Raw genomic sequence first — 57472 nt, 5'->3', positions numbered from 1 at the left:
GTCCGCCGGGTGGTCGTTGGACGGGAAGACCCGGTGGGCGGCGTCGGCCTGGTTGGCCATGGCGAGGCCGTCGCCGGTGCGGACCCAGCCGCCGGTGTCGGCGGGGCCGGTGGGGTCGCTGGTGTGGGTGACGGTGATCCGGAGCGGCTCGTCCGCGTCGACGGGCTCGGCGGGGGTGACGACCAGGTCCTCGCCGCGGCTGGTGTACGCGGCGGGCCGGCCGTCGACGGTGACGGCGGAGACCCGGCCGTGGGTGAAGTCGAGGTTGATCCGCTCCAGGTCGTCGGTGGCGAGCGCGTCGATCCGGGTCACGGCGGAGAGCGGCTTCGTGTTCACGCCGGGGTAGGCGATGTCGAGGGTGTACGCGAGGACGTCGTAGCCCGGGTTGCCGAGGTGCGGGAAGAGCGGGTCGCCGATGCCGAGCGGCGTCGGGGCGGGCAGGGAGGCGGCGACGAGCCCGGCCGAGGAGGCGACCAGGGCGGCGGAGCGGAGCCACCGGGCGCGGGGCAGGGGGGCGCGGTCGAACGGCACGGGGGATCGGGCGAACGGCATGGGCCAGGGCCTTTCCGGGGGTGAAACCCTACGGCTACCAGGGCTTTCGCCGCACGCCGGGACGGCTCGCCCGCCCGACACCCGAAGGGGTTCACCCCCGGGGGTCACCTGCCCGCCCCCGTGGAGGGTCCGCCCGTCCCGCGCGTGCACGGCCGTGTTCCCTCATGTCCGGCGCGGGCGGGGTCGGGGTGACGCGCGGTGGCGGGCGCGGCTCACGTCGTACACCCCGGGCACGTCCCGCATGGCCCGCATGAGGGCGGGGAGCTCCGCCGCGTCGGGGAGGTGGAGGGTGTACGTGTGGCGGACCCGCTGCTCACTGGGCGGCTCGACGGTCGCGGAGACGACCGCGGCCCCGGCGGTGGCGATGGCCTCGGTGAGGTCGGCGAGGAGTCCGGGCCTGCCGAAGGACTCGGCGACGAGGGTGACCCTGCCCTGGGCGGTGTCGCCCCAGCGGACGACGACGGGGGGGCGGCCGATCCGGCGCATGGCGTCGGCGGAGGCGCAGCCGGAACGGTGGACGGTGACCGACCCGCCGCTCACCCGGAAACCGGTGATCTCGTCGGGGGGTACGGGGGTGCAGCATCCGGCCGGGCGGACGGCGGCGGGCCGCTCGCCGTCCACGTCGGCGTGGAGCTCGGCGCCGGAGCGGCGGTCGTCGGCCGGACGGGGGTCGGGCCGTGTCCCGGGCCGGTCGTCGGGCCGGGGCCGGTGCCGGGGGTCGGCGGGGGCGGCGCTCTCGGGGTGGTCCCGCAGCCAGCCGGTGATGGCGATCCGGGCGGCGGGGGTGCGGGCGTGGTCCAGCCACTCCGGGGACGGGCCGGACACGGGGTCCTGGGCGAGCAGCAGCTGGACGGTGTCGCCGTCGCCCAGGACGGTGCTCAGCGGGGCGAGGCGCCCGTTGACGCGGGCGCCGAGACAGGCGTGGGCGGCCTCGCCGTGCTGGGCGTAGGCGGCGTCGACGCAGCTGGCGCCGGCGGGCAGGCTGATCGTGCCGGGGGCGTCCCCGTCGGCGCGGAAGACGGTGATCTCGTCGTCCTCGGCGAGGTCGGCGCGCAGCGAGGTCCAGAAGGTGTCGGGGTCGGGGGCGGACTGCTGCCAGTCGAGGAGGCGGGAGAGCCAGCCGGGGCGGGTGGGGTCGACGCGCTCGCCGTCCTCGGGCGCCGGGGACGCGGGGGCATCCTGCGGCCCGGCCGGGGGTGCCGTGTCCTCCGGCTGCTCGGCCGGTTCCGGTCCCCCGTGCGGGTTGCCGAGGGCGACGACCCCGGCCTCCGCGACCCTGTGCATCCGGTGGGTCCGGATGAGGACCTCGGCCACGGCCCCGTCGGGGGCGGCGACGGCGGTGTGCAGGGACTGGTAGAGGTTGAACTTGGGCGCCGCGATGAAGTCCTTGAACTCGGAGATCACCGGGGTGAAGCAGGTGTGCAGCTCGCCGAGGACCGCGTAGCAGTCGGCGTCCTCGGCGACGAGCACGAGGAGCCGGCCGAAGTCGCAGCCGCGCAGGTCGCCGCGCTTGAGGCGGACGCGGTGGACGGAGACGAAGTGCCGGGGCCTGACGTGGACTTCGGCGCCGATGCCCGCCTCGCGCAGGACGGCGTCGACCTGTTCCGCGACGGCGCCGAGCGCGTCGGGGGCGTGCGGGGCGCCGGCGACGAGGGCGCGCGTGGTCTCGTACTCCTCGGGGTGGAGGATGGCGAAGACGAGGTCCTCCAGCTCGGTCTTGAGGGCCTGGACGCCGAGCCGTTCCGCGAGCGGGATGAGGACGTCCCGGGTGACCCTGGCGATCCGGGCCTGTTTCTCGGGGCGCATCACGCCGAGGGTGCGCATGTTGTGGAGGCGGTCGGCGAGTTTGATCGACATGACCCGGACGTCGTTGCCGGTGGCGACGAGCATCTTGCGGAAGGTCTCGGGTTCGGCGGCGGCGCCGTAGTCGATCTTCTCGACCTTGGTGACGCCGTCGACGAGGTAGGCGACCTCGTCGCCGAACTCCCGGCGCACCTGATCGAGCGTCACCTCGGTGTCCTCGACGGTGTCGTGGAGGAGGGAGGCGGTGAGGGTGGTGGTCTCGGCGCCGAGTTCGGCCAGGATGAGGGTGACCGCGAGCGGGTGGGTGATGTACGGCTCGCCGCTCTTGCGGAACTGGCCGCGGTGCGAGGACTCGGCGAGTACGTACGCCCGGCGCAGCACCGTCAGGTCGGCCTCGGGGTGGTGGGCGCGGTGCGCCTCGGCGACGTGGCCGATGGCGTCGGGGAGCCGGTCGCGGGGGGCCGGTCCCGCGGTGGCGCCGAGCAGGGCGGCGCGGCCGAGCCGGCGCAGGTCGATGCGGGCGCGTCCACGCTTGCGGACGGTCACGTCGGTGGCGGCGTCATCCGCCGTGCTCAAGGGGTTGGCGGCCTCTGCGCTCATGGGGCACCTCCGGCGACAGACCGGCGGTGGGCGGGCCAGACGTGCCCGGGGGCCGGTGCTTGATGCTACCGACCCCACCACGCGGCGCAGTCACGCTCTCGCTCAGCGTGAATCGGATCACCCATTCGAGCGATAATTCAGTCACTGGCCGTTTCGATTCCGGTGCCCGCGGCGTTCTCGGGACCCTCGGCGAGCCAGGCGGGGTCGAGGGTGCCCTCGGCGACGATGACGGCCGGGCCGGTCATGTCGATCCGCCCGTCGGGGTGCTCGGTGATGACCAGGGTGCCGCCGAGGACGTCGACGGTGTACGTGACGGGGGTGCCGGTCCCGGCGGGGTCGGTGCCGTCCCGGCGGGCGGTGGCGACGGCGACGGCGCACGCGCCCGTGCCGCAGGAGCGGGTCTCGGCGGCGCCGCGCTCGTGGACCCGCATGGCGACGTGGCGGGGGCCCCGGTCGACGACGAACTCGATGTTGACCCCGTCCGGGTAGACCGAGGCGGGCGCGTAGGCGGGCTCGGTGAACAGGGTCCCGGCGTGGTCGAGGTCCTCGACGAAGGCGACCGCGTGCGGGTTGCCCATGTTCACGTTGCGGGCGGGCCAGCTGCGGCCGTCGACGGTGATCGTGGCGCCGGCCTCGGGGAGGACCGCGCGGCCCATGGCCACGGTGACGGAGCCGTCCTTGTCGAGGTGGACGTGCTTGATCCCGCCACGGGTGGCGACGGCCACCTCGCCGGCGGTGACGTGTCCGGCGTGCTCCAGGTAGCGGGCGAAGACCCGGACCCCGTTCCCGCACATCTCGGCGACCGAGCCGTCGGCGTTGCGGTAGTCCATGAACCACTCGGCCTCGTCGGCCAGGTGCCGGGCCTCGGGGTGGGCGGCGCTGCGCACGACGTGCAGCAGCCCGTCGCCTCCGATGCCGGCCCGCCGGTCGCAGAGCCGGGCGACGGTGGCGGGGGGCAGGTCGAGGGCGTTCTCCGCGTCGGGGACGATCACGAAGTCGTTCTCGGTGCCGTGGCCCTTGAGGAAACGGAGCGGGGAGGTCTGCGTGCTGGTCACGAGATCAACTGTACGGGGCGGGGGCGGGGGCGACGATGTGCGGGGCCGTCGGGGCGGGTCCGAGGGCCCGGGTCCTGCGGGGCGGGGCCTTCGGCCCGGGTCCGGCGGGGGCGGGCCGCGCGCCGGATCGCGCGGGGCGGTGGAGGCGGGCCACCCGTCCGGACCGCGGAGGTCAGCGGAGGCGGGCCACGCGCCAGACCGCGAGGGCGACCAGGGCGCCGATGGTCGCCACGTACAGGGCGAGGACGCGCCAGTCCGGACGCTCGCCGGAGCCGCGCGCCGGGAGGCCGGGCCAGGTGTGGCCGACCTTGCGGGCGGCCATCACGCCCCAGCCCGCCGCGCAGGAGCTGATGAGCAGGCCGAGCATGGCGACGACCGCGCCGCCGTCCCCGGAGCCGAAGGCGAGCGGGAAGGCGAACATCAGCGAGCCGACGGCGGCGAGGCCCACGATCGGGGCGAGCTGCCAGATCCGCAGCCGCCGCTGGGGGCGCAGCTCGACCTCGACCTCGTCGGCGTCCACCTCGACGGCGGTGCCGACCGCGTCGTCGGGGCCGTCCGGGGTCAGTCCCGGGGGCCCGGCCGGAGCGTCGTCCACCGGGTGTCCGAGGCGTCCCGGGGTCTCACCCGACGGGCCCGCCGCCGGGTCGCCCAGGACCGCTTCGTGCTGTTCTCTGTCGCGAGGGCCGGCCTCCATCGCCACGCGCCCTCCCCACTCGGACTCCACTTGGTCGATCGATGCTCGATGATGGCACGCTCACGGCCGCCGGAATGACGGGCAGGGCGTCCCGATGCCATCACGTGATCAGGCTGTAACCGCTCGTTCGACCAACGACAGCGCCTCTCGCGGGAGTTCCCCGCGGTGGTCGGCGGCCCCGCTGAGCCAGTGCACGCGCGGGTCGCGGCGGAACCACGAGTCCTGGCGGCGGGCGAACCTCTTGGTGGCCCGGACGGTCTCGGCGCGCGCCTCGTCCTCGGTGCACTCCCCCGCGAGCGCCGCGAGGACCTGCTGATAGCCGAGGGCGCGGGCGGCGGTGCGGCCCTCGCGCAGTCCCCGGGCCTCCAGGGCGCGCACCTCGTCGACCAGGCCGGCCTCCCACATGCGGTCCACGCGCGTGGTGATCCGTTCGTCCAGCTCGGGGCGGGCCACGTCGACGCCGATCTGGACGGTGTCGTAGACGGAGTCGGGGCCGGGGAGGTTGGCGGTGAAGGGCTTGCCGGTGATCTCGATCACTTCGAGGGCCCGGACGATGCGGCGCCCGTTGCCGGGCAGGATCGCGCGGGCGGCCTCGGGGTCGGCCCCGGCGAGCCGGGCGTGCAGGACGCCGGGGCCGCGCTCGTCGAGCTCGGCCTCCAGACGGGCCCGGACGGCGGGGTCGGTGCCGGGGAACTCCAGGGCGTCGACGGCCCCCCGTACGTAGAGGCCGGAGCCGCCGACGAGGACCGGGGTGCGGCCGGCGGCGAGCAGCCGGTCGATCTCGGCGCGGGCGAGGCGCTGGTACTCGGCGACGCTGGCGGCCTCGGTGACGTCCCAGATGTCGAGGAGGTGGTGCGGGACGCCGCCGCGCTCCTCGGGCGTCAGTTTGGCGGTCCCGATGTCCATCCCCCGGTACAGCTGCATCGAGTCGGCGTTGACGACCTCGCCGCCGAGCTGCTGGGCCAGGAACACGCCCAGATCGGACTTTCCGGCCGCCGTGGGGCCGACGACGGTGATGACCCGCGGGGCGGGAGCTGCGCTTCTCACCGCCCCAGTCTCGCAAACCTCCGGGCCCGTCCCCGAACGAGTCGCGTGACGGGTCCCGGCCGGACTCGTTGCCCCGTACGCGGCACCCGCCCGCCGGTCGTCGCGGAGATCCCTCCTCCCGAGTAGGCTGTGGAGGGATATGGGCGTTTTGTCAAGGTTTTGCCGTAGGTTTTCGCCCTGAGCGGTACACCCGGACGGACGCGGTCGCGAGTTCTTCGGAGAAGAGCGGGAACGCGGACCGTACGGAGGACGCCGAGGCGGCCGAAGGCGCGTAGGCAGGCCCCCGGGCTCTGGGGGCAGGACACGAGGACGGGCCCGCACGGGCTCGTGGAGGGAAGGTGCCCCATGGGTCTCCTGGATTCGCTGAAGGCCAAGCTCGCCCCGGCCAAGGACAAGGTCGCCGATCTGGCGCAGCAGCACGGTGGCAAGATCGACCAGGGTCTGGACAAGGCCGCGAGGGTGGTCGACGAGAGGACCAAGGGCAAGTACAGCGACAAGATCCATTCCGGTACGGGCAAGGCCAAGGAGGCCATCGACCGGATGGGCCACAAGGAGGGCGGTGCTCCCGGGACCGGCGGCACGCCCGGCGCGCCCGGGACGCCGGGCAGTGGCGGGGTGCCGGGAGCCGGCGGTGCTCCCGGGACCGGTGGCACTTCTGGTGGCGGTGGTGTGACGCCGCCGCCGGCCGCCTGACGGGTTCCCGGGAAGTCCCCGGAGGGTGACGGCGGGTGGCCCCGGAGCGAATGTGCTCCGGGGCCACCCGCCGCCGTGTCCGGGGTGCTTCGGGGGTTCTCAGGACCAGGCGGCGACGATGTACTCGACCCCGTAGGGGTCGTCCTCGTGGAGCAGTCGGCCGTCGAGTCCGGCGCCCTCGGCGGCGCCCGCGAGGACCTGCCAGGAAGCGCGGCCGGACGCCTTCAGCTCGTGCGCGAGCCGTGCGTCGAGGGCGAGCAGCGCGGGCGCGTCGGCCGCGCCCAGCGCGCGGACGGCCTCCGTGTCGAAGCCGGCGGCCCGCTCGTCGAGGTAGCCGGGGGCCTTCACGGTCCGGCAGGCGCTGCCGTCGCCCATCACGAGGAGGGCGACGCGGTCGGCGGAGGCGGCGAGCCCGCGGCCGGTCTCGGCGCAGGTCTCGGCCGGGGTGTCCTCCCCCACTCCCAGACCCTCGACGGGCGCGCCGGCCCAGCGGGCCCGGTCGAGGAGCCAGGCCCCGACGGCGAGGGGGACGGGGAGGGGACGGTCGCCGGCCGGACCGTCGCCGAGGCGTACGGAGAGGTCGACGCCGAATCCGGCGAAGGAGCCGGTGGAACCGGCCGGGAAGACGCCTGCCGCGCCCCCGGCCGCGGGCCCCACGACGTACAGCCGGTCCGGGCGGGCGGCGGCGAGCAGCCCGACGGCGTCCGCGCAGGCGGCCCGCAGGGCGTCCAGCTCGGGGGCGGCGCCGGTCGCGACCTCGGGCACGAGGAGCGGCGGACAGGGGCAGACGGCTGCGGCGACAAGCATGATCCGCACCTTACTGCGCCTCTGACCGGTGCCGTCCGGGGAGCGCGCTCCCCGGAGGAACGGTTCCCGGGGCGACCGGGGCGGGTCACGGAAGACTGCGGGCGTCCACCCGTCACCCGTCCCGTACGCCCGGGCGGCAGCCCCTGCGTACGTCGACCCTGCGCGCAGGGTCGGGTCAGTGGGTTCCGCAGGCCGGGACTTCGGCCGCCGGGAGGGGGGCCGGGACACCGATCTTGGGGAGGCCGAGGAGGACGCCCTTCGGCTTCTCGGCGGTGCGCTTCTCCCAGGCGTCGCCCGCGCGGGTGCGGCGCACCGACGCGACCGGGCCCTCGGCCAGGAGGTGGTGCGGGGCGGCGTAGGTGATCTCGACGGTCACGACGTCGCCGGGGCGCACGTCCCCGTCCGGCTTGGTGAAGTGGACGAGCCGGTTGTCGGGGGCGCGGCCCGAGAGGCGGTCCGTGGCGCCGTCCTTGCGGCCCTCGCCCTCGGCGACCATGACCTCCAGGGTGCGGCCGACCTGCTTCTTGTTCTCCTCCCAGGAGATCTCCTCCTGGAGCGCGACGAGCCGCATGTAGCGGTCCTGCACGACCTCCTTGGGGATCTGCCCCTCCATCTCGGCCGCCGGCGTCCCGGGGCGCTTGGAGTACTGGAAGGTGAAGGCGTTCGCGAAGCGGGCCTCGCGGACGGTGTGCATCGTCTGCTGGAAGTCCTCCTCGGTCTCGCCGGGGAAGCCCACGATGATGTCGGTGGAGATGGCCGCGTGCGGGATGGCCGCGCGGACCTTCTCGATGATGCCGAGGAAGCGCTCCTGCCGGTACGAGCGGCGCATCGCCCGGAGGACCGTGTCCGAGCCGGACTGGAGCGGCATGTGCAGCTGCGGCATGACGTTCGGGGTCTCGGCCATCGCCGCGATCACGTCGTCGGTGAAGTCGCGGGGGTGCGGGGAGGTGAAGCGGACCCGCTCCAGGCCCTCGATCTGCCCGCAGGCGCGCAGCAGCTTGGAGAACGCCTCGCGGTCGCCGAGGTCGGAGCCGTACGCGTTGACGTTCTGGCCGAGCAGGGTGATCTCGGAGACGCCCTCGGCGACCAGCGCCTCGATCTCGGCGAGGATGTCGCCGGGCCTGCGGTCCTCCTCCTTGCCGCGCAGGGCGGGGACGATGCAGAAGGTGCAGGTGTTGTTGCAGCCGACGGAGATCGAGACCCAGGCGGCGTAGGCGGACTCGCGCCGGGTCGGCAGCGTGGAGGGGAAGGCCTCCAGGGACTCGGCGATCTCGATCTGCGCCTCCTCCTGGACGCGGGCGCGCTCCAGGAGGACCGGCAGCTTGCCGATGTTGTGCGTGCCGAAGACCACGTCGACCCACGGGGCCTTCTTGACGATGGTGTCGCGGTCCTTCTGGGCGAGGCAGCCGCCGACGGCGATCTGCATGCCCGGACGGACGGTCTTCATCGGGGCGAGCCGGCCGAGGTTGCCGTACAGCTTGTTGTCGGCGTTCTCGCGGACCGCGCACGTGTTGAAGACGACGACGTCGGCGTCGCCGTCGGCGCCCTTGGGGGCCCGTACGTAACCCGCCTCCTCCAGCAGACCGGAGAGCCGCTCGGAGTCGTGGACGTTCATCTGACACCCGTAGGTGCGGATCTCGTAGGTCTTGGTGCCGTCAACGCTCACTGCGGGGCTCCGGTCGCTGCTGCTCGTCATGCGTCAAGGGTAGGCGGTCCGGGGCGGCCGCCGTCCCGCCTTGTCGGGCCCCGGCACTCCCCCCGCACCCCGCGGTTTTCCGCGGGGTGGTCGGGCGGGAAGCCCCGTACCGGCGCGAAGGCCGGATTCCTGGCGTGGAGGGGTGCCGGGGAGAGGGTCCCCGGGATCCCGACCGCCTCCTGGGAGTCCTGCCGTGCCGATCGCCTTCCCCGTCCACTCCACGCCCCTCCCCCTCCCCCTCGCCCTCGCCCTCGACGGGGAGCCCGCGGGTGGTTTCGCCGACTGGGCAGCCGGGCTCGTCGACACGATGGGCGGTCCGGGAGCCGGGCTCGTCATCGCCCTGGAGAACCTCTTCCCGCCGCTGCCCAGCGAGGTCGTCCTGCCCCTGACCGGCTTCGCCGCCGGCCGGGGAGTGCTGAGCCTGGCGTCGGCGCTGTTCTGGACGACGCTCGGGCCGGTGGCCGGAGCGGTGGCGCTCCACTGGATCGGGGCGCTCTTCGGCCAGGAGCGCACGCACGCGATCTGGGCGAGGCTGCCCCTGGTGAAGGCCTCGGACCTGGTCCGCACCGAGGAGTGGTTCGCCCGGCACGGCACCAAGGCCGTCCTGCTCGGCCGGATGGTGCCGATCTTCCGCAGTCTGGTCTCGGTGCCCGCGGGCGTCGAACGGATGCCGGTGCCCCGCTCCGTCGCGCTCACCACGCTCGGCAGCCTCGTCCGGAACAGCGTCCTCGTGACGGCCGGTTACTGGCTGGGTGACCGGTGGGACCTCGTGGAGGGGTACGTCGGCGTCCTGTCGAAGGCCGTCCTGGTCGTCGTCCTGCTCGCCTTCGCGGCCTACGTGGCGGTCCGGCTGCGCGGGCGCGGGGCCCGGCACCGGCGCGCCTCGTGACCCCGGCCCTCCGCCCCGGCGGTACGGCCCGTTCCTGCTCAGGCCGCGCACCCGGCCCCGCGCCCTGAGGGCCCTGACCGCCGGCGTCCGACGGCTGGCCGTCCTCGAACGGGCCCGCCGCTCCGTCTTCTTCGGCGACCGCTTCCCCGAGCGGTACGAGGCATCCGACCGGAAGGTCCTGCGGTATCTGGCGATCCGCGTCGGCGCGGGGCTGCTCTGCGCGGTGGTCGCCGGCCTGCTCGGCTTCGGCGCGTTCCTGGCCTGGCTGCCGGCCGCCGGGGTGGTCCGGGGCACCCTGTGCGCGGAGGCTACGCCGTGGACACGGACCGGCCCTGCCGCGGAGACTCCGCCGTGGACACGGACCGGTCGACGGCGAAGGCCAGTTGGGCGCGCCGGCGGATGCCGAGCTTGCGGTAGAGACGGGTGATGTGCAGCTCCACGGCCCTGGTCGACACCGTGAGGGCCTCGGCGATCTGCCTGTTGGTCAGGCCGTCGAGCATCATCGCGGCGATGCGCCGTTCGTGGGCGGTCAGCTCCGTAAGGGCGGGCGGGGGCGCGGACGCCGAGGTGTCTTCGCGGGTGCCGGGACCGCCGGTGGAACGCGCCGGCCCGGCGAGGACCGCGCGGCCCGTCACCACGTCCCATTCCCGGATCCTCGGCTCCCCGACGACCCGCGCCCGCGCGTACGGGTCGGCGCGGAGCACCCGGAGGAGCGTGCGGCGGTCGCGGACCGCGCAGATCAGGAGCTCCCCGGTGCCGTCCCGCCAGGGGCCGCCGCCGAGCAGGACGCCGCACGCGGCCATCCTTCCCCAGTAGACCCGGTGGGCTCCTTCGAGATCCCGCCGGTCCGCCTCGGCGCCGCGGAAGGCGATGTCGACCACGAAGGCCACGCGCGTCCTCCTGGTTCCGGAGTCGGGGATCAATCCGTGGGTCCGGCGGATCCGGCGGTCTGCGCGCGGGCCTCCGGGGCCGGCCGTGCGGCCGGCTCGGGTGCCTTCCCCTCCGTCGCCGGACGCGGCTCGCGCCGGAGCAGGACGGTGGCCGCGAGGACCGCCGCCGCGCCCAGCCACACGGTCGGGCCGAGCGGTTCGCGCAGCACCACTGCGCCGAGTACCACGGCCACGGCGGTCATCAGGTAGGTGACGGTGGAGGCGACCGTGGCGCCGTCCTTGACGATCAGCTCGAAGTTGAGCAGCGCGGCGAAGCCGGTGCAGACCACGCCGAGGACGAGGACCGAGACCACCGAGTCGGTGCGCCAGGTGACGTCCTGGAGGCCCAGGAACGGGAAGGCGGCCAGGAGCAGCACGGTGGCCGCGCCGAGCTGGCCGCCCGCGAGCGTCAGGGGCGGGATGCCCCGCCCCACCAGGAACCTGCCCGTGTACGCGAAGCCGGCGCCGAAGCTGATCGAGCCGAGGACGAAGCAGAGGACGCTCCAGCCGCTGCCGGCCGGGGCGGAGTTCCACGGGGAGGCGATGAGCGCGGTGCCGCCGAGGCCGAGCAGGACGCCGCCCGCCTCGGAGCCGGAGACCCGCTTCTCCCGGCCGAGCAGCAGCGCGGTGGCCAGGGTCCAGATCGGGGCGCTGCCGTTGACGACGGCGGCGACGCTGCTGGAGCCCTCGGCCTCTCCCTCGGCGTACAGGGTCCAGGGGACCGCGTTGCCGAGGAGCGCGGCCACGGTCAGATGGCCCCAGACAACCTTCTCCTTCGGCAGTCGGAGGCCCCTCGCGTATCCGATGGCGAGGAGGACCGTGGCGCCGAGCGCGAGCCGGGCCAGAACCATCTGCACGGGCGAGAAGCCGTACCCGGCGATCTTGATCCACAGGAAGACGGAGCCCCAGACGAGGCTCAGCGCGGCCAGTCGCGCGCAGGTGGCTCGGGACATGGGTGTTCCCACTCTCCGGAAGGGCTCGGCAGGGGACAGAAGGGGGAAGAGAAAGAAGGGGGCGCCGCGCGGAACGGTCCGCGGTACGGCGACGAGCCTCGCACCGGCGTCCGGGCGGGATCCAGCAACGTCTGCTGGACGGTACCTTCCACGAGCCGTGGAGGATCACGTACCGACGGGCCGGAGGCCGGTCAGGACGCCACGGCCGCCCCGGCGACGGCGCGCAGCGCGTCCAGGACCGCGGCGATCTCCGGGGAGGTCTGGCTGCCCTCGCGCACGGCCGCGAAGACCGTGCGGGAGGGGGCCCGCTCGCTGAACGCGCGGATCGTCACCTCGGGCCGCGGGGCCGGTCTGGCCGTCCGCGGGACGAGCGCGACCCCGAGGCCGAGCCGTACCGCCGCGAGGGTGGCGTCCCAGTCGCCGATGGCGTGGGAGGCCTGCGGGGTGAACCCGGCGGCCGTGCACGCGGCCACGCCGATGTCGTGGCACATGCCGGTGGTGGCGAAGATCCAGGTCTCCTCGGCGAGGTCGGCGAGGAGCAGCCGGGGGCTCCCGAGGAGCCGGTGGCCCTCGGGGAGCGCGATGTCGAAGGGGTCCTCGCAGAGCGGGATCCGGTGGAACCTTCCGTCGGAGCGGCCGTCGTCGCCCGCCGGGCCCGGGGTCCGGGCGGTGTCGGCGGAGATGACGACGTCGGTCTCGCCCCGGTGCAGCATGGAGAAGCTCTCCGGCGGGTCGACCTCGGCCAGCGAGGTGCGCAGCAGCGGCCGGGCCTCCCGCAGCCGGGCCACGGCGGGCAGGATGAACGCCGAGAGGGTGGTGGAGAAACCGGCCACGGCCACCTCGCCGTGCTCGCCGCTCCGGTGCGCGGCGAGTTCCGCGCGCATCTGCTCGATCTGGGTGAAGACGGCGTCGGCGTGCCGGAGCACGATCCGCGCCGCCCCCGTGAGCCGCAGCCGACGCCCGGACGGTTCGGTGAGCGGGACGCCCAACTCCCTTGCCAGGACGCTGAGCTGCTGCGAGACGGCCTGCGGGGTGAGGTGGAGCGCCCGGGCGGCGGCGCTGACGGTGCCGCGCTCGCTGAGCTCCCTCAGCACGCGGAGCTTCCGCAGGTCCGGATCGGCCACGTCCCGCTCCCCCTCCCGTCCCCGAGGGGCGCCCCGGCGGCCGGACGCCTCTCGCTCATCGTACGCAGCGGCTGTCCGTACGAAGTCGGCGTCTGTACGAAGTCGGCTTGCTTACGGGGCCGTTGTCCGTACGGGGCCGTTGTCCGTACGGGGCCGTTGCCCGTACGAGACGTTTGCCCGTACGGGATCGTGGTCCGTACGAGGCCGCTGCCCGTACGGGACCGGCCGTCACGTGCGGTCGGTCACCGCACCGACCCGGCGTCCACGTCGACGACCTCCTTCACCAGGGTCTCCAGAACGTCGAGGTCCCGCGCGGTGCGTCCCGGCTCGCGCCGGTCGCCCGGGTAGGTGGGGTCGAGGACGACGGCCCGCGCGCCGAGGTCCTGGAGCAGCCCGAGGTCGTCGGCGATCTGGGCCAGGGTGCCCTCGCCGAGCAGCCGTCCGGGCCCCGTCGGCCTCGGGGTGACCCGGAGTTTGACGCGGGGGCAGACGGCGGGCACCGGCAGCTCCTGCTCCTCCGCGATCCGGCGGAGCGCGGGCATTCCCACGCCGAGGAGCCAGTCGCCGGAGACGGAGGTGGGGTGCCAGGCGTCCCCGAGGCGGACGGCCCGGCGCAGCGCCCCGTTGCTGTGGCCGCCGACCCAGACCGGCGGGCCGGGCCGCTGTACGGGCAGCGGCCCGGTGCGCACCTCGCGGAAGGAGACGTGGGCGCCGTCGAAGGAGGCGACCTCGTCCCGCCAGCAGGCCTTGATGGCGGCGAGGTACTCGTCGCTGATCGCGCCGCGCTCGCGGTACGGGACGTCGAGGACGGCGAACTCCTGGGCCGCCCAGCCGGCCGCCGCGCCGAAGACGAGGCGCCCGTTGCTGAACCGGTCGATGTTGGCGGCGATCCGGGCGGTGTGCACGGGGTGCCGGTACGGGAGGATCGCGACCGTGGTCCCGAGGCCCACGGTCGCGGTGACGCCGGCGAGCCGGGCGAGGGTCGCGAAGGGGTCGTAGAACGGGGCGGGGAAGAGGTGCTGCACGTCCGGGGTGAGCGCCACGTGGTCGGAGACCATGACGTAGTCGTACCCCAGCGCCTCCACCCGCAGCGCCCCGTCGGCGAGGGCGTCGGGGGTGGCCCCGGGCCCGTAGTCGGGCAGGTTGACGCCGAACTTCACGGGGTGGTCCTTTCCCGGGGCCCGGCCGCGACCGCGCGGGCGCCCCGGCGGCCGTACGGAACGGTCCTCGTACGAGGGGGTCCTCGGGACGCTATCGACCGGCCGACCCGGCCGGGGCCCACAGCGCGGAAGAGGGTTCGGGATCCCGAAGCCCCGCGTCCCCGGGCCGGGGCCCGTTCGCCGTCGCCGCGCCCCGATCCGGACCGGGGCAGTACGCCGCCTCACCGCCGTGGCGGGGTGAGGCGGGACGGGGACGGACGGGAGCGGTGCGTTCGGAGGGGACGCCAGGGGCGGACAGGGGACTGTCCTCAAGATCACCGAACGCCTTCCGACGCTAACCGCCGGGGCACCGCCGTCCCGGCAGGACACACGGCGCGGCCCGCGCCGCCGGGAGCGCTCACCGCTTCGGCGGAGCGCACTCCGACCCGGGGGCGCGGGGCGGCCCCGGTGGCCCCCGGCTGCCCCCCTGGTCATCCCCGGCCGCCCCGGCTGCCCGCTGGTCGTCCCCGGCCATCCCCAGCCGCCTCCGGCCGTCTCCGGCCGTGCCTGGCCAGGAGCGGCGGTGGGCTGGCAGGATCGGCCCCATGTTCGCCTCCCTCTCCCGCGCCGCCCGCCGCCGTCTCCTGACGGCCACGGCCGCGCTGCTCGCGCTGTGCGGGACGCTGGTGTGGTGGCTCGCCCCCTTCGGCTCCCCCGCCCCCAGCGGCTCGGTCACCTTCAGCACGGGCGTCCCCACCGGGGTGTACCAGCGGTACGGGAACCTCCTCAAGCACGCCCTGGCCCAGGACCTGCCCGAGGTGTCGATAGCGCTCACGGACAGCGAGGGTTCCCAGCAGAACCTGGCCCGGGTGGCGTCGGGCGAGGCGGACTTCACCATCGCCACGGCCGACGCGGTGGCCCAGTACCAGCGCGACCGCAGGCCCGGGTTCGAGCGGCTGCGCGGTTGCGCCCGGTTGTACGACGACTACGTACAGCTCGTGGTCCGCAAGGGGTCGTCGCTGCAGAGGGTGGAGGACCTGAGGGGGCTGCGGGTCGGCGTGGGCCAGGACGGGTCGGGTGTGCGGCTGATAGCGGACCGGGTCCTCGCGGCGGCGGGCCTGGCGCCCGTCCGGGACGTCCGGGCGGTCCCGGCGGGCATCGACACGATGCCGAAGCTTCTGGAGCGCGGTGAGCTGGACGCCTTCTTCTGGTCGGGCGGGCTGCCCACCGAGGCGGTGCAGAAGCTGTCCGCGCGCGCCCCGGTCCGGCTGATCCCGCTGGACGCGGAGCTGGTCGACCAGCTGCACGACGTCGGCGGTTCGACCCGCCACTACCGTTCGGCGGTGATCCCGGCCGACGCGTACGCGAAGGCGCAGGACGGGCAGCAGGTCGAGACGCTGGCCGTGGCGAACCTCCTGGTCACCACGGAGGACGCCGACGCGGACCTGGTGGAGGGCTTCACCCGTACGGTGATCAGGAGCAGGGACGGCATCGGCCGCCAGGTCCACCCGGCCCAGTTGGTGGACCTGCGCACGGCCGTCTACACGGACCCCCTGGAGCTCCACGAGGGCGCCCGCCGCTACTACCGCTCGGTGAAGCCCTGACCCTGCCGCTCCGCGGGGGCGTGCCGGGGGACGGTGACCGTCACCCGCAGGCCGTGCGGCGCGTTCGGGGCGAAGGCCACTCCGCCGCCGCCCGCCGTCAGCAGGATGCGGGCGATGGAGAGGCCGAGACCCGAGCCCTTGACGTTCTGGTGCCGGCCCGAGCGCCAGAAGCGGTCCCCGACCCGGCCGAGCTCCTCCTCCGTGAGGCCGGGCCCGTGGTCGGCGACGACGACGGCGACGCTCGTCCGGTCCGGGACGACCGCCACCGTGACCTCCTCCCCGGCCGGAGTGAACTTCAGGGCGTTGTCGATCACCGCGTCGAGGGCGCTGGAGAGGGCCACCGGGTCCGCCCAGGCCGTCACCGCACCGCACTCCCCCGCCAGGACGACCCCCTTGTCCTCGGCGACCGGCCGCCAGGAGGCGACCCGCTCGGCGGTGAGCGCGCCGATGTCGGTGAGCCTCGGCTCGGCCGCCGCGTGCTCGGCGAGCGCCAGGTCGAGGAGGTCGTCGAGGACCCGGGCGAGGCGCTTGCCCTCGGTCCGTACGGAGGCGATCTCCTCGTTCCCCTCGGGCAGCTCCAGGGCGAGCAGCTCGATCCGCAGGAGGAGCGCGGCGAGCGGGTTGCGCAGCTGGTGGGAGGCGTCGGCGACGAAGGCCCGCTGCTGTTCGAGGGCCTCCTCGACGTTGTCGGCCATCTCGTTGAAGGAGAGCGCGAGGCGCCGCAGCTCGGGCGGCCCTCCGGTGGCGGCGACCCGGGAGTTCATCCGGCCGGTGGCGATGTCGTGGGTGACGGCGTCGAGGACGCGGACCGGCCGCAGCACCCAGCCGGTGAGCCGGAAGGCCGCGCCGACGGCGAGCAGCATGGCGGCGGACTCGCCCGCGAAGATCAGCAGCCAGCCGTGCAGGATGCGGGAGCGAAGCTGGCCGGTGGGCGAGTCGGTGACGACGACGGCGACGACGTCGCCGTCCCGGACGACCGGGGAGGCGATGGTGAGCCGCGCGCCGCGCTGCCAGGGCCACACCTGGGGCGGGTCGTGGCTGCGGCGCCCGAGCAGCGCCTCGTTGAACGCGCGCCGGCCCTCCCCGTCGTACGGGACGACCAAGTCCTCGGGGGCGGCGGCCATGGCGCGGTTGTCGCGGTAGAAGATTCCGGCCCGGATGCCGTACACGTCGTGGTAGCTGGCGAGTTCGCCGCCGAGCGTGGCGCCCCGCTCGTCGGTGCCGAAGCTGCGCTCCTCGACGAACTGGGCGAGGGCGGCGAAGCGCGCGGCGTCGTCGAGGCGGTCGACGACGACCCGCTGCTGTTCGGAGGCGGCGAGGCTGGCGGCGAGCGGGAAGCCCAGGGCGAGCAGCACGCCGGCCATGAGGACGATGAGCAGCGGGAGGAGTCGGGTGCGCACGGAGGAACCGCCGGGGGTTACGCGGCGGGGGCGACCAGGCGGTAGCCGACGCCCCGCACGGTCTCGATCAGGGCGGGCATCCGCAGCTTGGAGCGCAGGGAGGCCACGTGCACCTCCAGGGTGCGGCCGGTCCCCTCCCAACTGGTGTGCCAGACCTCGCTGATGATCTGCTCGCGGCGGAAGACGACGCCGGGCCGCTGGGCGAGGAGGGCGAGGAGGTCGAACTCCTTGCGGGTCAGCTGGACGCCCTCGCCCCCGACGCTGACCCGGCGGGTGGGCAGCTCGATGGTGACGGAGCCGAGGTGCAGCAGGGTCCCGTCGGCGGTCCCGGCGGCCGTGCCGGTCTCCTCGGGTCCGGTGCTGCGCCGGCTGACGGCGTGGATGCGGGCGAGGAGCTCGCCGGGGTCGTAGGGCTTGACGACGTAGTCGTCGGCGCCGAGGTTGAGCCCGTGGATCCGGGAGCGCACGTCCCCGCGCGCGGTCACCATGATCACCGGGGTGGTGGTGAGCTTCCGGATGCGGCCGCAGACCTGGTAGCCGTCCTGGTCGGGCAGGCCGAGGTCGAGCAGGATCACCCCGTACGAGGGGCGCTCGCCGTGCGCGGTGGGCAGGACGGCCTGGAGCGCCTCCTCGCCGTTGCGGGCGTGGGTGACGGCGAAGCCGTGCTTCGCGAGGATCGCGGAGAGGGCGGCGGCGACGTGGTCGTCGTCCTCCACGAGCAGCAGTCGCATGCGTACCTCCTCCGTGATCTTCCGCGGGGTTCTTCCGTGCTCTTCGCGCCGGTCTCCGCGCCGGTCCCGGTGTCGCTCGCGCCGGATGCCGGGTCTCTGTGTACCAGGTGGTACCGGAGCATGAACACCGAACACCGGCGTCACAGTCAAGTGTCCCCCCGTCACGTGGGCGTTTCCGTGATGCACCCGGTACGGCGGACGGTGTCGACTTCACGCGGTGTGTCCGGTTGCGGCCGGATCGTTATCCTCAATTTCCGCTCAGATGTGATGACGCCCGTCACATCGGCTCTCTAGTGTCCTCCCCAACCGAGGAGGACGGAGCAAGAGGCCGATGAGCGGAGAGTCAGTGTCCAAGGGTCCGAAGGACACCGTGCGCGCCGCGGACGACCTGGTCGTACTGTCCGGAGTGAACAAGCACTTCGGCGCACTGCATGTCCTCCAGGACATCGATCTGACGATCGGCCGCGGCGAGGTCGTGGTCGTCATCGGACCGTCGGGGTCCGGCAAGTCGACGCTGTGCCGCACGATCAACCGGCTGGAGAGCATCGACTCCGGCACCATCACCATCGACGGCAGGCCGCTGCCGGAGGAGGGCAAGGAGCTCGCCCGGCTGCGGTCCGACGTCGGCATGGTCTTCCAGTCGTTCAACCTGTTCTCGCACAAGACGGTGCTCGAGAACGTGATGCTGGGGCAGATCAAGGTCCGCAGGACGGAGAAGAAGGCCGCCGAGGCGAAGGCCCGCGCGCTGCTCGACCGGGTGGGCGTGGGCACGCAGGCGGACAAGTACCCGGCCCAGCTCTCCGGCGGTCAGCAGCAGCGCGTGGCGATCGCCCGCGCGCTCGCGATGGGCCCGAAGGTGATGCTCTTCGACGAGCCGACCTCGGCCCTCGACCCCGAGATGATCAACGAGGTCCTGGAGGTCATGCAGCAGCTGGCCCAGGAGGGCATGACGATGGTGGTCGTCACCCACGAGATGGGCTTCGCGCGCTCCGCCGCCAACCGGGTCGTCTTCATGGCGGACGGGAAGATCGTCGAACAGGCCTCCCCCGAGGAGTTCTTCAGCAACCCGCGCAGCGACCGCGCCAAGGACTTCCTCTCCAAGATCCTTCACCACTGAGCGAGTTCGGATTTACTCTTCCCAACTCACGCCTAGCAAGGGACTTTCCTCGATGAAGCTTCGCAACGCCGCCGCCGCGGCCGTCGTCCTGCTCGCGCTGACCGCGACGGCCTGTGGTGGCGGGTCCGACTCCGGGAGCAACGGCGACAAGATCACCGTCGGCATCAAGTTCGACCAGCCCGGCCTGGGCCTGAAGACCCCGGACGGCAAGTACGCCGGCTTCGACGTCGACGTCGCCCGTTACGTGGCCAAGGAGCTCGGCTACGCCGAGGACAAGATCAACTTCAAGCAGGCGCCGAGCGCCGAGCGCGAGAACCTGATCAAGAACGGCGACGTGAAGTTCGTCGTCGCCAGCTACTCGATCAACGACAAGCGCAAGAAGGAGGTCGACTTCGCCGGTCCGTACTTCCTGGCCCACCAGGACCTGCTCGTGCGCGCCGACGACACCTCGATCACCAAGGTCGAGGACCTCAACTCCAAGAAGCTCTGTTCGGTCACCGGCTCGACGTCCGCGCAGAACGTCCGCGACAAGCTCGCCCCCAAGGCCGATCTGCGTCAGCTCGGCGGTTACTCCGAGTGCCTGACCGGCCTGGAGAACAAGCGCGTCGACGCCCTCACCACCGACGACTCCATCCTCGCGGGCTACGCCGCGCAGAAGGAGAACCAGGGCAAGTTCAAGCTGGTCGGTCTGCGGATGAGCGACGAGAACTACGGCATCGGCCTCAAGAAGGGCGACGACGAGCTGCGCGGCAAGATCAACAAGGCGCTGGAGAAGATGATCTCCGACGGCACCTGGAAGAAGCTCGTCGAGACGCACTTCGGCCCCTCCGGCTACAAGTCCGAGCCCGCGCCCAAGGTCGAGGGCTGATCGACCCCGTCTCCGGCGTGACGTCCGCCCCGCACGAGGGCGGCCGTCACGCCGGCACCGGCCGCCGTCCACACGGCGGCCTCCACACCGACCGACCACCAGGGGAGAGCGCGGGGCATCGTGTTCGACTTTCTTGATTCCGGGCAGTACGACCTGCTCGGCGCCTTCTGGGTGACGGCGCAACTCGCCCTCTACTCGGCGATCGGCTCGCTGATCTGGGGCACCGCCCTGGCCGCCATGCGGGTCAGCCCGGTCCCGCTCATGCGGTCCTTCGGCACCGCGTACGTCAACTTCGTCCGGAACACCCCGCTGACCGTGGTCATCGTGGCCTGCTCGCTGGTCCTCGACCAGACCCTCGGGATCACGCTCGGCGCCGACGACTCCGAGACGATCGGCTTCCGCCTCGCGATCCTCGGACTGGTCGCGTACACCGGCACGTTCGTCTGCGAGGCGCTGCGCTCCGGCATCAACACGGTGCCGCCGGGCCAGGCCGAGGCCGCCCGCGCACTCGGCCTGACCTTCTTCCAGGTGCTCACCCTGGTGGTGCTCCCGCAGGCCTTCCGCGCAGCGGTGACCCCGCTCGCCAACGTCCTCATCGCCCTCACCAAGAACACCACCGTGGCGGCGGCCATCAGCGCCGCCGAGGCGGCGCTCCTGATGAAGGAGATGATCGAGAACGAGGCCGACGCGCTCTTCGCGGTCTTCGCGGTCTTCGCCTTCGGCTTCATCGTCCTCACCCTCCCCACCGGCCTCGTCCTGGGCTGGGCGGCCAAGCGACTGGCGGTGAAGCGATGAGCTCCGTCCTGTACGACAACCCCGGCCCGCGCGCCAAGCGGCGCAACGTCCTCTACACGGTCGCCTTCCTGGCGGTCCTCGCCGTGCTGGCCTGGTGGGTGCTCTCCGCCCTGGCCGACAAGGGTCAGCTGTCGGCCGACAAGTGGAGCCCGTTCGTCACCGACTCCCGGGTCTGGACGACGTACCTGCTGCCGGGTCTGGTCGAGACCCTCAAGGCCGCCGCGCTCTCCATCGTGATCGCGCTGCCGCTCGGCGCCCTGCTCGGCATCGGCCGGCTCTCGGACCACCACTGGGTCCGGGTGCCCGTCGGCGCGGTCGTGGAGTTCTTCCGCGCCATCCCGGTCCTGCTCCTGATGATGTTCGCGAGCGCCGTGTACGCGCAGTTCACGACCGTCAGCTCCGACTTCCGCCCGCTGTACGCGGTCGTCACCGGCCTGGTCCTCTACAACGCCTCGGTCATCGCCGAGGTCGTCCGGGCCGGCGTGCTCTCGCTGCCCCGGGGCCAGGGCGACGCGGCCGTCGCGCTCGGCATGCGCAAGAGCCAGACCATGCTGTACGTGCTGCTTCCGCAGGCCGTGACCGTCATGCTCCCGGCCCTGGTCAGCCAGCTCGTCGTGATCGTCAAGGACACCGCGCTCGGCGGCGTCATGCTCGGCTTCGCGGAGCTGCTCAGCCAGAACCGGCAGGTCACAGCCAACTACGGCGCCAACACGATCGCCACCTTCACGGTCATCGCGCTGATCTTCATCGCCATCAACTTCGCCCTGACCACCCTGGCCGGCCGGCTTGAGCAGCGGCTGCGGCAGGGCCGGAAGACGGCCGGCGTGACCGAGAGCGCGGTCACGAAGACCGGCGAGACCCCGGCGGAGGCCGTCAGCGGCGCGTGACCCCTCGAAGGGCCCGGAACGACGGGGCCGACCACGGGGGACCCGGAACGACAGGGCGGGCGGGAGCGGCACCGACACGAGGTGCCGCTCCCGCCCGCCCGTCGTGTACGTCACCGAGGCCCGGGCCCGGCGGCCTCTTCCGCCCGCCGCACACGGCACCACATCGCCCCTGGCAGTCCTCCCCTCCCATCGCGTACGCCACCGGGCCGGGTCCCCGGCGGGCCGCCTCCGCTCCACCGTTCGCGGCACCCGCGTGAGGTCGGCCGCACCGCGCCCACCCCGTCGCTTGACGCAAGCACCCCCAGTGGGTTGCATACGGTCTGTGATCAACCACCGGGCCCGTGCCACACTCGACCGTGCTGCCCTCATGACCGTCCGGCCTTCAGGAGCCGCGCCGTGGACCCGGTGATCATCGTGGGCGCGGGACCGGTCGGTCTCGCGCTCTCCCTCGCGCTCGCCGCGCAGGGCGTGCCCAGCGTCGTCCTCGACGAGGGCCCCGGCAAGGAGGAGGCCCGCCCGGCCAGGAGCGTCGTCCTGCGCGCCGACATGGCCGCGATGGTCGAGCGCCTCGGCTGCGCGACCCTCCGTGACGAGGGGGTCCGCTGGGTCGGCTGGCGCGGCATGCGCCGCCGCCAGGTGGTGCACCACCTGGAGCTCGACCCGGGCCTCGGCGGTACGGAGGAGTGGTCCGAGGACCCCGCCGCGCCCGCCGCCCCGGCCGCCCCTCTGCACATCCCCCAGCACGCCCTGGCCCGTGGCCTGCGCGACGCCGTCGCCCGGCAGAAGCTGGTCGAACTCGTCCCCGAGGCCCGGCTCGACACCGTCGAGCAGGACCGGGACGGGGTCGTCGCCCACACCCGGGGCCCGGCGGGCACCTGGTGGCGCGGCAGCCACCTCGTGGGCTGCGACGGCGCCCGCTCGACGGTGCGCAAACTGCTCGGGATCCGCTTCCCCGGCCGCACGGCGGTGGAACGGCACGCCGTCGCCGCGCTGCGCACCGAACTCCCCTGGCCCGGCGAGGCCCTGCTGCACCGTCAGCCGCCGTGGCGCGGCGCCGCCGAGGAGATCGGCGCGCGCCCGCTGCCCGACGGCGTGTGGCGGATCGACTGGCTGCTGCCGCCGCGCGGCGACCTGGTCACCCCGGACGCGCTGATCGCCCGCATCCGCGAGACCCTGGCCGGCTGGTGCGACGGGGTGACGCCACCGTACGAGCTCATCGACACCGGTGTGCACACCGTGCACCACCGGCTCGCCCGGCGCTGGCGGGTCGGCCGGGTGCTCCTCGCCGGGGACGCGGCGCACCTGCTCGGCGCGGTCGGCACCCAGGGGCTCGACGAGGGCCTGCGGGACGTGGACAACCTCGCGTGGAAGCTCGCCCTGACCTGGCACCACGGCGGCTCGGACCGGCTGCTCGACAGCTACCAGAGCGAGCGGCGGGCGGCCGTGGCCACCCGGCTGCGCGCGGCGGACCAGTCGCTGCCGGTACTGCGCGGCGGCGGGGGCCTGCGGACGTACCTGCCCGGGGCCGCGCGCGGCCACGACGCCCTCCTGACCGACGGCCACGTGGGGCGCGGCCCGCTGGGCGCGCCCCCCGCGTACCCGCACTCCCCCCTCGCGCCTCCGTACGCCGACGGGCAGATCCCGGTCGGCACCCCGCCGGGCGCCCCCGTCGAGGACGTGCGCGTGACCGCTCCCGACGGCACGACCGTACGGCTCCGGGACCGGCTCGGGCAGGACCGTCTCCTGGTCCTCCTGATCGCGCCCGGCACCGGGGTGTGGGACCGGCGCCACTGGCGGACCGCCGGGGTGATGCCCCGCCTCGAAGAGGCCGTGCGCACCCTGCCGGTGAAGGCCGAGGTCCTGGTGTCGGAGACCTACCCGGGAGCTCCGGCCCACGCCGTCCTCCTCGTACGGCCCGACGGGCACCTCGTCGCCGCCTTCTCCGGGGTGCGCCCCGAGGAGCTGCACGCGGCGGCGGACGCGGCCCGCGGCGGGCCCCTCCCCGACCGGGAACCCGCCGAGGCGCCCGCCGGGACGTCCTCCGAGGCGTCCGCGGAGAGTGACCGCACGGCGGACATGCATTGATTCCGCCGGGGACGCGTGGTGTACTCCGGAGCGTGACCGACACCGATGTGCGCCTGTGGCGGAGGGTCCATATGGACCTCCTCCGCTATGCGGGCTGCGTGTGTCGCCCGTCCTGCTGATCTCGCCCCTTTCCCGCGCGCCCCGCCGCACTCCCGCCGCACCTCCTCCGCGTCCTCCGACGCGGGTCCGTGCGTGCCGTGTGCCGTCGCGCGCCCTTCGCGAACCCCAGGACGGTCACCCGTGTCCCAGCACGCCACCCCACTTCCGCCCACCATCACCGCTCCGGCCGCGCCGGCCGCTTCGGCCTCTCCGACGGCGACCGAGCTGCTCGACTTCGTCCGGCGCACGGCCGCCGACCGGGAGCTGATCGCCTCCCTGCCGCTCGACCCCGAGGGCCGTACCTGGGTGCGGCTCGACGGCCCCGGCGGCAGCGAGGCCTGGCTCATCGGCTGGCCGCCCGGCACCGGCACCGGCTGGCACGACCACGCCGAGTCCCAGGGAGCCTTCGCGACCGCGCGCGGGACGCTGACCGAGAACGCGCTCGCGGTCCGGCTGCCGGCGAGCGGCTGGAAGACCCTGGAACTGGCCGACGGGGTGGACCGCTCCCGTCGTCTGGGAGAGGGCGTGGGCCGGGCCTTCGGCCGCCACCACGTGCACGAGGTGCTCAACGAGTCCCCGGACACCCACGCGGTGTCGGTGCACGCCTACTATCCGCCGCTCCCGCTGATCCGGCGCTTCAGCCGGACGGGCGCGGTGCTCCGTCTCGAGCAGGTCGAGCGCCCGGAGGACTGGCAGTGAGCGGGAAGCAGGAGGAACGGAAGGAACGGAGGGAACAGGTGACGGAGCGGGTGGGCATCGACGAACTCCTGGAGCAGGTCAGGTCGGGCCTCGACCGGATCGAGCCCCGGGCCGCCCACGAGGCGTACGAGGCGGGCGACGCGCTCCTGGTGGACACGCGCTACGCGGCCCTGCGGGAACGGGACGGGCTGATCCCGGGCGCGCTGGTCGTGGAGCGCAACGAACTGGAATGGCGGCTGGACCCCCTGGGCAGCCACCGCGCGGCGGAGGCCGACAGTCACGACCTGCGGGTGGTGGTCCTCTGCAACGAGGGCTACGCCTCCTCCCTCGCGGCCGAGTCCCTGCGCCGTCTGGGCCTGCACCGGGCGACCGATCTCATCGGCGGCTTCCAGGCCTGGAAGGCCGCCGGCCTCCCGGTCCTCCTCCCGGCGGCCCGGGGCTGACAGGACCGACCGGGCCCCTCTCCGGCCCCGCCACCCGAACCGGACGGGCCCTTCTGCCCCCGTGACAGAAGCCCCCGCGGTGCCGCCCCGGTGCCAGAAGCCGTTCCTGTACCGTAAGCCGCCCCCGTACTGGAAGCCGTCCCCGTGTCAGAAGGGTTCGTCCAGCCCGTCCGTGTCCTCGCCCTCCGCCTCCAGTGCCTGACGGACGACGCGGAGGGCCATGCCCTCGGGGTATCCCTTGCGGGCGAGCATGCCGGCGAGCCGCCGCAGCCGCCGGTCGCGCTCCAGGCCGCGGGTGGCGCGCAGCTTGCGGGCCACGAGCTCACGCGCCGTGGCCTCCTCCCGCTCGGAGTCGAGCTGGTCCACGGCCTCCTGGATGAGGGTGGGTTCGACGCCCTTGGTGCGCAGCTCCCGGGCGAGGGCGCGGCGGGCGAGGCCCCGGCCGTGGTGGCGGGACTCCACCCAGGCCCCCGCGAAGGCGGCGTCGTCGATGAGCCCGACGTCCTCGAAGCGGGAGAGGACCTCTTCCGCCACCTCGTCGGGGATCTCCCGCTTGCGCAGCGCGTCGGCCAGTTGCTTGCGCGTGCGGGGGGTCCCGGTGAGCAGGCGCAGGCAGATCGCGCGCGCCCGCTCAGCCGGATCCTGGGGTGACAGCTCCTTCTCGGCCCTCGACGAGTCGGCGCTGTCACCCGGCCATTCGGTGCGACCGGTCACCGGTTCAGCTCTTGACCGCGGTGGCCTTGGTCGCCTTCACGGTCTTGGCCGCGGGTGCCGGAAGGCCCTTGGCGGCGTCGTCCGCACCGGCCGTGTCCGTGGCCGCCGCGTCCGCGCCCGGCTCGGCCGACAGGGTCTCGGGCCGGACGCCGACGCCCAGCTTCTCCTTGATCTTCTTCTCGATCTCGTTGGCGAGGTCGGGATTGTCCTTCAGGAAGTTGCGGGCGTTCTCCTTGCCCTGGCCGAGCTGGTCGCCCTCGTAGGTGTACCAGGCACCCGCCTTGCGGACGAAGCCGTGCTCCACGCCCATGTCGATCAGACCGCCCTCGCGGCTGATGCCCTGGCCGTAGAGGATGTCGAACTCCGCCTGCTTGAAGGGGGGCGCGACCTTGTTCTTGACGACCTTGACGCGGGTGCGGTTGCCGACCGCGTCCGTGCCGTCCTTGAGGGTCTCGATGCGACGGATGTCGAGGCGCACCGAGGCGTAGAACTTGAGGGCGCGGCCACCGGTCGTGGTCTCCGGCGAGCCGAACATCACGCCGATCTTCTCGCGGAGCTGGTTGATGAAGATCGCGGTGGTCTTGGACTGGTTGAGCGCGCTGGTGATCTTCCGGAGGGCCTGGCTCATCAGGCGGGCCTGGAGACCCACGTGCGAGTCGCCCATCTCGCCCTCGATCTCCGCGCGCGGGACGAGCGCGGCGACGGAGTCGATGACGATCAGGTCGAGGGCGCCGGAACGGACCAGCATGTCGACGATCTCGAGGGCCTGCTCGCCGTTGTCCGGCTGGGACAGGATGAGGTTGTCGATGTCGACGCCGAGTTTCTTGGCGTACTCGGGGTCGAGGGCGTGCTCGGCGTCGACGAAGGCGACCTGGCCGCCGGCCTTCTGCGCGTTGGCGACGGCGTGCAGGGTCAGGGTCGTCTTGCCGGAGGACTCCGGTCCGTAGACCTCCACGACACGGCCGCGCGGCAGTCCGCCGACACCGAGAGCGACGTCCAGGGCGGTCGAGCCGGTGGGGATCACCTCGATCGGCTCCTGGGTGCGGTCGCCCATGCGCATCACGGCGCCCTTGCCGAATTGGCGTTCAATCTGTGCGAGCGCGGCGTCGAGCGCCTTCTCGCGGTCGGTTCCTGCCATGGGTTCCACCCGGTTTGCTTGAGTCGATCGCTTCATGTGAAAGACGCTAACCCCTGCCACTGACAATGGGCCCCGGCGTCCCGCCCGCCCTGTGGAAAACCCCGCGACAACCCCGCGATTCCAAGGGCCGGACCTCCATGAGAATGGATGTTCGATTTCAGTGTCAAGCGCGCCACGCGGTCCCGGGCCACCGCGCCGAGAGGCCTCCGCGGCGGCCGCGCCGGGCTCCTCAGGAGGCGGAGAGCCGTCCCGCTCCGGCCCCTCCGGGCCGCTGTCACAGCTCCGTGCCATCCTGCGGAGCATGTCTCTCGCCGATCTCACTCTCGACCGGTGGCGGTCCTTCGATCCGTCCTCGGCACGCCGTTTCGCCCGGGAGGCCGCACGCCTGGTGGACGGGCGCGTGAGCGCCGTCGACACGGTCGAGCACCTCGGCGCCCCACTGCACCGCGTCCGCGTGGAGCGGGACGGCCGGGAGTTCGCCCTGATACCCGGTGGCCGCGTGACCCTCGGGCTCGACGCCGGGGCCTGGCGGCCGACGCCCGGACAGGTCGCCGACTACGCGGAGAGCGTGGAGCAGGGCTTCGGCCACGAATCCGACCTGCGGGCGCACCTCGCGCGCGTGCTCAGCCCCCGCCGCGACGTCACGCTGCCCACGGTCCTCATGGCCGTGGACGGCGAGCCCCTGTCGGAGCCGCCCGCGGCCGTGCCGGCCGCGCTCGCGGCGCGCGGACTGCGAATGCCGGGTCCGGACGAATGGGAGCACGCCTGCGGCGCCGGCGCGGGCACCCTGTTCCGGTGGGGCGACGAATGCCCCCTCGACCGGGACCCCTACGAGGACGGCACCGGCCCGCACCGCTCGCCGAACGCCTTCGGCCTCCGCATCGCCCACGACACGTACGACATGGAGCTGACGAGCGACCCCACCGCGGTGCACGGCGGGGACGGCGGCGAGTCGGTGTGCGGCGGCTACGGGCACCTGCTGGCGTGGCTCCCTCTGGCCACCGCCCACCGCAACCCCACCACGGCCGAGTTCGTGTACGGCCCGGACGGCGAGGACCTCGTCGGGGATCTCTCCGTCCGCCCCGTCCTCCCGCCCTGAACCCACCGGGCCGCTCCGGACCCGCCGGGCAGCCGGTCCGAAGGCGCTCAGCGGGCGCGCGCCTCCGTCATCCCCGTACCATCGGCAGCAGCTCCGGACGCTTGGCCCCGCGGCCGTCGCCGGACGACCGCCCGCGCAGCCGCCGGCCGACCCAGGGCCCCAGGAAGGCACCGGCCCAGCGCAGTTCGGCGCGGAGGCCGGCGGCGGCAGCGGGAGCGTCCAGGAGTCGTCGGCGCCGGGCAGGTCGAGGGCCTGGGCGACGGCGGCGGCGATGCGCGCGTGGCCCAGCGGTCCGGCGTGCAGCCGGTCGGGGCTCCACAGCCGGGGGTCGGTGACGACCGGATGGTGGCCGGTCTCCACGACGACGACGCCGTGCCGGCGCGAGGCCTCGCGGACGCGCGCGTTGAGGGCCCGGACGCGCGGGGCGAGCGGCCGGGCCAGCGGAGTGATGCGGCCGACGTCCGGGAAGGCGAGGGTCGCCACGCGCGCGCCCTGCCCGGTGAGCGCGGCGAACATCTCCTCCAGGTGCCCGGCCGTCCCGTCCGCGTCGAAACCGGGCCGCAGCAGGTCGTTGAAGCCGGCGACGACCGTGGCGAGGTCCGGCCGGAGCGCGAGGGCAGGCCCGAGCTGTTCGGCGCGCACCTGCCCGGCGAGGCGGCCCCGCACGGCCAGGTTGGCGTAGAGCGTGCCCGGCCGGTCGTGGGCGAGCAGCTCGGCGAGCCGGTCCGCCCAGCCGCGCAGGCCGCCGGCGTCGTCACCGTCGCCGACCCCCTCCGTCTGGCTGTCCCCCAGCGCGACGTACCGCAGAAACGTGCCGTCCGTCATCGGACCTCCGTCTTCACTCACGACCAGTCGAACGACGGGCGAGCGGGCGGCCCCGCGAGCCGTGCCCATCGTTCACTCACCACCATACTCACTTCTTTGACTAGGCAACGATGCGAGCATCAGTCGGCTTCGCTGCGCCCCGCCCCTCGACGCACGCCCCTCCCCTGCGCACATCGAGGCACCGGGGCACCGATCGGGCCTCCCGTTCCTCCGGTGCGGATCCCTCACCCGACCCGGGTCACTCCTCCGACGCCGACTCCTTCTTGTGGTGCAGGGCCTTCTGCAGCCGGGCGACCACCGCCTCGCCGTACCTGCGGTGTCCGTGGACGCGCGGGTCGTCCGTCACGTCGTACCGCTTCACGTAGGCGCCGAGGAAGGCCTGCAGGGTGGCGACGGCGGGAATCGCGATCAGCGCGCCGACGGCCCCGAGCAGCGCCGTCCCCGCGATGACCGAGCCGAAGGCGACCGCCGGGTGGATGTCCACGGTCTTCGAGGTGAGCTTCGGCTGGAGGACGTAGTTCTCGAACTGCTGGTAGACCACGACGAAACCGAGCACCCACACCGCGTACCAGGGGTTGACGGTGAAGGCGATCAGCATCGGCAGGGCACCGGCCAGATAGGTGCCGATGGTCGGGATGAACTGCGAGACCAGGCCGACCCACACGGCGAGTGCCGGGGCGTACGGCACCTCCAGGATCTCGAAGAGCACGAAGTGCGCGGCGCCCGAGATGAGGGCCATCAGGCCGCGCGAGTACAGATAGCCGCCGGTCTTGTCGACCGCGATCTCCCAGGCCCGCAGCACCTCGGCCTGCCGGGCGGGCGGCAGGACGGAGCAGAGCGCGCGCCGCAGCCGGGGCCCGTCGGCCGCGAAGTAGAACGAGAACAGGAAGATCGTGAGGAGCCGGAACAGACCGCCGAGGACGGTGGCGGAGACGTCGAGGACGCCGGACGCGCTGTTCTGCACGTATCTCTGCAGCCAGTCGGACTTGAGCAGGCTGTCCTGGACCTCGACCCGCGACAGGTCCGTGTGGAAGCTGTCGTTGATCCATCTGATCAGCGAGTCGAGGTACTTGGGGAAGTTCTCGACCATGTCGACGATCTGCCCGGCGAGCATCGACCCCAGGAGGACGACGAAGCCGACGCCGAAGACCAGGACGGCGAGGAAGACGAGGAAGGTGGCGAGGCCCCGGCGCATCCCGCGCGCCGCCATGCGCCCGACCGCCGGCTCGATGGCGAGGGCGAGGAAGAAGGCGAGGAGGATGTTGACGAGGAGACCGACGAGCTGGTGGAAGGCCCAGTTGCCCAGCAGGAAGCAGGAGTAGAGCGCGAGGGCCAGGACGAGCGCGCGGGGCAGCCAGCGCGGCATCCGCGCGGCGCCCGGCGTGGACGCGGCCTCCGGGGCGGGGGGCGTGCCCACGGCGACGCCTCCTCCGGTGCCGGCGGCCGGAGCCGGGGGCGCGGAAGCGGTCACGTCGGTCGAGCCGGTCCCGCCGGTGCCACTGGTGCCACCGGGCTTGCCGGTGATCCTGCCGGAGCTGTGAGGCTCGTCGGTGGCACGGCTCTCACCCATGTCAGGGGTCTCGTCGGTGCCGTGGGTCTCGTCGGTGCCGGACGTCTTGTCGGTGTCGTCGCTGTCGTCAGTCGGGGCCACCCCGCCAGTCTCGCGCACCGCGCGGACATTCCTCCCCGGCCCCCACGCGTCCCCGCCCTCGGTTCCGTATGACGGGTCCGACCGCCGACCCGGCGGAACGGGCCGGTCAGCGCTTGTCGGCGGGCACCTCGACGGCGGCGCAGACGGCGCGCCACACGTCCTTCGCCTCCCAGCCGGCGTCCAGCGCCTCCCGTACGGTCCGGCCCCCGAGTTCCGCCATCACGTGGTCGCTCGCGAAGGACTCGGCGTACGACGCACCGAAGTGCTCGGCCATCCGTTCCCAGAAAATCGTCAACCGCATGCCCCCAGTATCCAGCTCCCAGGAGTGCAGCCCGCTCCGCGGGTCTTGTCACCGCGGCTTTCCGCCCTACGGTCGGAGCATGGCCGAGAACCTCCTCCCCTCCGCGTCCTCGACTCCCCTGGCCCGCGCCGAGCGTTTCGTCTGGCTGACGGCCCGCGTCCTCGAACAGCGCCGGTTCGCCTACCACTTCCAGCGCGGTGGCGCGGATCAGGTCGAGACGGCGCTCACGGCGTACCTCAACGAGGACGGCGGTTACGGTCACGCGCTCGAACCGGACCTGCGCGGACCGGTCAGCCAGCCGCTGCACACCGCGCACGCGCTGCGGGTCCTGGACTCCATCGGCCGCTGCGGCGGGCCGCGGGTCGAGCGGATCTGCCGCTATCTCACGGCGGTGTCCACGCACGACGGGGCCCTCCCGGCGATCCACCCCTCCCAGCGCGACCACCCCTCGGCGCCGTTCGTCCCGGTCGTCGACTCCCCGCCGAGCACGTTGCTCTCGACCGGCCCGGTGGTCGGGCTGCTCCACCGCAACCAGGTGTGGCACGCGTGGCTGTTCCGGGCCACCGAGTTCTGCTGGTCGGCCGTGGAGTCCCTGGAGAAGTCCCACCCCTACGAGGTCCAGGCCGCCGTCGCCTTCCTCGACGGGGCCCCGGACCGCCCGCGCGCGGAGGCGGCCGCCGACCGTCTCGGCCGGCTCGTCCGGGAGCAGGGCCTCGCCGTCCTCGACCCGGACCGGCCGGAGGACCGGCCGCCGGCGGACGGGTACGCGCCCGGTGAGCACCACTTCCCGCACGACTACGCGCGCGTGCCGGACTCGCTGGCCGCGCGCTGGTTCACGAAGGAGGAGACGGCCCGCTCGCTCGACCGGCTCGCGGCCGACCAGGAGGAGGACGGCGGCTGGCCGATCCGCCGGCGTGCCTGGGCCCCCGGCCCGGCCCTGGAGTGGCGCCCGATCGTCACCGTCGAGGCCCTGCGCACCCTCCGCGCGCACGGCCGCCCCGTCGGCTGAGGGGGCCGGGCGCGCGGGGCGGTCTCACCAGCCCAGGGCCCGTACTCCCGCCGTGACGGCGACGGCGGCGCCCACGACGACCAGGAACGGTGCCCGCAGCACAAGGGCGACGGCGGCCGCGGCGAGTCCGGCGGCCCGGGCGTCCAGGACGAGGTCGCCACCCGTGCTGAACGTCTGCTGCGCGGTGAGCGCGGCGAGCAGGGCGACGGGGAGCAGCGCCGCGAGCCGCTGGACGAGCGGGCGTTCCAGCGCACCGGCGGGGACGAGCAGGCCGGCCAGCTTGACCAGGTAGCACCCGGCGACGGTGAGGCCGATCGCGATCCAGACGTTCATCGGGAGTCCTTCTCTCGTCCGGTGGTGGACCCGGTCCCGGACGCGGCGCGCCGGCCCCGCGCCCAGAGCACCACGGGTGCGGCGAGGGCGGCCGCGAGGACCGGCACTCCGGCGGGGAGCACGGGGAGCAGGCCGAGGCCGAGCAGGACGGCGAGGCCCGCGGTGGCCCGTTCGGTCGCGGACTTGAGCATGGGGGCGAGCAGGGCCAGGAAGACGGCGGGCCCGGCCGCGTCGAGCCCCCAGGCGGCGGTGTCCCCGATCGCCTCGGCGCCGAGCGCCCCGAGGAGCGTGGTGACGTTCCACAGGACGTACAGCGTGAGCCCGGTGGCGGTGAAGCCGATGCGGGCGGCCCGGCGGGACGGCTGGGAGAGCGCGACCGCCGTGGTCTCGTCGATCACCCAGTGCGCGGCGAGAGGCCTGACGGCCTTCGGCAGGGCGAGGAGCTGGGAGAGCCGCAGCCCGTAGAAGGCGTTGCGGGTGCCCAGGAAGAACGCTCCGGCGGCGGCCGTGAAGGGGTTGCCGCCCGCGGCGAGCGCGCCGACGAGGGCGAACTGCGAGGCGCCGGTGAAGACGAGCAGGCTGAGGACGCAGGTCTGGAGGAGGCCCAGTCCGGAGCCCGCCGAGGTCACGCCGAAGGCGAAGCCGGAGAGCCCGACGGCGACGCCGACACCGAGGGCGTCGCGGACGACGGCGGCGTCGGGCTTGTCCGGGGCGTCGCCGCGTATCACGGGGGATGCTGTCTGTTCTGCCACACCGGGGACGCTACAGCTACCGGGTCGACCGGTTCTTGTACGTTCTTGCACCAGGTCAGACGGGTCGGCGGGGTCCGGTGGGCAGGCAGGCGGACGGACCGGCCGGGCCCGGCGAACAGCCGGATCGACCGGCCCCGACGGATCAGCCGGCCCCACCGGATCAACCAGGCCTGCCGGCCCTGCCCGATCCGCCCGATCCGCCGGGCCTCGCGGGTTTTCCCCCGCCACGCGCGCGCTGGTAGGCGCCCGGTGGCACCCCCACGCTGCGGGTGAAGTGCCGGTTGAGGTGCGACTGGTCGGTGAAGCCGACGACGGCGGCCGCCTCCGCCGGAGGGACGCCGGCGTCGAGGAGCCGCCGGGCCCGTCGTACGCGCGCGTCGGTGAGCCAGGTGTGCGGCGGCATCCCGTACGCCTCACGGAAGGCCCGCAGCAGGGCGAAGGGGCTGGTGTCCAGCTCGGCGGCGAGGCGCTCCAGGGTCGGCGGCCCGGCCATCCGCCCCTCCAGGACCTCACGCGCGCGTGCCGCGTTCCGGGCGCCCGCCGAGCGCGGCGGGAGCGGGGTGATCGGGCCGCCGTGACTGCGCAGCATCCGGGCCGTGACGAGCCGGAGCAGGCTGTCGGCGGCGAGCGCGTTACCCTCCTCGGCGGCCCGGTGGACGCCGACGACGAGCCGTGCGGCGTACGGGTCGTCGATGACGGGCGAGGTGAAGCCGGCCGAGCCGCGCAGGGCGAGGGTGTCGGCGGCGATCGACCGGACGATCTCCGCGTCGGGGTAGATCGTGCGGTAGGTCCAGCCCTCGGGGACCCCTGCATGCCCGGTGTGCGGGGTGTCGGGGTTGACCAGGGCGATCTGTCCCGGCCCGGCGCGGACCAGCTCGTCGTGGTGGTGGAAGGCCTCGACGCCCTCGGTGATCGCGGCGAAGACGAACGTCTCGTGGGTGTGGCGGGCGAAGGCCTTGCGGACGTAGTGGGCGTGCAGCAGGTCGACTCCGGGCAGCTCGGGATACTGCCAGTACCGTGCCCGCTCCCCGCTCGCCATGGCTCCATTCTGCGCCAGGGGCGGACGGGACCGCCGCTCCGGGTTCCGGCCCGCGCCCTCCTGGGCGCGCCCACCCGGAAGAGGGACGGGCCGCCGCGCTGTGCGGGCGGTTTTCCACAGGTCCCGGCGGTTGTCAGTGGCCGGGTGCACGATGGGGGGCATGGTCAGGTCCGCGCTCGACTCGTTCTCCCCCGCGACCCGTGGTTGGTTCACCGGGGCCTTCACCGCGCCCACGGCGGCGCAGGAGGGCGCCTGGACCGCCATCGGTGCGGGCTCCGACGTGCTGGTCGTCGCCCCGACCGGCTCGGGCAAGACGCTGGCGGCCTTCCTCGCCTCCCTGGACCGGCTGGCCTCCGCGCCCCCGCCCGCGGAGGCGCGGAAGCGCTGCCGCGTGCTGTACGTGTCGCCGCTGAAGGCCCTCGCGGTGGACGTCGAGCGGAACCTGCGCTCCCCGCTGACCGGCATCCGCCAGGAGTCGGTGCGGCTCGGGCTGCCCGAGCCGGACATCCGGGTCGGGATCCGCTCCGGCGACACCCCGGCGGCCGAGCGCCGGGCGCTCGCGACCAAGCCGCCGGACATTCTGATCACCACTCCCGAGTCGTTGTTCCTGATGCTGACCTCCGCCGCCCGCGAGGCCCTCGCGGGCGTGGAGACGGTCATCCTGGACGAGGTCCACGCGGTCGCGGGCACGAAGCGGGGCGCGCACCTGGCGCTCTCCCTGGAGCGGCTCGACGAGCTGCTGCCCCGGCCCGCGCGCCGGATCGGCCTGTCGGCCACGGTCCGGCCGGTCGACGAGGTGGCCCGCTACCTGTCGCCGGGGCGTGCCGTGGAGATCGTGCAGCCGCCGTCGGGCAAGGAGTTCGACCTCTCCGTCGTCGTCCCCGTCGAGGACATGGGCGAGCTGGGCGGCTCCCCGGCCTCCGAGGGCAAGGAGGGCGGCGACAGGCCGTCGATCTGGCCGCACGTCGAGGAGCGGATCGCCGACCTCGTGCAGTCCCACCGCTCCACGATCGTCTTCGCCAACTCCCGCCGTCTGGCCGAGCGCCTGTGCAACCGGCTCAACGAGATCGCCTACGAGCGGGCGACCGGCGAGCCCCTGCCCGAGGGGGCTCCCCCGGCCGGGATCATGGCCCAGTCGGGGGCGGCGCAGGGCGCCCCGCCGGTGCTCGCCCGGGCCCACCACGGTTCGGTGTCGAAGGAGCAGCGCGCCCGGGTCGAGGAGGACCTGAAGGCGGGCCGGCTGCCCGCCGTGGTGGCCACCTCCAGCCTGGAGCTGGGCATCGACATGGGCGCGGTGGACCTGGTCGTGCAGGTCGAGTCGCCGCCCTCGGTGGCCTCCGGACTCCAGCGGGTGGGCCGCGCCGGCCACCAGGTCGGCGCGGTGTCGACCGGCGTGGTCTTCCCCAAGTACCGGGGCGATCTGGTGCAGGCGGCCGTGGTCACCGAGCGGATGCGGTCGGGGGCCATCGAGTCCCTGCGGATTCCCGCCAATCCGCTCGACGTGCTCGCGCAGCAGCTGGTCGCGATGGTCGCGCTCGACACCTGGCAGGTGGACGACCTGCTCGCGGTGGTGCGCCGGGCGGCGCCGTTCGCCTCGCTGCCCGAGTCGGCGTTCACGGGCGTCCTCGACATGCTGGCGGGGCGGTACCCCTCGGACGCCTTCGCGGAGTTGCGCCCGCGCGTGGTCTGGGACCGGGTGACCGGGGCGGTCACGGGCCGGCCGGGCGCGCAGCGGCTCGCCGTCACCTCGGGCGGCACGATCCCCGACCGGGGTCTGTTCGGCGTGTTCCTGGCGGGTTCGGACCCCAAGAAGGGCGGGGGCAGGGTCGGCGAGCTCGACGAGGAGATGGTGTACGAGTCGCGGGTGGGCGACGTGTTCACGCTCGGCACCACCTCGTGGCGGATCGAGGACATCACCCGGGACCGGGTCCTCGTCACGCCCGCGCCCGGCGCGCCCGGCCGGCTGCCGTTCTGGAAGGGCGACCAGCTGGGCCGCCCGCTCGAACTGGGCCGGGCGGTGGGCGCGTTCCTGCGCGAGATCGGCGCCCTCGGGGACGAGGACGCGCGGTTGCGGCTGCTCGCCGCCGGGCTCGACGCGTGGGCCGCCGAGAACGTCCTGGCGTACCTGAAGGAGCAGCGCGAGGCCTGCGGACACGTGCCGGACGACCGGACGATCCTGGTCGAGCGCTTCCGGGACGAGCTCGGGGACTGGCGGGTCGTCATCCACTCCCCGTTCGGGGCGCAGGTGCACGCCCCGTGGGCGCTGGCGCTCGGCGCCCGGCTCGCCGAGCGGTACGGCATGGACGCGCAGGTGATGCACGCGGACGACGGCATCGTGCTGCGCCTGCCGGACGCCGATCTGATGGGCCTGGACATGGGCCTGGACCTCCTCGACCACGAACCGGTCGATCCGGGCCGGCACGCGGACACGGTGTACGACGCGGACAAGGCGCCCGTCGGCGCGGCCGACGCCCTCTTCGACAAGGGCGAGATCGGACAGGTCGTCACCGACCAGGTGGGCGGCTCCGCGCTGTTCGCCTCCCGGTTCCGCGAGTGCGCCGCCCGCGCCCTGCTGCTGCCGAAACGGAACCCGGGCAAGCGCACCCCGCTGTGGCAGCAGCGGCAGCGCGCGTCCCAACTTCTCCAGGTGGCGAGCGAGTTCGGCTCGTTCCCGATCGTCCTGGAGGCCGTCCGCGAGTGCCTCCAGGACGTCTTCGACCTGCCCGGCCTGACGGAGCTGATGGGCGACATCGAGGCCCGCCGGGTCCGCCTCGTCGAGGTCACCACCCCCGAGCCGTCCCCCTTCGCCCGCTCGCTGCTCTTCGGCTACGTGGCGCAGTTCCTGTACGAGGGCGACTCGCCGCTAGCGGAGCGGCGGGCCGCCGCGCTCTCCCTGGACTCCCGGCTGCTCGCGGAGCTGCTCGGCCAGGCGGAGCTGCGCGAGCTGCTCGACCCGGACGTCCTGGCCGAGCTGGAGCAGGAGCTCCAGTGGCTGACGGAGGACCGGCGGATCAAGGACGTGGAGGGCGTCGCCGACCTGCTGCGGGTCCTGGGCCCGCTCACCGACGCCGAGCTGGCCGAGCGGGGCGCCGAGGCGGACTGGGCGGGCGAGCTGGAAGCGGCACGGCGCGCGATCCGGGTGCGGATCGGGGGCCGGGAGCACTGGGCGGCGATCGAGGACGCGGGCCGCCTCAGGGACGCCCTGGGCACGGCCCTGCCGGTCGGTGTGCCCGAGGCCTTCACCGAGCCGGTCAAGGACCCGCTGGGCGACCTCCTCGCCCGGTACGCGCGCACGCACGGCCCGTTCACCTCCCTGCGGGCGGGCGAGCGCTTCGGCCTGGGCACGGCCGTCACCGACGGCGCCCTCCAGCGGCTCGCCGCGTCCGGCCGGGTCGTCCAGGGCGAGTTCCACCCCTCCGGCATCGGCCAGGAGTGGTGCGACGCCACCGTCCTGCGCCGACTGCGCCGACGCTCCCTCGCCGCCCTGCGCCGCGAGCTGGAGCCGGTGCCCCCGGCGGCCCTCGCCTCCTTCCTGCCGCAGTGGCAGCACCTGGGGAGCCACGGCCTGCGCGGCGTCGACGGCCTGGCCCGGGCGGTCGAACAGCTCCAGGGTGCCCCCGTCCCGGCCTCGGCCCTGGAGAAGCTGGTCCTGCCGTCCCGGGTCCGGGACTACTCCCCGGCGATGCTGGACGAGCTGACGACCACCGGCGAGGTGGTGTGGGCGGGCGCGGGCTCGCTGCCCGGCAAGGACGGCTGGGTCTCGCTGTACCTCGCGGACGCGGCCCCGCTGCTCCTCCCCCCGTCGCATCCGCTGGAGCTGTCCGCGCTGCACGAGTCGGTGCTCACCGCCCTCTCCGGCGGGTACGGCCTGTTCTTCCGTCAGGTCGCCGACCAGATCCGGGCGACCACCCACCCGGACGCCACCGATCCCCAGCTCGCCGACGCGCTCTGGGACCTGGCCTGGTCGGGCCGGCTCACCAACGACACCCTCGCCCCGCTGCGCGCGCTGCTCGGCTCGGGCCGCACGGCCGGCTCCACCGCGCACCGCGCGCGTCGCACGGTCCCCCGCGGCCGGTACGGCACCCCGACCTCGTCCGTCCGGCCGGCGTCCCGCACGGGCCCGCCCACGGTCTCCGGCCGCTGGTCGCTGCTGCTCCCGCTCGAACCGGAGCCCACGCACCGGGCGCACGCCCTGGCCCGCACTCTCCTGGACCGGCACGGCGTGGTCACCCGGGGCGCGGTGGCCGCCGAGGGCGTGGAGGGCGGTTTCTCGGCCGTGTACCGGATCCTGGCCGCCTTCGAGGACAGCGGCCAGGCCCGCCGGGGCTACGTCGTGGAGGGGCTCGGCGCGGCCCAGTTCGCGATGGACGGCGCGGTGGACCGGCTGCGGGCCGCGGCGACCGCGCGCGACCGGGGCGTCGAGGCGGCGGCCGGCCCGCGCGCCCTGGTCCTCGCGGCGGCCGATCCGGCGAACGCGTACGGGGCCGCCCTGTCCTGGCCCGAGCCGCCGAACGGCGCCGGGCACAAGCCGGGGCGCAAGGCGGGCGCGATGGTGGTCCTGGTCGACGGCGAGCTGACGCTCTACATGGAGCGCGGCGGCAAGACGCTCCTGTCCTGGCCGACCGATCCGGACGACCCCGCCCTGACGGCGGCGGCCGAGGCGCTGGCCGCGTCCGCCCGCGCGGGCTCCCTGGGCACGGTCACCGTGGAGCGGCTCAACGGCGTCACGGCCCTGACCTCCCCACTGGCCCGTCCCCTGGAGGCGGCGGGTTTCCTGGCCACCCCCAGAGGCCTGCGCCTGCGCGCCTAGACGACGCGTCCCCGGGAAGAAGCCCGAAAGGAGCCCCACCGCCCGGAGCCCGCGACCGTCCGGAGCCACCGCCCCGGCACCCGGGCGCCCCAATAACCGGGCCCGAAGGACCGCGACCGAGGACCACCACCAAGGGGCCATGAACCGAGGAGGACCGTGCCCGAGGGAGACACCGTCTGGCAGGTGGCCCGCCACCTGCACACCGCGCTCGCCGGGCGGGTGATCACCCGCTCGGACCTCCGGGTGCCCCGGTTCGCCACCGCCGACCTCACCGACCGCACGCTCCTCGACGTCACCCCGCGCGGCAAGCACCTGCTCGCCCGGATCGAGGGCGGGCTCACCCTCCACTCCCACCTGCGAATGGACGGCGCCTGGCGGGTGTACGCCACCGGGGAGCGGCCCAGGGGCGGCCCCGACCACCAGATCCGGGCCGTCCTGGGGAACGCGGAGTCCACCGCGTACGGCTACCGGCTCCCGGTCCTGGAGCTCGTCCGCACCGACGAGGAGTCCCGGATCGTGGGCCACCTCGGGCCGGACCTCCTCGGCCCGGACTGGGACCCGGAGGAGGCCGTGCGCAGGCTGACGGGCGACCCGGCGAGAACGCTCGGCGAGGCCCTCCTCGACCAGCGCAACCTGGCCGGCATCGGCAACGTCTACAAGTCGGAGCTGGCGTTCCTCGCCGGCGTCACCCCCTGGCTCCCCGTGGGCGAGCTGGAGCCGGACGTCCCCGCCCGTCTGGTGGCGACCGCGCGCCGCCTGCTCGATCTCAACAAGGACCACCCGGACCGGCGGACCACCACCGTGCGCCGCCCCGGCACCCCGCTCCACGTCTACGGCCGCGCGGGCCGCCCTTGTCTGCGCTGCGGCACCCGGATCCTCAAGGCGGAACTCGGGGACCGGGTCACGTACTGGTGCCCGGAATGCCAGCAAGGCCCGCACCGGCAGGAAGCCGATACGAGCCCTTCAGTCTGACCGTCCGTCCGCCCCGGTCCCACAACCGCGGCGGTCCCGCAGCCGTCGCGGCCCCACAACCGCGCCGGTCCCACATCCCCGTCACACCTTTACGCCGAACCGGGGCCCGCACCCCACCTCCGGCGCCACGGCGCCCTGCCGAGGCGTCGGGCGAGCGCGCCCGGCGGCCCCGACGAGGCGGCCACGTGCACGGGCAGCAGACTCAGTCCCCAGCCGCCCGCCACCACCACTCCTTCGACCGGCCCGGCCTCGCCCGGTACGAGCAGCAGGCGCAGCACCGCCCACCCCCAGAGTCCCCCGGCCACCAGCCCGACCGCGATCAGCGCGAGCGTCACCGGCGGAAACCGTCGCCGTACCATGGCCGCCTCCTCCGGTCGACGCTAGACCGGCAGGATCAGCCTGCGGGAGGGCGCACCGGGGCCCGCCCCGGCGCGCACCGTACGTATCAGCACGCCCCGGCCCGCCTCAGACGCTCTCCGCCTGGAACATCCACGCGTGCTTCTCGAGCTCGCCCGTCAGGGCGATCAGGATGTCCTGGGTGACCGGGTCGGGGTCGCCGGTCGCGTCGATCCGCTCCCGCATCCGGGTGGTGACGGCACCGAGGGCGGCGACGAGGATCCGCACCGCCTCCTCGTCCTTGATCCAGCCCTCCGGCACCGTTCCTATCGCGCTCGACGACGAGACGGTCGCCGCTCGCCCGTCCGGGTTGACGCCCAGGGCGGAGGCACGCTCGGCCACGGTGTCGGAGTGCGTCCGGGCGGTGGTGACCACCTCGTCCAGCTGGAGGTGGACGGAGCGGAAGCGCGGTCCGACGACGTTCCAGTGCACCTGCTTGGCCACCAGGGAGAGGTCGACGAGGTCGACGAGGGCTCCCTGGAGGGCGTTGCCGACGGTCTTGAGGTCGGTCTCGGACAGCGTGCTCTTCACGACAGACATGCGGGATCTCCAACCAGTCGAACGTTTCCCCACCATGGCACGCCTGACCGGAACCCGGCATCTCAAACAAAACGGCCCAAAGAATTACCGGGAAAGGGTGAAGCCCCGGCCGGTGCCCCTCGCGGGGCACGGAACCGGGGCTTCACCCTCGTTTCGGTTCAGGCAGCGACGACGTCGACCGCTTCCGCGGGCGCCTTGATGGTCACCCGCTCGGTGGGCACACCCGCCACCGACGTCACCGACACCGAATTGAGCATCGGACGAACCGGTGCCGGCACCTGTTCGCTCGCTGCTGCCGACTCGGCCAGTTCGGCCAGCGACAGCTCGTCGCTCACTTCGCGCATGAGCTCGGACATCCGTACGTCCAACGCGTCGCAGATCGCGGAGAGCAGCTCGGAGGACGCCTCCTTCTGCCCCCGCTCCACCTCGGAGAGATAGCCGAGCGAGACTCGGGCGGACGAGGAGACTTCGCGCAGAGTACGGCCCTGGCGCTGGCGCTGCCGACGCAGCACGTCACCCAGCAGGCGACGGAGCAGAATCATCGGTGGCTCCCTCCTCGGACCGCGTAGCCGCATCCTTCACGCCCCACCGTACCGCCTCGCGCCGCGGCCGTGCGGGGAGCGATGTCGTGTTCACTCAGGGCTGCAAACATCAATTCCCCCCGTTCTGTTCCGTATCCTGTGCCCGCACATTTCCCGAGAGTTCCTCGCGGAGCAGCCGGAGCACGATCCGTACGCTCTCCCTACGGATTTCCCCGCGATCGCCGTTCAACCTCAACGGGAACACTTTCCCCATCGGAGATCCCGTTGAGGCCCCCGTCGGAGACCCCTCCGAAGCACCCGCCTTGGGCGTCCCCCCGGCCGGTCCCGCGACCGCCACGTAGACGGTTCCGACGGGCTGTCCGTCCTGTGGGTCGGGGCCCGCGACCCCGGTCGTCGCGATGCCCCAGTCGGCGCCGAGCCGGGCCCGTACACCGGCCGCCATCTGCGACGCGACCTCGGGGTCCACCGCGCCGCGCTCCGCGAGCAGGGCTCCGTCGACGCCGAGGAGCTCGTGCTTGAGGGCGGTGGCGTAGGCCGTGACGGACCCCCGGAAGGACGCCGAGGCGCCGGGGACCCCGGTGAGCTCGGCGGCCACCAGGCCGCCCGTGAGCGACTCCGCGACGGCCAGTGTCTGGCCGCGCTCGGCGAGCAGCGCGAGCACCCGGGCCGCCTCGGTCATCGTGCCGCCGCCGCCGAGCGCTCGGCGGCGGCCCGCTCGGCGGCGAGGCCCCTGCGCCGCAGCACGACGGCCTGCCGCACGTAGTCGAGACCGGTGACGACCGTCAGCACGACGGCCACCGCCATCACCCAGAAGCGAAGGGTGGCCAGCGGTCCGGCGAGCATGAGGACGTACATGCCCACGGCCGTGCCCTGGGCCAGGGTCTTCATCTTGCCGCCCCGGCTGGCGGGGATGACCCCGTGCCGGATGACCCAGAACCGCATCAGGGTGATCCCCAGTTCCCTGGCCAGGATGACCGCGGTCACCCACCAGGGGAGATCCCCGAGCGCGGACAGGGAGATCAGGCCGGCCGCCATGATCGCCTTGTCCGCGATCGGGTCGGCGATCTTCCCGAAGTCGGTGACCAGGTTGTACGTACGGGCGAGGTGCCCGTCGAAGACGTCCGTGATCATGGCCACCGCGAACGCCGCCCAGGCCCAGGCCCGCCACGCGGGGTCGTGCCCTCCGTCCTGGAGCAGCAGCACCACGAAGCCCGGCACGAGCACCAGCCGGATCATGGTGAGGATGTTCGCGATGTTCCACAGGCTGGCCTGGTTGACGGCCGCCGTGCCCAGCTTGCCGCGGGGCGCCGGCCTACCGGTCCCGCCCGTCGCGGATGCCGGGACTCCGGTCATCTGCCCGCCTCCTCGAAAAGACACTCGGCCACCAGGTCGACGCCCTCCGTCCCGACGACCTTCGCCCTGACCATACGGCCCGGGGCCAGGTCGGGGTCCGTGCCGTCGGCGGTGACGAGGACCACCTGCCCGTCGGTCTCGGGGGCCTGGTGGGCGGCGCGGCCGATCCAGCCGTCCTCCTCGTCCAGGGACTCGACGAGTACCTCCAGGGTCTCTCCGATCCGCTCCTCCGCGCGCTGCGCGGTGAGCTCCTCGGCGAGCCGGGAGAGGTGGGCGAGCCGCTTGTCGACCACGTCCTGGTCGAGCTTGTGCTCGTACGTGGCGGCCTCGGTGCCGTCCTCGTCGGAGTAGCCGAAGACACCGATGGCGTCGAGGCGCGCGTGGGTGATGAAGCGTTCCAGCTCGGCGAAGTCCGCCTCGGTCTCGCCGGGGAAGCCGACGATGAAGTTGGAGCGGGCGCCGGCCGTGGGGGCCTTGGAGCGGATGGTCTCCAGGAGCTCCAGGAAGCGGTCGGTGTCGCCGAAGCGGCGCATGGCCCGCAGCACGTCGGGGGCGCTGTGCTGGAAGGAGAGGTCGAAGTACGGGACGACCTTCTCGGTGGAGGTGAGGACGTCGATCAGACCGGGGCGCATCTCGGCGGGCTGGAGGTAGCTGACGCGGACGCGCTCGATGCCGTCCACGGCCGCCAGCTCGGGCAGCAGGCCCTCCAGGAGCCGGATGTCGCCGAGGTCCTTGCCGTAGGAGGTGTTGTTCTCGGAGACCAGCATGATCTCCTTCACGCCCTGCTCGGCGAGCCAGCGCGTCTCGTTGAGCACGTCCGAGGGGCGGCGCGAGACGAAGGAGCCGCGGAAGGAGGGGATGGCGCAGAAGGTGCAGCGGCGGTCGCAGCCGGAGGCCAGCTTCACGGAGGCGACGGGGCTGGTGTCCAGGCGACGGCGGAGCGGCGCGCGCGGCCCGGAGGCGGGCGCGAGGCCCTCGGGCAGGTCGGCCGGGGCGTCGGTGGGCGCCTCGGCGCCGTCGCCGTGCCCCGGCAGGGCCACGGCGGCCGCGGCCTCCTGCCGCTCCACGGGCGAGAGCGGCAGCAGCTTGCGCCGGTCGCGCGGGGTGTGGGCCTCGACGCTGCCACCGCTGAGGATGGTCTGGAGGCGGTTGGAGATGTCGGCGTAGTCGTCGAAACCGAGGACCCCGTCGGCCTCCGGAAGGGCTTCGGCGAGCTCCTTGCCGTACCGCTCGGCCATGCAGCCGACGGCAACGACGGCCTGGGTCCTGCCGTGGTCCTTCAGGTCATTGGCTTCGAGCAGGGCGTCGACGGAGTCCTTCTTGGCGGCCTCGACGAATCCACAGGTGTTGACGACGGCGACATCGGCTTGCTCGGCGTTCTCGACGAGCTCCCAGCCGTCCGCTGCCAAGCGGCCTGCGAGCTCCTCCGAGTCCACCTCGTTACGGGCGCAGCCAAGAGTGACAAGGGCGACGGTACGGCGTTCGGGCATGGGCTCAAGACTACTTCGTCCCGGCCGTTCCCCCGTCGCGCAGGGTTCACCTGCGCGACGGAGGTCACATCACGGCGGCGGCCGGACCGGCTCAGCCGGCCTGGGGGTCGCCCTTGGTGTACGTGAGCCGCTCGACCTGGCCGGATTCGAACTTGTCGGCGACCTTCTTGCCGTTGACGTAGAGCTCGATGGCGCCGGCGTTGCCGAGGACCAGGTCGACGCGCTCGTCGTCCTGGAAGGTCCTGGACTCGCCCTCCGCGAGCAGTCCGTCGAAGAGGATCTTGCCGTCGTGGGCCTTGGCCGAGATCCAGCTCTTGCCGTCGGTGGCGGAGAGCTTGATCGTGACCTTGTCCTGCGGGACCGCGGCGATCGCGCTCTCGGTGGGCTTGGGCGCGACGGGCTTGACCGGCTTCGGCTTGGCGGCGGAGGTCGCCTGCTCGGGAGCGGGCGCCGGGCCGCCGTCGGCCGCGGTGGTGCCCTTCGGGGTCTCGTCGCCGCTGAACATCGTGAAGCCGACGAACCCGACGACGGCGACGATGGCCGCGACCATCGCGGCGGTCCAGTTGGGCCGGCGCGGCTCGGGGCGGATGCGCTCCGCCTCGAACAGCGGAGCGGCGGGGGTGGGTGCGGGACGGCCGCCGTGCTCGGCGTCGTACTGCTCGACCAGCGGAGCCGGGTCGAGGCCGACGGCGCGCGCGAGGGTGCGGATGTGGCCGCGGGCGTAGACGTCGCCGCCACAGCGCGAGAAGTCGCCCTCCTCGATCGCGTGCACGATCGGGGTCCGGACGCGGGTGGAGGCACTGACCTCTTCGACGGTGAGACCGGCGGCGACACGGGCCTGCCGGAGAGCGCGACCGATCGAGTCCCGGTCGTCTGCCGGGAAGGTCCGGTCGTCTTCGGGGGAGTTGCCGATGGACACGAGAGCGCCTTTCGAGCGTGTAGCCACCTGCTGGACGTTCAGTCTATGGGTGGTACGAAAGGGTGGGGCAACCGGGCGGGTGCTGTTTGTACGCCATGAGGCTGGGACATCCTTCTGTCCCTCCGTCCAACTTGACGTGCGGTCGGGGGAAACGGTTGCCCAGCCTTTTCTTACGAGTGAGTCTCAGCCAGATCTCGAACGGGTACCCCGCCTTCCGGCACCCACACCCGGCCCGTGCCGGGGCCCGCGGCGGCCCCGGTCACGGGCCGCCTACTCGGCCGACTCGCCCCGGATCACGGCGAGGACCCCGTCGAGTTCGTCGGGCTTGACGAGGACGTCGCGCGCCTTGGAGCCCTCGCTGGGGCCGACGATGTTGCGCGACTCCATCAGGTCCATCAGCCGGCCGGCCTTGGCGAAGCCGACGCGCAGTTTGCGCTGGAGCATCGAGGTGGAGCCGAACTGGGTGGAGACGACGAGTTCGGCGGCCTGGCACAGCAGGTCGAGGTCGTCGCCGATCTCCTCGTCGATCTCCTTCTTCTGCTTGGTGCCCACGGTGACGTCGTCCCGGAAGACGGGCGTCATCTGGTCCTTGCAGTGCTGCACGACGGTGGCGACCTCGTGCTCGGTGACGAACGCGCCCTGCATGCGGACGGGCTTGTTGGCCCCCATCGGCAGGAAGAGCCCGTCACCCTTGCCGATCAGCTTCTCGGCGCCGGGCTGGTCGAGGATGACCCGGCTGTCGGCGAGCGAGGAGGTGGCGAAGGCGAGCCGGGAGGGCACGTTCGCCTTGATCAGGCCGGTGACCACGTCCACCGACGGACGCTGGGTGGCCAGGACCAGATGGATGCCGGCGGCGCGGGCCAACTGGGTGATGCGGACGATCGCGTCCTCGACGTCCCGGGGCGCGACCATCATCAGGTCGGCCAGCTCGTCGACGATCACCAGGAGGTACGGGTAGGGGCTGAGCTCGCGCTCGCTGCCCGGCGGGAGCTGGACCTTGCCGGCCCGGATGGCCTCGTTGAAGTCGTCGATGTGCCGGAAGCCGAAGGCCGCCAGGTCGTCGTAGCGGAGGTCCATCTCGCGCACCACCCACTGCAGGGCCTCGGCGGCCTTCTTGGGGTTGGTGATGATCGGGGTGATCAGGTGCGGGATGCCCTCGTAGGCGGTCAGCTCGACCCGCTTGGGGTCGACGAGCACCATCCGGACGTCCTCGGGGGTCGCCCTTATCATCACCGAGGTGATGAGGCAGTTGATGCACGAGGACTTGCCGGAGCCGGTGGCGCCGGCGACCAGGATGTGCGGCATCTTCGCCAGGTTGGCCATCACGTAGCCGCCCTCGACGTCCTTGCCGAGCGCGACCAGCATCGGATGGTCGTCACCGGCCGCGTCCGCGAGGCGCAGCACGTCCCCGAGGTTGACCATCTCGCGGTCGCTGTTCGGGATCTCGATGCCGACCGCGGACTTGCCGGGGATCGGCGAGATGATCCGCACGTCCGGCGAGGCCACCGCGTAGGCGATGTTCTTGGCGAGCGCCGTGATCTTCTCGACCTTCACCGCCGGCCCGAGCTCCACCTCGTAGCGCGTGACCGTCGGGCCCCGGGTGAAACCGGTGACGGCGGCGTCGACCTTGAACTCGGCGAAGACGTTCGACAGCGACGCCACCACGGCGTCGTTCGCCGCGCTGCGCGTCTTGCCCGGACCACCGCGCTCCAGCAGGTCCATCGACGGCAGCGCGTACGTGATGTCGCCGGCCAGCTGGAGCTGCTCGGCCCGCGCCGGCAGGTCGGCCGGCTCTGGCGCGGGCTTGGTCAGATCGGGTACGTCTCCGCTCCCGCGCGAGTCCCCGCCCCGGGCGGGCGGCACGGGCGCGGTCGCCCTCTCCGCGGCACCGGTGGCGGAGGCGGCCGCGGCGGCGCTCCGCTCGGCGGCGACGTCCTTGGTGACGTCCTTGGTCAGGTCGGCGACGACCGGGGACGGCGGCATGCCGTTCAGGACCGCGCCGTCCAGCGCGGCCGCCGCCGCGGCGGCGACGTCCACCGGGTCGAGACCGGCCTCGGAGCCGACCCGCCGGGAGGGGCGGCGGGTCGAGCGGCCGCGCCGCTCCGGCGCCTCCGCCTCGGCCCGGTCCACGTCGTACGGCTCCGCCGGGCCGGGGGCGCGCCGCCGGGCGGGCCGCACGGGCCCCGGCTCCGCGTCCCGCCACTCCTCGTCGTACTCCCCGCGCGCGTACTCCCCTGCCTCTGCCGGGTCGTACGGCGGTTCCACGATGCCGAGCCGGACGCCGAGGGCCCGCAGGCGCTGCGGGATCGCGTTGACCGGGGTGGCGGTGACGACGAGCAGGCCGAAGACGGTGAGCAGCACCAGCATCGGTACGGCGAGGACCTCGCCCATCATGAAGACGAGGGGCTGGGACGCGGCCCAGCCGATGAGGCCCCCCGCGTTCTGCACGGCGTCGGCGCCGTCGCCGCGGCCCGGTGAGCCGCACGCGATGTGCACCTGGCCCAGGACGCCGAGGGCGAGGGCGGAGAGGCCGATGACGATCCGGCCGTTGGCCTCGGGCCGCTCCGGATAGAGGATCAGCCGCACGCCGATCCCGCCGACCAGCAGCGGCACCAGCAGGTCGAGCCGGCCGAAGGCCCCGGTGACGAGGAGTTCGACGAGGTCGCCGACCGGGCCGCGCAGATTGGACCAGGTGCCCACGGCGACGATCAGCGCGATGCCGAGGAGGAGCAGCGCGAGGCCGTCCTTGCGGTGGACGGGGTCGAGACCCTTGGCTCCGCGTCCTATGCCCCGGAAGAGCGCCCCCACCGCGTGGGCCAGTCCGAGCCAGGCGCCGCGCACGAGCCGGTAGACGCCCCCGGTCGGGGACGGCGCGGGACGGGGCGGCGCCTTCTTCGCCGCCGTCCTGCGCGCGGGCGCGCGCTTGGCGGGCGCGGCCTTCCTGGCCGGAGCCCTCTTCGCGGGCGGTTTGACGGGGGACTTCGCGGGCGCCGCCTTCTTCGCGGCGCCCGTCGTACGGCCGGCGCGCGGCTTTGCGGTGCCCGCCGTGCCCTGGGTCTTGCCGGACGTACGTGAAGCCATGGTGCCGAGGTTACCCGTGTGGGAACCGGCTGTCCGCCTCACCCGTTCGTGTCGTCCGCGCGGAGGCGCGGTGCTGACGCCGCATCACGACGAAGCGCCCCGGACCATGACGGACCGGGGCGCTTCGTGACGTCGTGTCAGCTCTGGCTGGGCAGGGTCGGCGCGGCGCCGGCACCCGGCTCCAGGGCGTCCAGGGCCCGGCGCAGCCCGGTGAGCTTGCGCTCCAGGTGCGCGGCGGTGGCGACGGCCGCCGCGTCGGCCGAGTCGTCGTCGAGCTGCTTCGACAGGGCCTCCGCCTGCTCCTCGACGGCCGCGAGGCGGGCGGAGAGCTCGGCGAGCAGACCGGCGGACTCCTTGCCGTGACCGCTCTCGCCGCCGCCCTCCAACTGGAGCCGCAGCAGGGCGGCCTGCTCGCGCAGCTTGCAGTTCTTCATGTAGAGCTCGACGAAGACGGAGACCTTGGCCCGCAGCACCCACGGGTCGAAGGGCTTCGAGATGTAGTCGACCGCCCCCGCCGCGTACCCCCGGAAGGTGTGGTGGGGGCCGTGGTTGATGGCGGTGAGGAAGATGATCGGGATGTCCCGGGTCCGCTCCCGCCGCTTGATGTGGGCGGCGGTCTCGAAGCCGTCCATTCCCGGCATCTGGACGTCGAGCAGGATGACCGCGAAGTCGTCCGTCAACAGCGCCTTGAGCGCTTCCTCCCCGGACGATGCCCGTACCAGCGTCTGATCGAGCGCGGAGAGAATGGCCTCCAGCGCCAGCAGATTCTCCGGCCGGTCATCGACCAGGAGGATCTTGGCCTTCTGCACCATGCCCCGTCCTCCTCGTCCCGGCAACGGCTCTGCCCGGTCCCCCGAACCGGGGGAGGCACCGGGCGCCGCCCCAGAAGACGACTCCCTAGCGCCGTCCGTCCTTGTGCCGGTCATCGTAGCCGCACCCCGCCCGTCGCCACACCCTGTCACCGCGATGTCACTGTGCACGTAGGGAAAACGCGGTGGGAGACCAGAAGGTTCCCCGTATCCCGCCCTCTCACACGCTCCTGGCGACAGTCCGTCAGAGATCGTGCCGGACCCGGCGCGGCGGCACCCGGGACCACGCGGCGCTCCGCGCGGCCCCGGACCGGATCACTTGCGCCGCATCCACTCCTCCATGACGGACAGCAGGTGGTCGGGGTCGACCGGCTTGGTCACGTAGTCCGAGGCGCCCGACTCGATCGCCTTCTCCCGGTCGCCCTTCATCGCCTTCGCCGTCAGGGCGATGATCGGGAGACCGGCGAACTGCGGCATCCGCCGGATCGCGGTCGTCGTCGCGTACCCGTCCATCTCCGGCATCATGATGTCCATCAGGACGACCGCCGCGTCGTCGTGCTGCTCCAGGACCTCGATGCCCTCCCGCCCGTTCTCCGCGTACAGCACGGCGAGCCCGTGCTGCTCCAGGACACTGGTGAGCGCGAAGACGTTGCGGATGTCGTCGTCCACGATGAGCACCTTCTCGCCGGAGAAGCCGAAGGTGCGGCGCGGCGGCGCCTCCTGCGGCTCCTCGCGCTCCGGTGCGGGCTGCGGCTGCCCGGTCTGCCCCGGCGGCACGCTCCGCGCCCCGGTCGCCTCCGCGGCCGCCTTCCGGCGGTGCCGGAACAGCGCCCCGGCCCCGGAGCGCGCCCCCGTCCGCGCGGGCGCCGGCGGAAAGTGCGGGAACGGGTGCACGGCCCCGGCCGCCCCCTCTTCGGCACCCTGCTGCGGGTCCTCGCCGTCCTGCGCGCCCTGGCCGTAGCCCGGCGCGGGCAGCTCGGTCGGGTTCAGCGGCAGGTACAGGGTGAACGTCGAACCGCGGCCCGGCTCGCTCGCGGCGAAGATCTCGCCGCCGAGCAGCCGCGCGATCTCCCGGCTGATCGAGAGCCCCAGGCCCGTGCCGCCGTACTTCCGGCTGGTCGTGCCGTCGGCCTGCTTGAAGGCCTCGAAGATGACCCGCATCTTGCTCGCCGCGATCCCGATCCCGGTGTCGGTGACCGAGAACGCGATCAGGTCGGCGTCCGGATCGCGCAGCGAACCGGCCTCCAGGAGCTGCTCGCGGATCGACTGCGGCACGTCCGTGCCGGCCGGCCGGATCACCAGCTCCACCGCGCCCGTGTCGGTGAACTTCACGGCGTTGGAGAGGAGGTTGCGCAGCACCTGCAGCAGGCGCTGCTCGTCGGTGTGGAGGGTGGCCGGCAGCTCCGGCGAGACCCGCACCGAGAAGTCGAGCCCCTTCTCCGCCGTGAGCGGCCGGAAGGTGGCCTCCACGTAGTCGACGAGCTGGACGAGCGCGATCCGGGTCGGCGAGACGTCCATCTTGCCCGCCTCGACCTTGGACAGGTCCAGGATGTCGTTGATCAGCTGGAGCAGGTCCGAACCGGCCCCGTGGATGGTCTCCGCGAACTCGACCTGCTTGGGCGTCAGGTTCGTCTCGGCGTTGTCCGCGAGCAACTTGGCCAGGATGAGGAGTGAGTTGAGCGGGGTGCGCAGCTCGTGCGACATGTTCGCCAGGAACTCGGACTTGTACCGCATGGAGACGGCGAGCTGTTCGGCCCGTTCCTCCAGGACCTGCCGGGCCTCCTCGATCTCGGTGTTCTTCACCTCGATGTCGCGGTTCTGCCGGGCGAGCAGTTCGGCCTTCTCCTCCAGCTCCAGGTTGGAGCCCTGGAGCTCCTTCTGCCGGTGCTCCAGTTCGGCCGAGCGCTCCTTGAGCTGCTCGGTGAGCTCCTGCGACTGCTGGAGCAGCACCTCCGTCTTGGTGTTGACGCTGATGGTGTTGACGGTGGTGGCGATCAGCTCCGCGAGCTGGTTGAGGAAGTCGCGCTGGATCTGAGTGAACGGCTGGAAGGAGGCCAGCTCGATCACGCCGAGGACCTTGCCCTCGAAGAGGACCGGCAGCACGATCACGTGCGCGGGCGCGGCCTCCCCGAGCCCGGAGGAGATCTTCAGGTAGCCCGGCGGCACGTTGACCTGGATGGTCCGCTTCTCCTCGGCCGCCGTCCCGATGAGGGTCTCGCCGGGCCGGAACGAGGTCGGCATGGAACCGGCGGAGTACCCGTAACTCCCCCGCATCCGCAGCTCGTACGAGCCGTCGCCCTCGCCGACCAGTTCGGCGTCGCCGTGGGCGGAGCCGGTCGGCATCGCCACGAAGAAGGCGCCGTGCTGGGCCGAGACCACCGGCGTCAGCTCGCTCATGATGAGCGAGGCCACGTCGTCCAGGTCCCGCCGGCCCTGCATGAGGCCGGAGATGCGGGCCAGGTTGCCCTTCAGCCAGTCCTGCTCCTCGTTGGCGAGGGTGGTGTCGCGCAGGTTGGTGATCATCGTGTTGATGTTGTCCTGGAGCGCCTGGATCTCGCCCGCCGCGTCCACGCCGTCGATCTTGAGGTTGAGGTCGCCCCTGGTGACCGCCGTGGCGACGGCCGCGATGGCCCGCACCTGGCGGGTCAGGTTCCCGGCCATCTCGTTCACGGACTCGGTCAGGTCGCGCCAGGTGCCGTCGACGTCCCGCACGCGCGCCTGGCCGCCGAGGATGCCCTCCGTACCCACCTCGCGGGCCACGCGCGTGACCTCCTCGGCGAAGTTCGACAGCTGGTCGACCATCGTGTTGATGGTGTTCTTCAGCTGCTGGATCTCACCGCGCGCGTCGATGTCGATCTTCTTGGTGAGGTCGCCCTTGGCGATGGCGGTCGTGACGGCCGCGATCTGGCGCACCTGGCCGGTCAGGTTGGAGGCCATCGAGTTCACCGACTCGGTCAGGTCCTTCCAGGTCCCGGAGACGCCCGGCACCCGGGCCTGACCGCCCAGCTCGCCCTCCGTGCCCACCTCGCGGGCCACGCGGGTGACCTCGTCCGCGAAGGACGACAGGGTCGTCACCATCGTGTTGACGGTCTCGGCGAGTTCGGCGACCTCGCCGCGCGCCTCGACCGTCACCTTCTTCGTCAGGTCGCCGTTGGCGACGGCCGCCGACACCCGGGAGATGTTCCGCACCTGGCTGGTCAGGTTGTTGGCCATCAGGTTGACGTTGTCGCTGAGGTCCTTCCAGGTGCCGGTGACACCGCGCACGCGTGCCTGGCCGCCGAGAATGCCCTCCGTACCCACCTCGCGGGCCACGCGCGTGACCTCGTCCGCGAAGTTCGACAGCTGGTCGACCATCGTGTTGACGGTCGTCACCAGTTCCAGGATCTCGCCCCGGGCGTCGACCGTGATCTTCTTCGACAGGTCGCCCATGGCGACCGCGGTCGTGACCTCGGCGATGTTCCGCACCTGGATGGTGAGGTTGTTCGCCATGCCGTTCACCGACTGGGTGAGGTCCTTCCAGGTGCCGGAGACCCCCTGCACCTCGGCCTGACCGCCCAGGATGCCCTCGGTGCCCACCTCGCGGGCCACCCGGGTCACCTGCTCGGCGAAGTTCGACAGCTGGTCCACCATCGTGTTGAGGGTGTTCTTCAGCTCCAGGATCTCGCCGCGCGCGTCCACGTCGATCTTCTGCGACAGGTCGCCGCGCGCGACCGCCGTGGCGACCTGGGCGATGTTGCGGACCTGGGTGGTGAGGTTGCCGGCCATGCCGTTCACCGAGTCGGTCAGGTCGCGCCACACGCCGGCCACGCCGGGCACCTGCGCCTGACCGCCGAGCCGCCCGTCGGTGCCCACCTCGCGGGCCACCCGGGTCACCTGGTCGGCGAACGCGGAGAGCTGGTCCACCATCGTGTTGATGGTGTTCTTCAGCTCCAGGATCTCGCCGCGCGCGTCCACGTCGATCTTCTGCGACAGGTCGCCGCGCGCCACGGCCGTCGTCACCTGCGCGATCTGCCGCACCTGCGAGGTCAGGTTGCCGGCCATGAAGTTCACCGAGTCGGTGAGCTCCCGCCAGCGCCCGGAGACGCCGTCCACGCGCGCCTGACCGCCGAGGCGGCCCTCGGTGCCCACGTCCCGGGCCATCCGGGTCACCTGGTCCGCGAAGGACGACAGCTGCGACACCATCGTGTTGACGGTGTTCTTCAGCTCCAGCATCTCCCCGGCCACGTCCACCGTGACCTTCTGCGACAGGTCACCGTTGGCGACGGCCGTCGTCACCTGGGCGATGTCACGCACCTGCCCGGTCAGGTTGCGGAAGGCCGTGTTCACCGAGTCGGTGAGGTCCTTCCAGGTGCCCGCGGCGCCCGGCACCTGTGCCTGCCCGCCGAGGAGTCCCTCGACGCCGACCTCCCGGGCCACCCGGGTCACCTCGGAACCGAAGGCGGAGAGCTGGTCCACCATCGTGTTGACGGTGTTCTTCAGCTCCAGCATCTCCCCGGCCACGTCCACCGTGACCTTCTGGGACAGATCGCCGTTGGCCACGGCCGTCGTCACCTGCGCGATGTCACGCACCTGCGTGGTGATGTTCCGGAAGACCGTGTTGACGGAGTCGGTGAGGTCCTTCCACGTGCCCGCCGCGCCCGGCACCTGCGCCTGCCCGCCGAGCAGACCCTGCGCGCCGACCTCGCCCGAGACGCGGGTCACCTCGTCGGCGAACGTCCGCAGCGTCTCGGTCATCTGGTTGATCGTGTCCGCGAGCTGCGCGATCTCGCCGCGCGCCGAGACCCGCACCTTCTGCGACAGGTCGCCGTTGGCGACGGCGGTCGTCACCTCGGCGATCCCCCTCACCTGATTGGTGAGGTTGCCCGCCATCGTGTTGACGGAGTCGGTGAGGTCCTTCCACACGCCGGCGACCCCGGCCACCTCGGCCTGACCGCCCAGCTCGCCCTCGGTGCCCACCTCGCGCGCGACCCGGGTCACCTCGGAGGAGAACGACGACAGCTGGTCCACCATCCGGTTGACGGTGTTCTTCAGCTCCAGCATCTCGCCGGCCACGTTCGCCGTGACCTTCTGCGACAGATCGCCGTTGGCGACCGCCGTCGTCACGAGCGCGATGTCGCGCACCTGGGCCGTCAGCTGGTTCGCCATGGTGTTGACGGAGTCCGTGAGGTCCTTCCACGAACCGGACACCCCGCGCACCTGCGCCTGACCGCCCAGCTTGCCCTCGGTCCCGACCTCGACGGCGACCCGGGTCACCTCGGAGGCGAACACCGACAGCTGGTCGACGAGGTTGTTGGCGGTACGCGCGACCTTCAGGAACTCGCCCCGCAGCGGCCGGACCGTCCCGTCGGAACCCTCCGACCGCAGGTCCATCCGCTGCTCCAGGTCGCCCTCGGCCACCGCCGAGAGCACCCGTCCCACCTCGGACACCGGCCGGGCCAGGTCGTCGACGAGCGCGTTCGCGGCCTCGATCGCCGCCGCCCAGGCCCCCTCGCTGGCCCCGGCCTCCAGGCGCTCGGACAGCTTGCCCTCGCGCCCGACGACCCGCCGGACCCGCGACAGCTCCCCGGTCACGTGCAGCTGCCGGTCCGCGACCTCGTTGAACACGGCGGAGATCTCCGCCATGACCCCGTCGCCGGACACCGTGAGCCGCCTGCGGAAGTTCCCGTCCCGCATCGACACCAGCGCGGAGAGCAACCGCTCCAGCGCCGCGGCGTCCACCTGGACCGTCCCCCCACGGGAACGCCCGCCCCTCGCGCGCGTACCGCTGCCTCCGCCGCGACGCGCCGCCGTGCCAGACTCCACCGTGTCCCTCCCGAAAGGGGTCGACCGTACCGCTCCGGCTGTGCCGGTAGCCTGCCCAGTGTTTCACCGCGACCGAACCAGGCGATAACAGTTCGGCGGCTTCGAAGGCGTCCCTACCCTCGGAGGGACGGAAACAGCGGCAACCGGCATCCGCTCGGACAGCGAAGGTAAGTAACCTGGCATCCGGCTGTCCAGCCGCCCCGGTCCGCCCGGCGGGGACGGTGTGGTGCGCGCACGACCACCGGGCAGTGGGAAGGACAGACCGAGCATGGCAGAGCCGGGCGTCGAGACGCGTACGAGGAGTGCTGTGATCACCGCGCGGGCGACTGCCAGCTTCGAGCCCGTCGGGCGGTCCGTCGCGGCCGCACGGGCCTTCGTCCGGGACACCCTCCAGGGCTGGGGCCACCCCGAACTGGTGGACGACGCCGTCGTCCTCACCAGCGAGCTCGTCACCAACGCCGTCATCCACGCCGGCACCGCCGCCGACGTGCTCTGCCTGCGCTCCGACGACAGCATCCGCGTCGAGGTCTCCGACCGCTACCCCGAGCGCGAGATCCCGGTCCAGAGCGGCCGCACCCTCGCCTCCCCCGACCGCGAGAACGGCCGCGGCCTGCTGCTCTGCGCCGCCCTCGCCCACCGCTGGGGCGTCGACTACTCCCCCACCCGCAAGCACGTCTGGTTCCACCTCGACCTCCCGCAGCGCCCGGTCGGCACCCGCTCCGCCGGCCCGGTCGTCCCCGACGCCCTCCTCCCGGTCGCCGACAGCCGCGTCCGCGTCGCCGTCGTCCAGATCGACCGGAACGGCGCGATCACCGCCTGGAACGAGGACGCCGGGGAACTCTTCGGGTACGGCTCCGAGCAGGTCGCCGGCAAGCCCCTGGGCGACCTCGCCGCCTGGCCCCACACCCCCGGCATCGGCACCGGCCTCGCCGAGGCCCTGCGCCTCTCCCGCTGGGAGGGCAGCTACGGCATCCGCTGCGCCGACGGCCGGGTCGTCCCCGTCTACGCCTCGCACATGCGGGTCCGCGACGCCCAGGGCGAGCCCTCCACGGTCTGCCTCCTGGTCCGCGAGCACGAGCGGGCGGTCCTCCAGACCCCGCAGCGCCCCGCGGCCGAGCCGGGCGCCGAGAACCGTGCCGCCGACCCCTTCGAGGTCTTCATCGGCTCCCCGGCCCCCGACGACCTGGACGGCCTGCTCCAGCGGACGGTCGAGCGCGCCCGCGACATGCTCGACGGCGACGCCGCCTTCCTCCTCCTCGCCACGGACGACGAGACGGAGCTGGAGGTACGGGCCACCACCGGCCTCCCGGCCGCCCGCCAGCGCTTCGCGCGCGTGCCCGTGGAAACCGGCGCCAGCCGGTACGGCTCCGCCCGGATGCCCGCCGTCCACGAGGACCTGGCCGCCGTCCCCGGAGCCGTCCCGCTCCTGGAGGACACGGGCATGCGCTCGGTGGTCACCGTCCCCCTCAAGGTCGAGGGCCGCCTCACGGGCTCCCTGGGCGTGGCCGCCGAGGCGGCGAACCGCTACTCGAACGAGGAGGCCCTCCGCCTCCAGTTCGCCGCCGACCGCATCGCCCTGGCCGTGGAGTCCGCCCGCCTCGGCGAGCTGGAACGCCTGCGCCGCGGCTCCCTCAGCTTCCTCGTCGAGGCCTCCGACCTCCTGGCCGGCACCCTCGACCGGGACCAGACCCTGGCCCTGATGGCCCAGATGACGGTCCCCACCCTCGCGACCTGGTGCGCGGTCTACACGATCGCCGACCAGGCCTCCGACCCGTACCTCTCCTACGTGCTCCACGAGGACGAGGACCGCATCGACGGCCTCAAGGAACTGCTCTCCTCGATCACGCCGCCCGACCCGGTGCCGACGCCCGGCGCCCGGGTCTGGACCGCGCCGGGCGAAGCCGCCCGCCGGGCCGCGCTCACCGCCTCGGTCCACGCCCTCGACCACCCGTCGAGCCCGCACGCGCCGGGCATCGACAGCACGCTGGCCACGGCGAGCGCGGTCGCCGGCGAGACGGTCGTCCTGCCCCTGGTGGCCCGCAACCGGGTCATCGGCATGCTGACGCTCGGCAGGCCCTCCGAGGACCACTTCCGCCAGGAGATCCTGGAGCTCGCCGAGGACCTGTCCCGCCGGGCCGCCCTGGCCCTGGACAACGCCCGCCTCTACTCGGAGCGCGTGGCCATCAGCCAGTCCCTCCAGCGCAGCCTCCTGCCGCCCGGTCTCCCGGAGATCCCCGGTGTCGAGGTCGACGTCATCTACCGCGCGGCCGGCGAGGGCAACGAGGTCGGGGGCGACTTCTACGATCTCTTCCCGATCAGCGACGGCGCGTACGGATTCGCCATCGGCGACGTCTGCGGTACGGGCCCGGAGGCGGCCGCCGTCACCGGCCTGGCCCGTCACGCCCTGCGCCTCCTGGCCCGCGAGGGCCTCGGCGGCCCGGCGGTCCTGGAGCGCCTGAACGCGGCGATCCTCGACGAGGGCTCCCGCAGCCGCTTCCTCACCCTCCTGTACGGCGAGATGCGCCCGCAGGAGGACGGCTCCGCGGTCCTCAAGGTCGTCTGCGCCGGCCACCCGCTGCCCCTGCGCCTCAGCCCGGACGGCACGGTCCGCCCCGCGGCCGAACCGCAGCCGCTCCTGGGCGTCATGGACGACCTGGAGCTGTACGAGGAGACGGTCACGCTCGACCCCGGCGACGTCCTCCTGTGCGTCACGGACGGCGTGACGGAGCGCCGCGAGGGCTCCCGCATGCTGGGCGACGACGGCCTCGCCGACGTCCTCAAGACCTGTACGGGCCTGACGGCCGGCGCGGTCGCCGCCCGCGTCCTGCGTGCGGTCGAGCGCTTCGCCCAGGCCCCGGCCTCCGACGACATGGCCATCCTCGCGATGCGCCTCCGCGAACCGGACGACCGCTGACGACACGGCGCCTTCCCAACGAGGGAAGGCGCCGCTCTCTCTGCCCCTACTCCTGGGAACGCAAAAAGGCCCCCGCCTTGCGGCGGGGGCCTTTTTATACCGGAGCCCTTTAACGGAATCGAACCGTTGACCTTCTCCTTACCATGGAGACGCTCTACCGACTGAGCTAAAAGGGCAGGTGTTCGGCGGTGTCCTACTCTCCCACAGGGTCCCCCCTGCAGTACCATCGGCGCTGAAAGGCTTAGCTTCCGGGTTCGGAATGTAACCGGGCGTT

The 57472-nt window shown here is 73.3% G+C and carries 46 protein-coding genes, 1 tRNA gene, 1 rRNA gene and 1 pseudogene (1 of these 49 cut by a window edge); 16 read left to right on the top strand and 33 right to left on the bottom strand.

Annotated features, from left to right (window positions below):
* The 5 genes from ACFY7E_RS26345 to miaA form a co-directional block, all read right to left on the bottom strand.
* Positions 1-552, bottom strand: partial view of a M1 family metallopeptidase gene (locus ACFY7E_RS26345; RefSeq protein WP_389488898.1) — the beginning only. It extends 960 nt beyond the left edge of the window; the window shows 552 of its 1512 coding nt (coding positions 1-552); the start codon lies at positions 550-552; its stop codon lies off the left edge, out of view.
* Between the two features lie 162 nt (positions 553-714).
* A complete protein-coding gene (locus tag ACFY7E_RS26340) occupies positions 715-2955 on the bottom strand; it encodes a RelA/SpoT family protein (RefSeq protein ID WP_389488896.1) in 2241 nt (746 codons plus the stop codon).
* Positions 2956-3092: 137 nt separating this feature from the next.
* A complete protein-coding gene (dapF, locus tag ACFY7E_RS26335; protein WP_389488894.1) occupies positions 3093-4010 on the bottom strand; it encodes a diaminopimelate epimerase in 918 nt (305 codons plus the stop codon).
* A 172-nt stretch (positions 4011-4182) separates the two neighbouring features.
* Positions 4183-4704, bottom strand: coding sequence for a hypothetical protein (locus ACFY7E_RS26330; RefSeq protein WP_389489008.1), 522 nt, complete (start codon positions 4702-4704; stop codon positions 4183-4185).
* A gap of 108 nt (positions 4705-4812) precedes the next feature.
* Positions 4813-5751: a tRNA (adenosine(37)-N6)-dimethylallyltransferase MiaA gene (gene miaA, locus ACFY7E_RS26325; protein ID WP_389488892.1), complete on the bottom strand. Its 939-nt coding sequence runs from the start codon at positions 5749-5751 to the stop codon at positions 4813-4815.
* Between the two features lie 345 nt (positions 5752-6096).
* Between miaA and ACFY7E_RS26320 the strand changes: the two genes are divergently transcribed.
* Positions 6097-6444: an antitoxin gene (locus ACFY7E_RS26320; RefSeq protein WP_389488890.1), complete on the top strand. Its 348-nt coding sequence runs from the start codon at positions 6097-6099 to the stop codon at positions 6442-6444.
* Positions 6445-6543: 99 nt separating this feature from the next.
* On the opposite strand, the gene ACFY7E_RS26315 is transcribed toward ACFY7E_RS26320, so the two are convergent.
* Together ACFY7E_RS26315 and miaB are read right to left on the bottom strand one after the other, a co-directional pair.
* Complete coding sequence (locus ACFY7E_RS26315) at positions 6544-7251, bottom strand: class III extradiol dioxygenase subunit B-like domain-containing protein (RefSeq protein WP_389488888.1); 708 nt, start codon at positions 7249-7251, stop codon at positions 6544-6546.
* A gap of 175 nt (positions 7252-7426) precedes the next feature.
* Positions 7427-8947 carry a tRNA (N6-isopentenyl adenosine(37)-C2)-methylthiotransferase MiaB gene (gene miaB / locus ACFY7E_RS26310; RefSeq protein ID WP_383447032.1) on the bottom strand — a complete coding sequence of 507 codons (1521 nt, stop codon included), beginning with the start codon at positions 8945-8947 and terminating at the stop codon, positions 7427-7429.
* Positions 8948-9146: 199 nt separating this feature from the next.
* On the opposite strand from miaB, the gene ACFY7E_RS26305 reads away from it, so the two are divergent.
* Positions 9147-9836, top strand: a complete 690-nt coding sequence (locus ACFY7E_RS26305; protein WP_389489005.1) for a DedA family protein — start codon at positions 9147-9149, stop codon at positions 9834-9836.
* Between the two features lie 308 nt (positions 9837-10144).
* Here the strand turns inward: ACFY7E_RS26305 and ACFY7E_RS26300 are convergent, their stop codons facing one another.
* From ACFY7E_RS26300 to ACFY7E_RS26285, 4 genes are all read right to left on the bottom strand, one after another.
* Positions 10145-10726 carry a LuxR C-terminal-related transcriptional regulator gene (locus tag ACFY7E_RS26300; RefSeq protein WP_389488886.1) on the bottom strand — a complete coding sequence of 194 codons (582 nt, stop codon included), beginning with the start codon at positions 10724-10726 and terminating at the stop codon, positions 10145-10147.
* Positions 10727-10755: 29 nt separating this feature from the next.
* Positions 10756-11718: a DMT family transporter gene (locus ACFY7E_RS26295; protein WP_389488884.1), complete on the bottom strand. Its 963-nt coding sequence runs from the start codon at positions 11716-11718 to the stop codon at positions 10756-10758.
* Between the two features lie 191 nt (positions 11719-11909).
* On the bottom strand, positions 11910-12842 hold the full coding sequence (locus tag ACFY7E_RS26290) for a LysR family transcriptional regulator (RefSeq protein WP_389488881.1): 933 nt from the start codon (positions 12840-12842) through the stop codon (positions 11910-11912).
* 242 nt (positions 12843-13084) lie between these two features.
* Positions 13085-14002 (bottom strand): TIGR03619 family F420-dependent LLM class oxidoreductase, encoded by a 918-nt coding sequence (locus ACFY7E_RS26285; protein ID WP_389488880.1) that lies wholly within the window; start codon positions 14000-14002, stop codon positions 13085-13087.
* A gap of 584 nt (positions 14003-14586) precedes the next feature.
* On the opposite strand from ACFY7E_RS26285, the gene ACFY7E_RS26280 reads away from it, so the two are divergent.
* A complete protein-coding gene (locus ACFY7E_RS26280; RefSeq protein WP_389488877.1) occupies positions 14587-15585 on the top strand; it encodes a TAXI family TRAP transporter solute-binding subunit in 999 nt (332 codons plus the stop codon).
* Here the strand turns inward: ACFY7E_RS26280 and ACFY7E_RS26275 are convergent.
* Together ACFY7E_RS26275 and ACFY7E_RS26270 are read right to left on the bottom strand one after the other, a co-directional pair.
* Positions 15564-16985, bottom strand: coding sequence for an ATP-binding protein (locus ACFY7E_RS26275; protein WP_389488875.1), 1422 nt, complete (start codon positions 16983-16985; stop codon positions 15564-15566). The genes ACFY7E_RS26280 and ACFY7E_RS26275 overlap by 22 nt on opposite strands.
* 17 nt (positions 16986-17002) lie before the next feature.
* Entirely contained in the window at positions 17003-17716 is a 714-nt protein-coding gene (locus tag ACFY7E_RS26270) for a response regulator transcription factor (protein WP_383447758.1), read from the bottom strand.
* Positions 17717-18047: 331 nt separating this feature from the next.
* Between ACFY7E_RS26270 and ACFY7E_RS26265 the strand changes: the two genes are divergently transcribed.
* From ACFY7E_RS26265 to ACFY7E_RS26230, 8 genes are all read left to right on the top strand, one after another.
* The gene (locus ACFY7E_RS26265; protein WP_383447761.1) at positions 18048-18833 is read left to right on the top strand and encodes an amino acid ABC transporter ATP-binding protein; all 786 of its coding nucleotides are present in this window, start codon (positions 18048-18050) and stop codon (positions 18831-18833) included.
* A 52-nt stretch (positions 18834-18885) separates the two neighbouring features.
* Positions 18886-19701, top strand: coding sequence for a glutamate ABC transporter substrate-binding protein (locus ACFY7E_RS26260; protein ID WP_389488871.1), 816 nt, complete (start codon positions 18886-18888; stop codon positions 19699-19701).
* 120 nt (positions 19702-19821) lie between these two features.
* Positions 19822-20496 carry an amino acid ABC transporter permease gene (locus tag ACFY7E_RS26255; RefSeq protein WP_389488869.1) on the top strand — a complete coding sequence of 225 codons (675 nt, stop codon included), beginning with the start codon at positions 19822-19824 and terminating at the stop codon, positions 20494-20496.
* Positions 20493-21383 carry an amino acid ABC transporter permease gene (locus tag ACFY7E_RS26250; RefSeq protein WP_389488866.1) on the top strand — a complete coding sequence of 297 codons (891 nt, stop codon included), beginning with the start codon at positions 20493-20495 and terminating at the stop codon, positions 21381-21383. The genes ACFY7E_RS26255 and ACFY7E_RS26250 overlap by 4 nt, the downstream gene beginning before the upstream one ends.
* A gap of 396 nt (positions 21384-21779) precedes the next feature.
* Complete coding sequence (locus ACFY7E_RS26245) at positions 21780-23468, top strand: FAD-dependent monooxygenase (RefSeq protein ID WP_389488864.1); 1689 nt, start codon at positions 21780-21782, stop codon at positions 23466-23468.
* A 32-nt stretch (positions 23469-23500) separates the two neighbouring features.
* On the top strand, positions 23501-23587 hold the full coding sequence (locus ACFY7E_RS26240) for a putative leader peptide (protein WP_311307652.1): 87 nt from the start codon (positions 23501-23503) through the stop codon (positions 23585-23587).
* A gap of 121 nt (positions 23588-23708) precedes the next feature.
* Positions 23709-24266: a cysteine dioxygenase gene (locus ACFY7E_RS26235; RefSeq protein WP_389488862.1), complete on the top strand. Its 558-nt coding sequence runs from the start codon at positions 23709-23711 to the stop codon at positions 24264-24266.
* On the top strand, positions 24257-24709 hold the full coding sequence (locus tag ACFY7E_RS26230; RefSeq protein WP_389489003.1) for a rhodanese-like domain-containing protein: 453 nt from the start codon (positions 24257-24259) through the stop codon (positions 24707-24709). The genes ACFY7E_RS26235 and ACFY7E_RS26230 overlap by 10 nt, the downstream gene beginning before the upstream one ends.
* 147 nt (positions 24710-24856) lie before the next feature.
* Here the strand turns inward: ACFY7E_RS26230 and recX are convergent, their stop codons facing one another.
* On the bottom strand, positions 24857-25423 hold the full coding sequence (gene recX / locus ACFY7E_RS26225) for a recombination regulator RecX (RefSeq protein WP_389488860.1): 567 nt from the start codon (positions 25421-25423) through the stop codon (positions 24857-24859).
* 4 nt (positions 25424-25427) lie between these two features.
* Entirely contained in the window at positions 25428-26561 is a 1134-nt protein-coding gene (recA, locus tag ACFY7E_RS26220; protein ID WP_389488858.1) for a recombinase RecA, read from the bottom strand.
* 301 nt (positions 26562-26862) lie between these two features.
* Here recA and ACFY7E_RS26215 point away from each other — a divergent pair, with 301 nt between their 5' ends.
* Entirely contained in the window at positions 26863-27660 is a 798-nt protein-coding gene (locus ACFY7E_RS26215) for a hypothetical protein (RefSeq protein WP_389488856.1), read from the top strand.
* Positions 27661-27727: 67 nt separating this feature from the next.
* Here the strand turns inward: ACFY7E_RS26215 and ACFY7E_RS26210 are convergent.
* From ACFY7E_RS26210 to ACFY7E_RS26200, 3 genes and pseudogenes are all read right to left on the bottom strand, one after another.
* Positions 27728-28485, bottom strand: a pseudogene (locus tag ACFY7E_RS26210) (SGNH/GDSL hydrolase family protein).
* A gap of 238 nt (positions 28486-28723) precedes the next feature.
* Entirely contained in the window at positions 28724-29851 is a 1128-nt protein-coding gene (locus ACFY7E_RS26205) for an AI-2E family transporter (RefSeq protein ID WP_389489001.1), read from the bottom strand.
* 391 nt (positions 29852-30242) lie between these two features.
* Positions 30243-30437 carry a DUF3046 domain-containing protein gene (locus ACFY7E_RS26200; protein WP_389488854.1) on the bottom strand — a complete coding sequence of 65 codons (195 nt, stop codon included), beginning with the start codon at positions 30435-30437 and terminating at the stop codon, positions 30243-30245.
* Positions 30438-30516: 79 nt separating this feature from the next.
* On the opposite strand from ACFY7E_RS26200, the gene ACFY7E_RS26195 reads away from it, so the two are divergent.
* Positions 30517-31446, top strand: a complete 930-nt coding sequence (locus ACFY7E_RS26195; protein ID WP_389488851.1) for a hypothetical protein — start codon at positions 30517-30519, stop codon at positions 31444-31446.
* A gap of 24 nt (positions 31447-31470) precedes the next feature.
* Here the strand turns inward: ACFY7E_RS26195 and ACFY7E_RS26190 are convergent, their stop codons facing one another.
* From ACFY7E_RS26190 to ACFY7E_RS26180, 3 genes are all read right to left on the bottom strand, one after another.
* Positions 31471-31779: an AzlD domain-containing protein gene (locus ACFY7E_RS26190; protein WP_389488849.1), complete on the bottom strand. Its 309-nt coding sequence runs from the start codon at positions 31777-31779 to the stop codon at positions 31471-31473.
* Positions 31776-32531 (bottom strand): AzlC family ABC transporter permease, encoded by a 756-nt coding sequence (locus ACFY7E_RS26185; protein ID WP_389488847.1) that lies wholly within the window; start codon positions 32529-32531, stop codon positions 31776-31778. The genes ACFY7E_RS26190 and ACFY7E_RS26185 overlap by 4 nt, the downstream gene beginning before the upstream one ends.
* 160 nt (positions 32532-32691) lie before the next feature.
* Positions 32692-33570 (bottom strand): AraC family transcriptional regulator, encoded by an 879-nt coding sequence (locus ACFY7E_RS26180; protein WP_389488845.1) that lies wholly within the window; start codon positions 33568-33570, stop codon positions 32692-32694.
* Positions 33571-33730: 160 nt separating this feature from the next.
* On the opposite strand from ACFY7E_RS26180, the gene ACFY7E_RS26175 reads away from it, so the two are divergent.
* Positions 33731-38380, top strand: coding sequence for an ATP-dependent helicase (locus ACFY7E_RS26175; protein ID WP_389488843.1), 4650 nt, complete (start codon positions 33731-33733; stop codon positions 38378-38380).
* Positions 38381-38536: 156 nt separating this feature from the next.
* Positions 38537-39352: an Fpg/Nei family DNA glycosylase gene (locus ACFY7E_RS26170; protein WP_383438794.1), complete on the top strand. Its 816-nt coding sequence runs from the start codon at positions 38537-38539 to the stop codon at positions 39350-39352.
* A gap of 89 nt (positions 39353-39441) precedes the next feature.
* Here the strand turns inward: ACFY7E_RS26170 and ACFY7E_RS26165 are convergent, their stop codons facing one another.
* The 10 genes from ACFY7E_RS26165 to ACFY7E_RS26120 all read right to left on the bottom strand — a co-directional run bounded on the left by ACFY7E_RS26165 (position 39442) and on the right by ACFY7E_RS26120 (position 54284).
* Complete coding sequence (locus ACFY7E_RS26165; RefSeq protein ID WP_383438796.1) at positions 39442-39711, bottom strand: hypothetical protein; 270 nt, start codon at positions 39709-39711, stop codon at positions 39442-39444.
* Between the two features lie 106 nt (positions 39712-39817).
* The gene (locus tag ACFY7E_RS26160) at positions 39818-40288 is read right to left on the bottom strand and encodes a Dps family protein (protein WP_383438798.1); all 471 of its coding nucleotides are present in this window, start codon (positions 40286-40288) and stop codon (positions 39818-39820) included.
* A 158-nt stretch (positions 40289-40446) separates the two neighbouring features.
* Positions 40447-40830: a helix-turn-helix domain-containing protein gene (locus ACFY7E_RS26155; protein ID WP_030221417.1), complete on the bottom strand. Its 384-nt coding sequence runs from the start codon at positions 40828-40830 to the stop codon at positions 40447-40449.
* A gap of 109 nt (positions 40831-40939) precedes the next feature.
* Positions 40940-41509, bottom strand: a complete 570-nt coding sequence (locus tag ACFY7E_RS26150) for a CinA family protein (RefSeq protein ID WP_389488840.1) — start codon at positions 41507-41509, stop codon at positions 40940-40942.
* The gene (gene pgsA / locus ACFY7E_RS26145; protein WP_389488837.1) at positions 41506-42183 is read right to left on the bottom strand and encodes a CDP-diacylglycerol--glycerol-3-phosphate 3-phosphatidyltransferase; all 678 of its coding nucleotides are present in this window, start codon (positions 42181-42183) and stop codon (positions 41506-41508) included. The genes ACFY7E_RS26150 and pgsA overlap by 4 nt, the downstream gene beginning before the upstream one ends.
* Positions 42180-43673 (bottom strand): 30S ribosomal protein S12 methylthiotransferase RimO, encoded by a 1494-nt coding sequence (gene rimO / locus ACFY7E_RS26140; protein ID WP_383438803.1) that lies wholly within the window; start codon positions 43671-43673, stop codon positions 42180-42182. The genes pgsA and rimO overlap by 4 nt, the downstream gene beginning before the upstream one ends.
* Positions 43674-43764: 91 nt before the next feature.
* Positions 43765-44592, bottom strand: coding sequence for a helix-turn-helix domain-containing protein (locus ACFY7E_RS26135; RefSeq protein ID WP_389488835.1), 828 nt, complete (start codon positions 44590-44592; stop codon positions 43765-43767).
* A gap of 270 nt (positions 44593-44862) precedes the next feature.
* Complete coding sequence (locus ACFY7E_RS26130; protein WP_389488832.1) at positions 44863-47673, bottom strand: DNA translocase FtsK; 2811 nt, start codon at positions 47671-47673, stop codon at positions 44863-44865.
* Positions 47674-47810: 137 nt separating this feature from the next.
* Positions 47811-48485 carry a two-component system response regulator gene (locus ACFY7E_RS26125; RefSeq protein WP_053646858.1) on the bottom strand — a complete coding sequence of 225 codons (675 nt, stop codon included), beginning with the start codon at positions 48483-48485 and terminating at the stop codon, positions 47811-47813.
* Positions 48486-48797: 312 nt separating this feature from the next.
* Positions 48798-54284: a HAMP domain-containing protein gene (locus tag ACFY7E_RS26120; RefSeq protein WP_389488829.1), complete on the bottom strand. Its 5487-nt coding sequence runs from the start codon at positions 54282-54284 to the stop codon at positions 48798-48800.
* Positions 54285-54552: 268 nt separating this feature from the next.
* Between ACFY7E_RS26120 and ACFY7E_RS26115 the strand changes: the two genes are divergently transcribed.
* On the top strand, positions 54553-57198 hold the full coding sequence (locus tag ACFY7E_RS26115; RefSeq protein ID WP_389488826.1) for a SpoIIE family protein phosphatase: 2646 nt from the start codon (positions 54553-54555) through the stop codon (positions 57196-57198).
* A gap of 103 nt (positions 57199-57301) precedes the next feature.
* Here ACFY7E_RS26115 and ACFY7E_RS26110 read toward each other — a convergent pair.
* A tRNA-Thr gene (locus tag ACFY7E_RS26110) sits at positions 57302-57374 on the bottom strand.
* A 4-nt stretch (positions 57375-57378) separates the two neighbouring features.
* A 5S ribosomal RNA gene (gene rrf, locus ACFY7E_RS26105) occupies positions 57379-57472 on the bottom strand; the annotation flags it as partial.

It is taken from the genome of Streptomyces sp. NPDC012825 (assembly GCF_042900925.1).
Lineage (GTDB): Bacteria > Actinomycetota > Actinomycetes > Streptomycetales > Streptomycetaceae > Streptomyces.
This window is presented reverse-complemented; position numbering and strand designations above follow the sequence as displayed.

What these genes read in the sequence shown, in the direction of transcription:
- ACFY7E_RS26340 (WP_389488896.1), bottom strand. Translation starts at nt 2,955, where the DNA reads ATGAGCGCAGAGGCCGCCAACCCCTTGAGCACGGCGGATGACGCCGCC.
- ACFY7E_RS26330 (WP_389489008.1), bottom strand. Translation starts at nt 4,704, where the DNA reads ATGGAGGCCGGCCCTCGCGACAGAGAACAGCACGAAGCGGTCCTGGGC.
- ACFY7E_RS26320 (WP_389488890.1), top strand. Translation starts at nt 6,097, where the DNA reads ATGGGTCTCCTGGATTCGCTGAAGGCCAAGCTCGCCCCGGCCAAGGAC.
- ACFY7E_RS26315 (WP_389488888.1), bottom strand. Translation starts at nt 7,251, where the DNA reads ATGCTTGTCGCCGCAGCCGTCTGCCCCTGTCCGCCGCTCCTCGTGCCC.
- miaB (WP_383447032.1), bottom strand. Translation starts at nt 8,947, where the DNA reads ATGACGAGCAGCAGCGACCGGAGCCCCGCAGTGAGCGTTGACGGCACC.
- ACFY7E_RS26295 (WP_389488884.1), bottom strand. Translation starts at nt 11,718, where the DNA reads ATGTCCCGAGCCACCTGCGCGCGACTGGCCGCGCTGAGCCTCGTCTGG.
- ACFY7E_RS26280 (WP_389488877.1), top strand. Translation starts at nt 14,587, where the DNA reads ATGTTCGCCTCCCTCTCCCGCGCCGCCCGCCGCCGTCTCCTGACGGCC.
- ACFY7E_RS26270 (WP_383447758.1), bottom strand. Translation starts at nt 17,716, where the DNA reads ATGCGACTGCTGCTCGTGGAGGACGACGACCACGTCGCCGCCGCCCTC.
- ACFY7E_RS26265 (WP_383447761.1), top strand. Translation starts at nt 18,048, where the DNA reads ATGAGCGGAGAGTCAGTGTCCAAGGGTCCGAAGGACACCGTGCGCGCC.
- ACFY7E_RS26260 (WP_389488871.1), top strand. Translation starts at nt 18,886, where the DNA reads ATGAAGCTTCGCAACGCCGCCGCCGCGGCCGTCGTCCTGCTCGCGCTG.
- ACFY7E_RS26250 (WP_389488866.1), top strand. Translation starts at nt 20,493, where the DNA reads ATGAGCTCCGTCCTGTACGACAACCCCGGCCCGCGCGCCAAGCGGCGC.
- recA (WP_389488858.1), bottom strand. Translation starts at nt 26,561, where the DNA reads ATGGCAGGAACCGACCGCGAGAAGGCGCTCGACGCCGCGCTCGCACAG.
- ACFY7E_RS26215 (WP_389488856.1), top strand. Translation starts at nt 26,863, where the DNA reads ATGTCTCTCGCCGATCTCACTCTCGACCGGTGGCGGTCCTTCGATCCG.
- ACFY7E_RS26205 (WP_389489001.1), bottom strand. Translation starts at nt 29,851, where the DNA reads ATGCCGCGCTGGCTGCCCCGCGCGCTCGTCCTGGCCCTCGCGCTCTAC.
- ACFY7E_RS26200 (WP_389488854.1), bottom strand. Translation starts at nt 30,437, where the DNA reads ATGCGGTTGACGATTTTCTGGGAACGGATGGCCGAGCACTTCGGTGCG.
- ACFY7E_RS26195 (WP_389488851.1), top strand. Translation starts at nt 30,517, where the DNA reads ATGGCCGAGAACCTCCTCCCCTCCGCGTCCTCGACTCCCCTGGCCCGC.
- ACFY7E_RS26190 (WP_389488849.1), bottom strand. Translation starts at nt 31,779, where the DNA reads ATGAACGTCTGGATCGCGATCGGCCTCACCGTCGCCGGGTGCTACCTG.
- ACFY7E_RS26180 (WP_389488845.1), bottom strand. Translation starts at nt 33,570, where the DNA reads ATGGCGAGCGGGGAGCGGGCACGGTACTGGCAGTATCCCGAGCTGCCC.
- ACFY7E_RS26175 (WP_389488843.1), top strand. Translation starts at nt 33,731, where the DNA reads ATGGTCAGGTCCGCGCTCGACTCGTTCTCCCCCGCGACCCGTGGTTGG.
- ACFY7E_RS26165 (WP_383438796.1), bottom strand. Translation starts at nt 39,711, where the DNA reads ATGGTACGGCGACGGTTTCCGCCGGTGACGCTCGCGCTGATCGCGGTC.
- ACFY7E_RS26160 (WP_383438798.1), bottom strand. Translation starts at nt 40,288, where the DNA reads ATGTCTGTCGTGAAGAGCACGCTGTCCGAGACCGACCTCAAGACCGTC.
- ACFY7E_RS26155 (WP_030221417.1), bottom strand. Translation starts at nt 40,830, where the DNA reads ATGATTCTGCTCCGTCGCCTGCTGGGTGACGTGCTGCGTCGGCAGCGC.
- ACFY7E_RS26150 (WP_389488840.1), bottom strand. Translation starts at nt 41,509, where the DNA reads ATGACCGAGGCGGCCCGGGTGCTCGCGCTGCTCGCCGAGCGCGGCCAG.
- pgsA (WP_389488837.1), bottom strand. Translation starts at nt 42,183, where the DNA reads ATGACCGGAGTCCCGGCATCCGCGACGGGCGGGACCGGTAGGCCGGCG.
- rimO (WP_383438803.1), bottom strand. Translation starts at nt 43,673, where the DNA reads ATGCCCGAACGCCGTACCGTCGCCCTTGTCACTCTTGGCTGCGCCCGT.
- ACFY7E_RS26130 (WP_389488832.1), bottom strand. Translation starts at nt 47,673, where the DNA reads ATGGCTTCACGTACGTCCGGCAAGACCCAGGGCACGGCGGGCACCGCA.
- ACFY7E_RS26125 (WP_053646858.1), bottom strand. Translation starts at nt 48,485, where the DNA reads ATGGTGCAGAAGGCCAAGATCCTCCTGGTCGATGACCGGCCGGAGAAT.
- ACFY7E_RS26115 (WP_389488826.1), top strand. Translation starts at nt 54,553, where the DNA reads ATGGCAGAGCCGGGCGTCGAGACGCGTACGAGGAGTGCTGTGATCACC.